Source organism: Streptomyces sp. NC-S4, assembly GCF_054353315.1.
In genome coordinates, this window is sequence record NZ_CM135937.1 from 55,653 (window position 1) to 110,352 (window position 54,700).

At 70.5% G+C, this 54,700-nt stretch carries 62 protein-coding genes and 5 pseudogenes (2 of these 67 only partly in view); 44 read left to right on the top strand and 23 right to left on the bottom strand.

Features of this window, described 5'->3' with window-relative positions:
* The 13 genes and pseudogenes from ACXNSR_RS00305 to ACXNSR_RS00365 all read left to right on the top strand — a co-directional run.
* Window positions 1-39, top strand: partial view of a hypothetical protein gene (locus ACXNSR_RS00305; RefSeq protein ID WP_458640092.1) — the 3' end only. Its footprint begins 180 nt before the window's first position; only the last 39 of its 219 coding nucleotides appear in the window; its start codon lies off the left edge, out of view; its stop codon occupies window positions 37-39.
* A 49-nt stretch (window positions 40-88) separates the two neighbouring features.
* Window positions 89-223 (top strand): annotated as a pseudogene (locus ACXNSR_RS00310) (hypothetical protein); the annotation flags it as partial.
* Between the two features lie 511 nt (window positions 224-734).
* Window positions 735-2,018, top strand: coding sequence for an NUDIX domain-containing protein (locus ACXNSR_RS00315; RefSeq protein ID WP_458640093.1), 1,284 nt, complete (start codon window positions 735-737; stop codon window positions 2,016-2,018).
* A gap of 180 nt (window positions 2,019-2,198) precedes the next feature.
* On the top strand, window positions 2,199-3,557 hold the full coding sequence (locus ACXNSR_RS00320; protein WP_458643513.1) for an MFS transporter: 1,359 nt from the start codon (window positions 2,199-2,201) through the stop codon (window positions 3,555-3,557).
* Complete coding sequence (locus ACXNSR_RS00325) at window positions 3,554-4,789, top strand: protein-L-isoaspartate O-methyltransferase family protein (RefSeq protein ID WP_458640094.1); 1,236 nt, start codon at window positions 3,554-3,556, stop codon at window positions 4,787-4,789. The genes ACXNSR_RS00320 and ACXNSR_RS00325 overlap by 4 nt, the downstream gene beginning before the upstream one ends.
* A 74-nt stretch (window positions 4,790-4,863) precedes the next feature.
* Window positions 4,864-5,316, top strand: coding sequence for an HIT family protein (locus ACXNSR_RS00330; protein WP_458640095.1), 453 nt, complete (start codon window positions 4,864-4,866; stop codon window positions 5,314-5,316).
* Window positions 5,317-5,363: 47 nt separating this feature from the next.
* On the top strand, window positions 5,364-5,768 hold the full coding sequence (locus ACXNSR_RS00335; protein ID WP_458640096.1) for a GFA family protein: 405 nt from the start codon (window positions 5,364-5,366) through the stop codon (window positions 5,766-5,768).
* A 77-nt stretch (window positions 5,769-5,845) separates the two neighbouring features.
* Window positions 5,846-6,652: a class I SAM-dependent methyltransferase gene (locus tag ACXNSR_RS00340; protein ID WP_458640097.1), complete on the top strand. Its 807-nt coding sequence runs from the start codon at window positions 5,846-5,848 to the stop codon at window positions 6,650-6,652.
* Between the two features lie 205 nt (window positions 6,653-6,857).
* Window positions 6,858-7,895, top strand: a complete 1,038-nt coding sequence (locus ACXNSR_RS00345) for a GNAT family N-acetyltransferase (protein WP_458640098.1) — start codon at window positions 6,858-6,860, stop codon at window positions 7,893-7,895.
* Between the two features lie 327 nt (window positions 7,896-8,222).
* Window positions 8,223-8,465 (top strand): annotated as a pseudogene (locus ACXNSR_RS00350) (class I SAM-dependent methyltransferase); the annotation flags it as partial.
* Between the two features lie 338 nt (window positions 8,466-8,803).
* Window positions 8,804-8,944, top strand: a pseudogene (locus ACXNSR_RS00355) (methyltransferase); the annotation flags it as partial.
* A gap of 195 nt (window positions 8,945-9,139) precedes the next feature.
* Window positions 9,140-10,411 (top strand): methyltransferase, FxLD system, encoded by a 1,272-nt coding sequence (gene fxlM, locus ACXNSR_RS00360; RefSeq protein ID WP_458643514.1) that lies wholly within the window; start codon window positions 9,140-9,142, stop codon window positions 10,409-10,411.
* On the top strand, window positions 10,408-10,722 hold the full coding sequence (locus ACXNSR_RS00365) for an AAA family ATPase (RefSeq protein WP_458640099.1): 315 nt from the start codon (window positions 10,408-10,410) through the stop codon (window positions 10,720-10,722). The genes fxlM and ACXNSR_RS00365 overlap by 4 nt, the downstream gene beginning before the upstream one ends.
* On the opposite strand, the gene ACXNSR_RS00370 is transcribed toward ACXNSR_RS00365, so the two are convergent.
* Entirely contained in the window at window positions 10,719-10,988 is a 270-nt protein-coding gene (locus ACXNSR_RS00370; protein WP_458640100.1) for a hypothetical protein, read from the bottom strand. The genes ACXNSR_RS00365 and ACXNSR_RS00370 overlap by 4 nt on opposite strands.
* Between ACXNSR_RS00370 and hemC the strand changes: the two genes are divergently transcribed.
* The 7 genes and pseudogenes from hemC to ACXNSR_RS00405 all read left to right on the top strand — a co-directional run bounded on the left by hemC (window position 10,975) and on the right by ACXNSR_RS00405 (window position 16,484).
* Window positions 10,975-11,931 (top strand): hydroxymethylbilane synthase, encoded by a 957-nt coding sequence (hemC, locus tag ACXNSR_RS00375; RefSeq protein WP_458640101.1) that lies wholly within the window; start codon window positions 10,975-10,977, stop codon window positions 11,929-11,931. The genes ACXNSR_RS00370 and hemC overlap by 14 nt on opposite strands.
* Window positions 11,932-12,008: 77 nt before the next feature.
* On the top strand, window positions 12,009-12,851 hold the full coding sequence (locus ACXNSR_RS00380; protein WP_458640102.1) for a hypothetical protein: 843 nt from the start codon (window positions 12,009-12,011) through the stop codon (window positions 12,849-12,851).
* Between the two features lie 67 nt (window positions 12,852-12,918).
* The gene (locus tag ACXNSR_RS00385; RefSeq protein ID WP_458640103.1) at window positions 12,919-13,278 is read left to right on the top strand and encodes an AAA family ATPase; all 360 of its coding nucleotides are present in this window, start codon (window positions 12,919-12,921) and stop codon (window positions 13,276-13,278) included.
* 295 nt (window positions 13,279-13,573) lie between these two features.
* Window positions 13,574-13,827, top strand: a pseudogene (locus tag ACXNSR_RS00390) (PIG-L family deacetylase); the annotation flags it as partial.
* A 229-nt stretch (window positions 13,828-14,056) separates the two neighbouring features.
* Window positions 14,057-14,350, top strand: a complete 294-nt coding sequence (locus tag ACXNSR_RS00395; protein WP_458640104.1) for a hypothetical protein — start codon at window positions 14,057-14,059, stop codon at window positions 14,348-14,350.
* Window positions 14,351-14,399: 49 nt separating this feature from the next.
* On the top strand, window positions 14,400-15,098 hold the full coding sequence (locus ACXNSR_RS00400) for a protein kinase family protein (RefSeq protein WP_458640105.1): 699 nt from the start codon (window positions 14,400-14,402) through the stop codon (window positions 15,096-15,098).
* Between the two features lie 681 nt (window positions 15,099-15,779).
* Complete coding sequence (locus ACXNSR_RS00405) at window positions 15,780-16,484, top strand: hypothetical protein (RefSeq protein WP_458640106.1); 705 nt, start codon at window positions 15,780-15,782, stop codon at window positions 16,482-16,484.
* A 52-nt stretch (window positions 16,485-16,536) separates the two neighbouring features.
* Here ACXNSR_RS00405 and ACXNSR_RS00410 read toward each other — a convergent pair whose 3' ends face one another.
* The 3 genes from ACXNSR_RS00410 to ACXNSR_RS00420 all read right to left on the bottom strand — a co-directional run bounded on the left by ACXNSR_RS00410 (window position 16,537) and on the right by ACXNSR_RS00420 (window position 18,059).
* Entirely contained in the window at window positions 16,537-16,926 is a 390-nt protein-coding gene (locus ACXNSR_RS00410; protein WP_458640107.1) for a hypothetical protein, read from the bottom strand.
* Window positions 16,927-17,297: 371 nt separating this feature from the next.
* On the bottom strand, window positions 17,298-17,492 hold the full coding sequence (locus tag ACXNSR_RS00415; protein ID WP_458640108.1) for a hypothetical protein: 195 nt from the start codon (window positions 17,490-17,492) through the stop codon (window positions 17,298-17,300).
* A 51-nt stretch (window positions 17,493-17,543) separates the two neighbouring features.
* Window positions 17,544-18,059, bottom strand: coding sequence for a hypothetical protein (locus tag ACXNSR_RS00420; protein WP_458640109.1), 516 nt, complete (start codon window positions 18,057-18,059; stop codon window positions 17,544-17,546).
* Between the two features lie 125 nt (window positions 18,060-18,184).
* Here ACXNSR_RS00420 and ACXNSR_RS00425 point away from each other — a divergent pair.
* Together ACXNSR_RS00425 and ACXNSR_RS00430 are read left to right on the top strand one after the other, a co-directional pair.
* A pseudogene (locus tag ACXNSR_RS00425) lies at window positions 18,185-18,493 on the top strand (transposase); the annotation flags it as partial.
* A gap of 67 nt (window positions 18,494-18,560) precedes the next feature.
* The gene (locus ACXNSR_RS00430) at window positions 18,561-18,920 is read left to right on the top strand and encodes a hypothetical protein (protein ID WP_458640110.1); all 360 of its coding nucleotides are present in this window, start codon (window positions 18,561-18,563) and stop codon (window positions 18,918-18,920) included.
* A gap of 412 nt (window positions 18,921-19,332) precedes the next feature.
* On the opposite strand, the gene ACXNSR_RS00435 is transcribed toward ACXNSR_RS00430, so the two are convergent.
* From ACXNSR_RS00435 to ACXNSR_RS00445, 3 genes are all read right to left on the bottom strand, one after another.
* Window positions 19,333-20,157, bottom strand: coding sequence for a hypothetical protein (locus ACXNSR_RS00435; RefSeq protein WP_458640111.1), 825 nt, complete (start codon window positions 20,155-20,157; stop codon window positions 19,333-19,335).
* Window positions 20,158-21,371: 1,214 nt separating this feature from the next.
* Window positions 21,372-21,656 (bottom strand): hypothetical protein, encoded by a 285-nt coding sequence (locus ACXNSR_RS00440; protein WP_458640112.1) that lies wholly within the window; start codon window positions 21,654-21,656, stop codon window positions 21,372-21,374.
* A gap of 654 nt (window positions 21,657-22,310) precedes the next feature.
* Window positions 22,311-22,499, bottom strand: coding sequence for a hypothetical protein (locus ACXNSR_RS00445; RefSeq protein ID WP_458640113.1), 189 nt, complete (start codon window positions 22,497-22,499; stop codon window positions 22,311-22,313).
* A 98-nt stretch (window positions 22,500-22,597) separates the two neighbouring features.
* On the opposite strand from ACXNSR_RS00445, the gene ACXNSR_RS00450 reads away from it, so the two are divergent.
* Entirely contained in the window at window positions 22,598-22,798 is a 201-nt protein-coding gene (locus tag ACXNSR_RS00450; protein ID WP_458640114.1) for a hypothetical protein, read from the top strand.
* Window positions 22,799-22,843: 45 nt separating this feature from the next.
* Here the strand turns inward: ACXNSR_RS00450 and ACXNSR_RS00455 are convergent, their stop codons facing one another.
* A complete protein-coding gene (locus ACXNSR_RS00455; RefSeq protein WP_458640115.1) occupies window positions 22,844-23,443 on the bottom strand; it encodes a TIGR03086 family metal-binding protein in 600 nt (199 codons plus the stop codon).
* Between the two features lie 157 nt (window positions 23,444-23,600).
* Between ACXNSR_RS00455 and ACXNSR_RS00460 the strand changes: the two genes are divergently transcribed.
* Entirely contained in the window at window positions 23,601-24,005 is a 405-nt protein-coding gene (locus ACXNSR_RS00460; RefSeq protein WP_458640116.1) for a hypothetical protein, read from the top strand.
* An 86-nt stretch (window positions 24,006-24,091) separates the two neighbouring features.
* Here ACXNSR_RS00460 and ACXNSR_RS00465 read toward each other — a convergent pair whose 3' ends face one another.
* Entirely contained in the window at window positions 24,092-24,736 is a 645-nt protein-coding gene (locus tag ACXNSR_RS00465) for a hypothetical protein (RefSeq protein WP_458640117.1), read from the bottom strand.
* A 13-nt stretch (window positions 24,737-24,749) separates the two neighbouring features.
* Window positions 24,750-25,637, bottom strand: coding sequence for an HAD family hydrolase (locus tag ACXNSR_RS00470; RefSeq protein ID WP_458640118.1), 888 nt, complete (start codon window positions 25,635-25,637; stop codon window positions 24,750-24,752).
* A gap of 408 nt (window positions 25,638-26,045) precedes the next feature.
* Between ACXNSR_RS00470 and ACXNSR_RS00475 the strand changes: the two genes are divergently transcribed.
* Window positions 26,046-27,671, top strand: a complete 1,626-nt coding sequence (locus ACXNSR_RS00475) for an alpha/beta hydrolase (RefSeq protein WP_458640119.1) — start codon at window positions 26,046-26,048, stop codon at window positions 27,669-27,671.
* Window positions 27,672-27,952: 281 nt separating this feature from the next.
* On the opposite strand, the gene ACXNSR_RS00480 is transcribed toward ACXNSR_RS00475, so the two are convergent.
* Complete coding sequence (locus ACXNSR_RS00480; RefSeq protein WP_458640120.1) at window positions 27,953-28,408, bottom strand: hypothetical protein; 456 nt, start codon at window positions 28,406-28,408, stop codon at window positions 27,953-27,955.
* An 84-nt stretch (window positions 28,409-28,492) separates the two neighbouring features.
* On the opposite strand from ACXNSR_RS00480, the gene ACXNSR_RS00485 reads away from it, so the two are divergent.
* The gene (locus ACXNSR_RS00485; protein ID WP_458640121.1) at window positions 28,493-29,344 is read left to right on the top strand and encodes a hypothetical protein; all 852 of its coding nucleotides are present in this window, start codon (window positions 28,493-28,495) and stop codon (window positions 29,342-29,344) included.
* 87 nt (window positions 29,345-29,431) lie between these two features.
* Here the strand turns inward: ACXNSR_RS00485 and ACXNSR_RS00490 are convergent, their stop codons facing one another.
* The 3 genes from ACXNSR_RS00490 to ACXNSR_RS00500 form a co-directional block, all read right to left on the bottom strand.
* Window positions 29,432-31,060 carry an MFS transporter gene (locus ACXNSR_RS00490; protein WP_458640122.1) on the bottom strand — a complete coding sequence of 543 codons (1,629 nt, stop codon included), beginning with the start codon at window positions 31,058-31,060 and terminating at the stop codon, window positions 29,432-29,434.
* Window positions 31,061-31,302: 242 nt separating this feature from the next.
* On the bottom strand, window positions 31,303-31,662 hold the full coding sequence (locus tag ACXNSR_RS00495; RefSeq protein WP_458640123.1) for a DoxX family protein: 360 nt from the start codon (window positions 31,660-31,662) through the stop codon (window positions 31,303-31,305).
* A 72-nt stretch (window positions 31,663-31,734) separates the two neighbouring features.
* A complete protein-coding gene (locus tag ACXNSR_RS00500) occupies window positions 31,735-32,229 on the bottom strand; it encodes a cupin domain-containing protein (protein WP_458640124.1) in 495 nt (164 codons plus the stop codon).
* An 81-nt stretch (window positions 32,230-32,310) separates the two neighbouring features.
* Here ACXNSR_RS00500 and ACXNSR_RS00505 point away from each other — a divergent pair, with 81 nt between their 5' ends.
* Window positions 32,311-33,162, top strand: a complete 852-nt coding sequence (locus ACXNSR_RS00505) for a LysR family transcriptional regulator (protein ID WP_458640125.1) — start codon at window positions 32,311-32,313, stop codon at window positions 33,160-33,162.
* 416 nt (window positions 33,163-33,578) lie between these two features.
* The gene (locus tag ACXNSR_RS00510) at window positions 33,579-34,514 is read left to right on the top strand and encodes a LysR family transcriptional regulator (RefSeq protein ID WP_458640126.1); all 936 of its coding nucleotides are present in this window, start codon (window positions 33,579-33,581) and stop codon (window positions 34,512-34,514) included.
* A 147-nt stretch (window positions 34,515-34,661) separates the two neighbouring features.
* On the opposite strand, the gene ACXNSR_RS00515 is transcribed toward ACXNSR_RS00510, so the two are convergent.
* Window positions 34,662-35,258, bottom strand: coding sequence for a TetR/AcrR family transcriptional regulator (locus tag ACXNSR_RS00515; RefSeq protein ID WP_458640127.1), 597 nt, complete (start codon window positions 35,256-35,258; stop codon window positions 34,662-34,664).
* 164 nt (window positions 35,259-35,422) lie between these two features.
* Here ACXNSR_RS00515 and ACXNSR_RS00520 point away from each other — a divergent pair, with 164 nt between their 5' ends.
* Together ACXNSR_RS00520 and ACXNSR_RS00525 are read left to right on the top strand one after the other, a co-directional pair.
* A complete protein-coding gene (locus ACXNSR_RS00520) occupies window positions 35,423-36,391 on the top strand; it encodes an alpha/beta hydrolase family protein (RefSeq protein ID WP_458640128.1) in 969 nt (322 codons plus the stop codon).
* Between the two features lie 319 nt (window positions 36,392-36,710).
* Window positions 36,711-37,316 carry a DinB family protein gene (locus ACXNSR_RS00525; RefSeq protein WP_458640129.1) on the top strand — a complete coding sequence of 202 codons (606 nt, stop codon included), beginning with the start codon at window positions 36,711-36,713 and terminating at the stop codon, window positions 37,314-37,316.
* 656 nt (window positions 37,317-37,972) lie between these two features.
* Here ACXNSR_RS00525 and ACXNSR_RS00530 read toward each other — a convergent pair.
* A complete protein-coding gene (locus tag ACXNSR_RS00530; protein WP_458640130.1) occupies window positions 37,973-39,115 on the bottom strand; it encodes an FAD-dependent oxidoreductase in 1,143 nt (380 codons plus the stop codon).
* Between the two features lie 204 nt (window positions 39,116-39,319).
* On the opposite strand from ACXNSR_RS00530, the gene ACXNSR_RS00535 reads away from it, so the two are divergent.
* Window positions 39,320-39,925, top strand: a complete 606-nt coding sequence (locus tag ACXNSR_RS00535) for a TetR/AcrR family transcriptional regulator (protein ID WP_458640131.1) — start codon at window positions 39,320-39,322, stop codon at window positions 39,923-39,925.
* Window positions 39,926-40,069: 144 nt separating this feature from the next.
* Here ACXNSR_RS00535 and ACXNSR_RS00540 read toward each other — a convergent pair whose 3' ends face one another.
* The 3 genes from ACXNSR_RS00540 to ACXNSR_RS00550 form a co-directional block, all read right to left on the bottom strand.
* Complete coding sequence (locus tag ACXNSR_RS00540; protein ID WP_458640132.1) at window positions 40,070-40,246, bottom strand: hypothetical protein; 177 nt, start codon at window positions 40,244-40,246, stop codon at window positions 40,070-40,072.
* A gap of 58 nt (window positions 40,247-40,304) precedes the next feature.
* A complete protein-coding gene (locus ACXNSR_RS00545) occupies window positions 40,305-40,865 on the bottom strand; it encodes a hypothetical protein (RefSeq protein ID WP_458640133.1) in 561 nt (186 codons plus the stop codon).
* Window positions 40,866-41,045: 180 nt separating this feature from the next.
* Window positions 41,046-41,459, bottom strand: coding sequence for a hypothetical protein (locus ACXNSR_RS00550; RefSeq protein ID WP_458640134.1), 414 nt, complete (start codon window positions 41,457-41,459; stop codon window positions 41,046-41,048).
* Between the two features lie 242 nt (window positions 41,460-41,701).
* Between ACXNSR_RS00550 and ACXNSR_RS00555 the strand changes: the two genes are divergently transcribed.
* The 5 genes from ACXNSR_RS00555 (at window position 41,702) to ACXNSR_RS00575 (ending at window position 44,884) form a co-directional block, all read left to right on the top strand.
* The gene (locus tag ACXNSR_RS00555; protein WP_458640135.1) at window positions 41,702-42,361 is read left to right on the top strand and encodes a glyoxalase; all 660 of its coding nucleotides are present in this window, start codon (window positions 41,702-41,704) and stop codon (window positions 42,359-42,361) included.
* 17 nt (window positions 42,362-42,378) lie between these two features.
* Window positions 42,379-42,735, top strand: a complete 357-nt coding sequence (locus ACXNSR_RS00560; RefSeq protein ID WP_458643515.1) for a YdeI/OmpD-associated family protein — start codon at window positions 42,379-42,381, stop codon at window positions 42,733-42,735.
* 10 nt (window positions 42,736-42,745) lie between these two features.
* Entirely contained in the window at window positions 42,746-43,177 is a 432-nt protein-coding gene (locus tag ACXNSR_RS00565; protein WP_458640136.1) for a DoxX family protein, read from the top strand.
* A gap of 328 nt (window positions 43,178-43,505) precedes the next feature.
* Window positions 43,506-44,432, top strand: coding sequence for an aminoglycoside phosphotransferase family protein (locus ACXNSR_RS00570; protein WP_458640137.1), 927 nt, complete (start codon window positions 43,506-43,508; stop codon window positions 44,430-44,432).
* Between the two features lie 233 nt (window positions 44,433-44,665).
* Complete coding sequence (locus ACXNSR_RS00575) at window positions 44,666-44,884, top strand: hypothetical protein (protein ID WP_458640138.1); 219 nt, start codon at window positions 44,666-44,668, stop codon at window positions 44,882-44,884.
* Here ACXNSR_RS00575 and ACXNSR_RS00580 read toward each other — a convergent pair.
* Both ACXNSR_RS00580 and ACXNSR_RS00585 read right to left on the bottom strand, forming a co-directional pair.
* On the bottom strand, window positions 44,874-45,431 hold the full coding sequence (locus ACXNSR_RS00580; protein WP_458640139.1) for a hypothetical protein: 558 nt from the start codon (window positions 45,429-45,431) through the stop codon (window positions 44,874-44,876). The two genes, ACXNSR_RS00575 and ACXNSR_RS00580, sit on opposite strands and share 11 nt — an antisense overlap.
* A 2-nt stretch (window positions 45,432-45,433) precedes the next feature.
* Window positions 45,434-45,988: a matrixin family metalloprotease gene (locus ACXNSR_RS00585; protein WP_458640140.1), complete on the bottom strand. Its 555-nt coding sequence runs from the start codon at window positions 45,986-45,988 to the stop codon at window positions 45,434-45,436.
* Window positions 45,989-46,442: 454 nt separating this feature from the next.
* Between ACXNSR_RS00585 and ACXNSR_RS00590 the strand changes: the two genes are divergently transcribed.
* Window positions 46,443-47,111: a hypothetical protein gene (locus tag ACXNSR_RS00590; RefSeq protein ID WP_458640141.1), complete on the top strand. Its 669-nt coding sequence runs from the start codon at window positions 46,443-46,445 to the stop codon at window positions 47,109-47,111.
* Here ACXNSR_RS00590 and ACXNSR_RS00595 read toward each other — a convergent pair.
* Complete coding sequence (locus ACXNSR_RS00595; protein WP_458640142.1) at window positions 47,092-48,078, bottom strand: aldo/keto reductase; 987 nt, start codon at window positions 48,076-48,078, stop codon at window positions 47,092-47,094. The two genes, ACXNSR_RS00590 and ACXNSR_RS00595, sit on opposite strands and share 20 nt — an antisense overlap.
* Window positions 48,079-48,216: 138 nt before the next feature.
* On the opposite strand from ACXNSR_RS00595, the gene ACXNSR_RS00600 reads away from it, so the two are divergent.
* The 5 genes from ACXNSR_RS00600 to ACXNSR_RS00620 all read left to right on the top strand — a co-directional run bounded on the left by ACXNSR_RS00600 (window position 48,217) and on the right by ACXNSR_RS00620 (window position 52,594).
* Window positions 48,217-48,510 carry a DUF1905 domain-containing protein gene (locus ACXNSR_RS00600; RefSeq protein WP_458640143.1) on the top strand — a complete coding sequence of 98 codons (294 nt, stop codon included), beginning with the start codon at window positions 48,217-48,219 and terminating at the stop codon, window positions 48,508-48,510.
* A 62-nt stretch (window positions 48,511-48,572) separates the two neighbouring features.
* The gene (locus tag ACXNSR_RS00605; protein WP_458640144.1) at window positions 48,573-49,394 is read left to right on the top strand and encodes a ferritin-like domain-containing protein; all 822 of its coding nucleotides are present in this window, start codon (window positions 48,573-48,575) and stop codon (window positions 49,392-49,394) included.
* A gap of 121 nt (window positions 49,395-49,515) precedes the next feature.
* Entirely contained in the window at window positions 49,516-50,226 is a 711-nt protein-coding gene (locus ACXNSR_RS00610) for a hypothetical protein (RefSeq protein WP_458640145.1), read from the top strand.
* Window positions 50,227-50,355: 129 nt separating this feature from the next.
* Window positions 50,356-51,972 carry a serine/threonine-protein kinase gene (locus ACXNSR_RS00615; protein ID WP_458640146.1) on the top strand — a complete coding sequence of 539 codons (1,617 nt, stop codon included), beginning with the start codon at window positions 50,356-50,358 and terminating at the stop codon, window positions 51,970-51,972.
* Between the two features lie 49 nt (window positions 51,973-52,021).
* The gene (locus ACXNSR_RS00620) at window positions 52,022-52,594 is read left to right on the top strand and encodes an NADPH-dependent FMN reductase (RefSeq protein WP_458640147.1); all 573 of its coding nucleotides are present in this window, start codon (window positions 52,022-52,024) and stop codon (window positions 52,592-52,594) included.
* 57 nt (window positions 52,595-52,651) lie between these two features.
* On the opposite strand, the gene ACXNSR_RS00625 is transcribed toward ACXNSR_RS00620, so the two are convergent.
* The gene (locus ACXNSR_RS00625) at window positions 52,652-53,851 is read right to left on the bottom strand and encodes a hypothetical protein (RefSeq protein WP_458640148.1); all 1,200 of its coding nucleotides are present in this window, start codon (window positions 53,849-53,851) and stop codon (window positions 52,652-52,654) included.
* A gap of 84 nt (window positions 53,852-53,935) precedes the next feature.
* Here ACXNSR_RS00625 and ACXNSR_RS00630 point away from each other — a divergent pair, with 84 nt between their 5' ends.
* Both ACXNSR_RS00630 and ACXNSR_RS00635 read left to right on the top strand, forming a co-directional pair.
* Window positions 53,936-54,670: a 4'-phosphopantetheinyl transferase family protein gene (locus ACXNSR_RS00630; RefSeq protein WP_458640149.1), complete on the top strand. Its 735-nt coding sequence runs from the start codon at window positions 53,936-53,938 to the stop codon at window positions 54,668-54,670.
* Window positions 54,670-54,700, top strand: the 5' portion of a protein-coding gene (locus tag ACXNSR_RS00635; RefSeq protein WP_458643516.1) for a formylglycine-generating enzyme family protein. The gene runs 644 nt beyond the window's last position; 31 of the gene's 675 nt are visible here — the first part of the coding sequence; its start codon is at window positions 54,670-54,672; its stop codon lies off the right edge, out of view. The genes ACXNSR_RS00630 and ACXNSR_RS00635 overlap by 1 nt, the downstream gene beginning before the upstream one ends.

A 54,700-nucleotide genomic window follows, 5' to 3' on the forward strand; every position in this document is an offset into this window, starting at 1 on the left:
ACCGTCGACACCACCCTGGAGGAAGGGGTCCCGCGATGAACGCCGCAGCCGTCCCGATCACGCCCTTGTCGGCTACCTCGACTCCCTCACCGTCGTGGCCCTCACCGTGCACATCGAGGAGACCCTCGGCGTCCCCCTCAGCGACACCGACCTGTTCGGCCCCCGGTTCGCCACGATCAACGGCATGGCCGAACTGATCACGCAGCACACCCGACCCGAGTAGCCGAACCGGTCTCGAAACCTCTTCCGTCACATGCGTATCAACACCGGCGTTTCGGCCACCCCGCCCAGAAGCCGAAGCCGCGCGCCTCAAGGGTGGATGCACCCTGCACGAGGAGCCTTCCTTTCCCCTGTACGGAATCCGCTTCGTCTCAAACACATGTGTTCGACCATGCCGCCGTCCTCGTTGATCCCGACAGCGCCACCTGACCGCAACGCAGCACGGACGAGGAGGAGTTCACCTGAGCGGGTACGACCGAGCAGCCCTGCGGTGGCAGAGGTCTGCCGTCACATCTCCTGCGGCCGAAGTGGCCGGTTCCACAGGCGCCGATCCAACGTCGAGAGGTACAGAAATGCCGCCCGCCCGCTCCGAGATCCGCGACCTCCTGGACAACTACCTGGCACGGCATCCCACTGAGCACGCTCACCTGCAGCCCCTCTTGAAGGCCCTTGACCAACCCGACGAGCCAACGAGCCGTACGACGCTACCCGGGCACATCACATGCAGCGCCGTCGTGATTGACCGCAACCAGCGTGTGCTGCACATTCACCACCGTGCCAGCGGCCTGGCCCTCCCGCCCGGCGGCCACATCGACGCAGACGACCGCACGCTGCTCACCGCAGCGCTACGCGAAGTCCACGAGGAAGTAGGAATCGCCCCCAGTGACCTCTGCCTGACCCGCCAGCTCCGCGACGGCCCGATTGACATCGACGTCCACGACATCGCAGCCCGACCGGCCAAGGGCGAAACGGAACATCAGCACTACGATGTCCGATTCGCCTTCTACCTCGCCGACGGTGTTCCTCCGATCCTGTTGCAGGACGACGAAGTCTCGGGTGCTGCATGGCTCGCCTTCGACCAGGTCACCTCCCCGACGCTGCGCACCAAGCTCATGGCGTCCGGGCTCGACGGCCGCCCCGAGCCGATGAACGCCTCCGCGCTGCTCCATGACGGCAGCGGGCGATATCTGCTGCAGTTGCGCGACAACTATCCGGACATCTGGGAGCCGGGATCGTTCGCGCTTCTGGGAGGCGGCTGCGAACCCCGTGACCGGTCCCTGGAGGACACCGTCCGCCGCGAGCTCGCCGAAGAGGTACCTGGCCTGCAGATCGGGGAGCTGGAGCCGTACGCGGTGGAGGTCGCGACCGGCCTCGACGGACTCGCCGTCCCCATCCAGGTCTTCGCCGGCCAGTGGCGCGGCCACCCTGACACCCTCGATCTCCGGGAAGGCGTCCTGCTCCGCTGGTTCACCGCGGACGAACTACCCCGGCTGCGGCTGAGCCCGTCCACGAGCGAGCTCATCCGCAGCCATGCCGCGCGCGAGGCAGCCACCAGCCCGTGCCCGGCGCACCAGTCCCATGCGGCCGTGCCGATCGTCCTGGGCGTCCACCTCTACCTGGAGGACGAGCAGGGCCGCGTGCTGCTCGGGCTGCGCCACCCCGACTCCGCCTTCGCCGGTAACACGTGGCACTTCCCTGCGGGTCACTGCGCGCAGGAGTCGGCGATTGCGTGCCTCCTCCGGGAGACCCTCGAAGAGACCGGCCTGGTCATCGACCCCGCGGACGTCGAGTACGCGCATACGGTCCATCTGGTCGACTCGCCCGGTGCCAGGCCGTGGATCGGTCTTGTGTTCCGGGCCCGCCGGTGGACAGGCGCCTTGGAGGTCCGCGAGCCGAACAAGTACCTGGCCTGGCAGTGGTGGCATCCGGACGAGCTTCCCGAGCGGATCGTCGCCTACACCCGGGCTGCCGTCGAGGGGGTCACGGCCGGGCGCCTGTATACGGAGATGGGCTGGTGAGGGCGGCCAAGACACCCGGCGCATCCGCCCGTCTGGTCCGGGGCCCGGCCAAGACGCCGCGGCTCTCCCTGCCGCGGCCGACAGCCCGCGCGGTCCGGCGTACGGGCCTGCCGGTAGGGACCGATCAGCGCGAGGGCGCCGAGGAGGAGCTACTTCGTGTCTTCTCCTGTTGATTCCGCAGTGCCGTCTCCGGGCTCCCCGGGCTCCCCGGGCTCCCCGGCCTCGCTGTGGCGGCACAGGGACTTTCGCCGGTACCTGACCGGGCAGACGGCGAGCGTGGCCGGCAGCTCGGTCACCTTGATGGCCATCCCGGTCCTGGCCGTCCTCGAACTCCACGCCACCGCGGGCCAGGTGGCCCTGCTGGCGTTCCTCAGCCAGTTGCCGCAGGCGCTGCTTGCGTTGCATGCCGGCGCTCTCGGCGACCGGTACCCCAAGCGCCGCCTGATGATCTTCGGTGACCTGGCCGCTGCCACGGCGCTGGCGACGATTCCGGTGGCGGCCGCCCTGGACACGCTGACCCTGCCCCAGCTCATGGTGGTCGCCGTCGTGCAGGGTGCGGCGGGGGTCCTGCACGACGCGGCGGCGATCAGCCTGCTTCCGAGCCTGGTCGAGCGGTCCCTGATCCAGAAGAGCAACTCCCGCGTCGGGGCGCTGTTCGCGGTCGCCGCGACCGGCGGCAGCAGTCTCGGCGCAGCGCTGACCGCCCTGCTCGGTCCGGCACGGGCCCTGCTCGGCGATGTCCTCTCCTTTCTCATCAGCGTGTGGTGCACCGCCCACATCGAAAGCCGCGAGCCGTCGCGCGCCCCGGCCGAAGGCCGTCGGCTGCGGACAGAGATCGCCGAGGGCCTGCGCTACGTCCACCACGATCACCGCCTGCGCACCCTGACCCTGGTCAACGCCACGACCTCGTTCGCCCTGGCGATGCTGAACACGCTGTGGGCGCTGTATCTGCTGAGGGTCCTGGAGATGACGCCGAGCGCCTTCGGCGCCGTTCTGGCGGTCGGAGCGCTGGGCGCGGCCGCCGGCGCGCTGTCGGCCCCCGCCCTCGCGCGCCGTTTCGGACCGGGGCCGATGATGCTCACCGCCCTCGGACTCGCCCCGCTCACCCAGATCCCGCTGCTGCTCGCTTCCCGGGGACTGGAGTGGCAGGTCACGATCGGCGCTGTGCTGTTCCTCCAGCTGGCCTGCGCGGGAGCCGCGGGCACGACGCAGCGTTCGATCCGGCAGATCATCACGGTGTCGATCATGCAGGCCCGAATGCAGGCCGTAAGTACCTGGCTGACCTCCGGCGCACGGCCGATCGCAGCCCTCCTCGCCGGAGGCTTCGGGGCCTGGGGCGGAGTGCGGCCCACCCTGATCGGCGGAGCCGTCCTGCTCGTCGTGCCTTTCGCGGTGCTGCTCTCCTCGCCGCTGCGCGGCCTGCGGCACATGCCCGATCCGCCCCTTGAGCCCGCTGGAGCGGAGATGGTGCCCGGTCCTGGCCGGGCGCCCGCCGAAGACACCTGCCGGAACAAGTCGCTGGACGGAGGCACAACGTGAGGACCGAAACCGTCGACGATCCCCGGGCCGCGGATGCCCGGGTCGCGTTGGTGGCCCGCCTCGAAGCCGAAGGCGCCCTGCACCCCGGCCCGGTACGCGACGCCCTGCTGGAGTTGCCACGCCAGGTGCTGATGCCGCAGGGCTGGGTCCGGCGCACCGAGCTCGACGAGCTCCCGGTGCAGTGGCAGCTGCTGGACTGGTCGGTGCCCGCGGACCGGGCGGAGCTCGTGGAGGTACTGCACTGCGGGGAGAGCGTCCTGATCCAGCACAACGGCGAACCCGTTCTGGGGCGGGCAGCCGGCATGCGGCGCACGGGCGGATCGATGACGTCGATGTCGAGTGGGATGCTCATGACCGCGGTCGTCATGGAACAGCTCCGGCTGCGCCCTGGGTTACGCGTCCTGGACGTCGGAACCGGGGCCGCGGTTACGTGCGCGGTCATCGCCCGCGTCTGCGGGGACCGCAACGTGGTCTCCATCGACCGCGACCCGCACCTCACCGAGGCCGCCCGTCACCACCTCGCCGCCCTCAGCCTGCATCCCACCCTGGTCACCGGCGACGGCGAGGCCGGCTGGCCTGCGAAGTCCCCCTTCGACCGTATCTTCGCCTCCTACTCCCTCACCCGGATTCCGGTGCCGTGGCTGGAGCAGCTGGCCCCGGGCGGTATGGCGCTGGCGCACCTGACGACCGGATCGCCGTCCTGGCCGGCGCTGGCCGTCATCTCCAGGGACACGGCCGGGCAGACCACCGGAACACTCCGGCCGGTCCGCTACGGGCACCGGGCCGGCCACGGCCTGGACTGGATCTTCCTCAAGAAGTCCTTCCGGGACCGGATCGCCGCGCGCGAGGGTGCCACCAAAACCCGCAGCCGCCAGGCCCCGCCCCCGGACAGTGCGAGCGGCTTCTGGCTGGCCTTCAACTTCCTCAACCCGGGACTTGTACGTGACGGGGGCGCTGATCATCTGGTCATCGGTGCGCCCGCGTGCGGTTCCTGGGTCGCCGCCCGCCCGGACGGTGGGGGCAGCTGGGAGGTCACATCGGTAGGGCCCCGGGACATCTGGGAGGAGATCCAACACACGGCCATCCTCTGGCAGGCCGCTGGCAGCCCCGGCACCTACGCGTTGCAATTCGGTCCCGACCAGCAGCAGCTCACCGCTGGCTCCGGCCCCCACACCCTCACCTGGACCCTTCCCGCTGCAACCACCCCGGCCAGGCCCTTGAGGGGCGCCTGATGACAAGGTCGCCAGCACCTTCCGGGCCGCCGCAGAGCAGCGCCGGGTCTCGGCCGGAGCGGTTCGAGGAACACATGGCCAAGCTCGGCGGCCCGACGTGCGGCAACAACTTCGACACCGAGGACATCGGGCGGGGGCTCCTGCCGCGCCGCGGCGAGGTCGCCAACGCCTACCTGTGGCGGTCCGGGCAGGTCCGCGGGCACTGCGTCCTGATCCACCGGTGCGGCCACGTCGCCGAACCCGCCCAGCTCCCGGAGCCGGAAGCAGCCGCGTTCTGGCGCGACGCCCTCACCCTGGGGCACGCCATCGAGGCCCTCTACCAGCCGTTGAAGATCAACTACCTCACTTTGGGCAACAAGATCCCGCAGCTGCACAGCCACGTGTTCGCTCGGCGTACGGCGGAAGCCGACCCCGTCCCGGGCGGTCCCCTCCCCTTCGCGGCCCTCGACGAAGGCCGCCAGGACGAGCAGCAGCTCCAGCGCGACGCCACCCGCCTCCGCCTACTCCTCGCCAGCCCCGCCACCTGACCGCACCCAACACCGGTCCGCTCAGCCCTCAGTAACGGAGATACCCCATGACCACATCGTCCAGCACCACGCCACGTACGGGCCGCTGCCAGTGCGGGAACATCCGGTTCGAGGTCGGCGGTGAAGCCGACTACCCCCATCTGTGCAGTTGTACGGATTGTCAGTCTCTGTCCGGTGGCCCGGTGATGGCGTGGGTCTCTTTTCCCCTGGACACGTTGAAGTGGACCGGTGCCGGGGGTGAGCCGAACTGGCACAACACGTGGCCGGACTCCCGCCGCGGCTTCTGTCCGGCATGCGGAAGCCAGCTGTGCGCGCTGGACGACGGGGCGGACAGCATCGCGATCACGTTGCCGACGCTGGGGAATCCGGCCGACCTGGTCCCCGTCAACCAGAGCTACCGGGAGAACGCTGTGCCCTGGCTGACACCCGTTCCCGACAACCGCACCCGCTGAGACCCGCCCCCGGTGCGGCGGGCACCACCTCCGCCGCGCCCCCTGTATGCCGACGCCCTGCTGATCGGAGAAGCACGTTGGCACTGTTCGATTCTCTGGCTGGCGACTACAGCCGCTACCGCCCGGGCGTTCCCGAGCCAGTGGTCCAGCTCTTGGCCGGCGCCTTGGAGGGCATTGCGGCGCCCACGCTGGTGGACTTCGGTGCGGGAACGGGGCAGGTTGCCCGCGCCATGCTGCCCGTCCTGCCGGCCGGTTCCCGGCTCGACCTCGTCGATCCGGACCGGGGCATGCTCGCTACGGCCGTGGAGAGCCTGCTCCCTGACCTGGGGCCCCGCACGGCCGTCGCGCACGTGATGGCGGCGGAGGAGTTCACCCTGGTCCCCCCGGGCGGCCAAGCCGATCTGATCACGATCTGCCGGTCCTTCCACTGGATGGACCGACCCGCGGTCCTGGCCGTCGCCGACCGGATCACCACGCCCAGGGCGGCGGTTGCCGTCATGGGCGACGGCAGCCTCTGGACCCACGACTCGGACTGGACCTCAGCGCTGAAGGACCTCATCCGCTCCCAGCTCGGCCCGGACCGCCGCGCAGGCACCACCGGCACCTACAGCGAGCCTGGCCGCCGCTACGAGGACGACCTGGCCCAGTCACCGTTCAGCGCGGTCACCGAGCATCGCTTCCCCCTCACCCGGACCTGGACCCCGCCCAGCGTGGTCGGCTACCTGCGCTCCACCAGCTTCGCGCGGGCCGACCTGTTCCCCGATCACGCACGCTTCGAGGACCAGGCCCGCGCCCTGCTCGAAGAGCACGCCCAGGACGGCCTGCTGCACGAGGAGTTCGTCTTCACCGTGCTCCTCGCCCGCCGGCCCGGAGCCGGACAGTGAGCGGCGGGACGCGGCACACCGTACCGGTCGAACCCTGGCCGGTGGTCCGGGAAAGCCCGGCTGGTCATCGACATGGCTCGCGATTCCGTGAGCGGGATCGCCTACGCACTCACGGTGATCCCGAACTGGTCGAACGCGGCCTGTGAACACCGGCCCGGCTGCACGGCGAGCACGACGAGTTCCCCTCATCGACAGGAGAAGCCCGGTGAACCCCGACACCACACCGCCCCGTACGCCCGAACCACCCGACGCCGCCGTACGGCCGACGGTCCGCGCAGCCACGCCGGCCGACGCCGAAGCGATTTCCCGGATGCGTTCCGAGCACGTCCTGTCCCGGCCGCTGACCGAGGAGTGGGTCCGGCGGACCGCGGACGAGCTGGCCCACCGGCTGACGCCCGCAGGAGATGCGCGCGCGTTCGTCATCGATGCGCCGGACGGCACGATGGCCGCCTGCGCCCTCGGTCTGATCGCACCGGTGCTCCCGGCGCCGTCCTACCCCCGGGGCCTGGCCGCCCGCGTCCATCTGGTCGCCACCCACCCCGGCCACCGGCGCCGCGGCTACGCCCGCGCTGTGGTCGGCGTCCTTCTCGACCACCTCGCCGACTTCGAGAATGTCACCCTGTTCGAGCTGCACACCAGCTCGCAGGCCGCACCCCTGTACCGGGAATTCGGCTTCGCCGGCAGTCCCGCGCTCATGCGGATGACCCGCCTCAGCCCATCCACCGCAGCGGCCGAAGCACAGCCTGACTCGACATGGGTGCCGCCGCTGCAGTACGCCGACTCGCTGCCGCGGGCGACCGCTTATGTGTGCCTCTACGTCACCGACGAGGACGACCAGCCGCTGCAACTGCACTCCGTCTACTCGCCCAGCCACCCCTGGCACATGATCGGCGGCGCTGTGGATTTCGGAGAGCGGCCCTGGGATGCCGTGCTGCGGGAGTGCCGCGAAGAGACCGGGATGACCGCCGTGGGTCCGCCCCGGCTGCTGGCCACGGTGTACGGGCAGCCCCGGGCGCAGCGCCCGTATAGCACCCTCCAGCTCGTGTTCGACGGGGGGCGCCTGACCGAGGCTCAGATCCGGGGCTTCACTCTCAATCCGCGTGAGCACGACGAGATTCGGATCCTGCCGCTTGAACAGTGGCGGGCGCTGATGCCGGCCCGTGATTTCACGCGGCTCCATGCCGTGGCGGAGGCTCGCCGCACCGGGGTGGCCGCGTACGTCGACACCTGGGGGGACGCATGAGCGCCACATCGTCTCGATGTCCGACCGGAGGGTCGCCGCTGTCCCCGTCCACGGGTGCGGCAAGTCCCTCGTCGATGTTCGCGTGCGCAGTCCGAGGGTCGACGGCCGCCGCGCTGTGCAGCCCCCTCGAACTGCCCTGACACCGGCCACCCGCCTTTCACGAACGAGGAGCGATCTGTGGGATTCACCCGGACCGACTGGTCCGAGCACTACACCGGCGGACAGAACTTCCGGCGACTCGGGGAGGAGGAGAAGGTCCTGCTTGCCGAGCACGCCCCGGCGCCCGACGGCGGGCGCGCGCTCGACGTCGGCTGTGGCACCGGCGAGATGGCCGTCCACCTCGCCGGCCTCGGGTACACCGTCGACGCGGTGGACTACGCCGAGGGCGCGCTGGAACGGGCCCGCTCGGAGCACCCCGACGCGAAGCGGGTGCGCTGGCTGTGCCTTGACGTCGAGGGCGACGACCTCGCCGACCTGGCCGAGGACGGCTACGACCTGGTCGTGCTGCGCCTGTCGATCGCCTTCGTCCGGGACCGTGCCCGGGTCCTTCGGCTGCTGTCCGCGCGCCTGCGCGAGGGCGGGAAGGTCATCGTGATCACCCCGCACGCCGAGCACACCGCTGCCGAGCGGCGCAACGTCGCCCTGGATGACGCCGAGCTCGACGCGCTCACCGCCGGGTTCGAGGAGGTGACGCGTTGCGACACGGAGGGTCTGGCACTGGTGGTCCTGCGCGGGCCGGGAGTGTTCCGCTCGCAGGAGAAGGGCCGCCCGGAGCCGCAAGCCGTGTTCGGGGCGGCGGCGGTGGTCACCGACGCCTCCGGGCGGGTGCTGCTGGGCCGCTCCACACGCGGTATGTGGGAACTGCCCGGGGCCGGATCGACAGCGGTGAGTCCGCACCCGCCGCGGCCGTGCGCGAGCTGCAGGAGGAGAGCGGGCTCACGGCACGGGTGGAGGACGCCCACCTCCTCACCATCCTCCACGACGACCGCGCGGACGTACGCCGCGTCACCGCCGTTGTCCGCGTCACCTCCTGGGGCGGTGAACTCGGCCTCCCTGAACCCGACCGCTTCGTCCGCTGGGAATTCCATGACCTGCACCAGCTGGCCAGCCTCGGACCGATCTTCGCTCCGACCGCTGCCGCCCTGGGCGCGGTATGGCCGGGTGTCCTGCCCGACCTGCCCGCGGTCCACTCCTACCCAGGGGCCGACCTCGCCGGGCCGGTTGCCGGTGAGCCGGCCGAGGCGGTGCGGCTGCGCGAGCTGATGGCGGACACCGTGATCGCGCAGGGCTGGGCCCCCTCCCCGCGGGTACAGGCCGCGCTGCGGGAGGTCCCCCGCCACCGGTTCCTGCCTGAAGTTCCCCTGGCCACCGCCTACCACGCCGACCTGGCCGTGGTCACGGTCCGCGAGGAGTCCCGGACGGCGGTCAGCTCGGTCTCCGCGGCGTGGCTGCAGGCCGACATGATCGAACAGCTCCGTCTCCAGCAGCCGCCGACGGCGCCGGCCGAGAGCTGGACGACGGTGCTTGAAGTCGGATCGGGCGGCTACAACGCCGAACTCATCGCCCACGTCGCGGGCCCCCGCGGGCGCGTGGTCACGGTGGACGTGGACCCGTACGTGGTCCACCGCACCCGGCGCCTGGGAGCCGAGGCAGGCAGCGGCCGCGTCACCGCCCTCCTGGGCGACGGCGGCCTCGGCGCACCGGACCACGTTCCCGCTGGCGGATTCGACGGCATCATGATCACCCACAATGCCTCCGACATCGCCCCTGCATGGCGGGAGCAACTCGCCCAAGGAGCGCGGCTCGTGGTGCCGCTGGAAATCGGAGGCTACACCCGCTCCCTGACCCTGGAACGTCGTGGTGACGTCCTGCACTGCGAGCACTGGACGCACTGTGGATTCGTCCGGGACCGAGGGGCCGCCGGCCGCACCACCCCGCGCGTCGCTCTGGCCGATGGCGAGGTGACCGTCCGGTGGGAGGACGGCGAACCCGGCGACGCGGACGGCCTCGACGAGGCGCTGCGTGGCCCCCGGCATGAGCGGCCCACCGGCGTCGTCGTCGCCGGGAACTTCAGCTTCGAGACCCTGCAGATCTACGCCACGACCGTGCTGGCCGGATTCTGCCGTCTGTCAGCACGCAAGGGATCCGCCCTGGTCACGCAGCAGGATGCGGCCGCGATCGTGGCGGACACGTCTCTGGCCTACCTGACCTACCGCACCGTCAAGGACGCCCCCACGGCCGCCGACCGCCGCAGCGAGTTCGTCATCCACGCCCACGGGCCGGCCGCCGACGAACTCGCAGAGCGGTTCGCCCACTGCGTACGCACGTGGGACACCCAGGTGCGCGAGAGCGGCTACCCGACGATGACCGTTCACCCCGCCGGCACCCCGGACGAACTCCTACCGGACGGCGCCGTACTCGACAAGCCCTCCGCGAGGCTGGTCCTCGCCTGGCCCGGAAACGACGCCCTCCGCCGACCGGTGACCACCTCCGTGCTTCAGGGGCGGCGGCGGTGATCGTCTGGATCAACGGCCTGTTCGGAGCCGGGAAGTCGACCCTCGCCGCGGGCCTGAACACGGCGCTACCCGGATCGGTGATCCCCGAGGACATCGGTACCCTCCTGCGCCAGAGCATGGCTGGCTACCACCGACAGCAACGCGACCACCAGGACTACCCGGCCTGGAGGCACCTGACCGTCCGCCTCGTCGCCGAACTCCACCAGCTCACCGCAGGCCCGGTCATCATCCCGATGACCACCTCAACGAGAAGTACGCCCGCGAGCTCCATGCACCGCTGTCCCAGCTCGGCACCGGCTTCCACCACCTAGTACTCCACGCCGGCCAAGCCCCGCTCACGGCCCGGGTCGACAAAAGCGTCGAGTACCCCGAGGACGAGGAGCGCAGCGAAGCCGTCCGCGCCCACCGCCGTCGGCACACCCCCGACTACCAGCGCGCCGCCACTGCCTGGCTGCATGTCGGCGCGCACGTCATCGATACCAGCACCCTCACCCCCGGGCAGACCCTCCAAGCCACCCTCGCCCACCTTTTCCACGCCACCACCTGACCGGAGATCCACCGCCGTGACCACGCTCACCGCTCCGACCGTCCGCCTGGGCACCCGCCCCAGCCCCATGGCCATGGAGCAGACCACCCGCTTCGCAGCCACCTTCCGCACCCTGCACCCGAACGTCACCCTCGACATCCACACGATCACCAGCGAGGGCGATGCCCACCGCGGGCCCCTGTCCCAGATCGGCGGGAAGGGGGCCTTCACCCGCCGCGCCGACGAACACCTTCTCGACGGCCGCGTCTCAGCTACCATCGCCTGCGCCAAGGACCTGCCCAGCGCGCATGACCGGGCACCGGGCATCACCGTCGGCGCCGTCCTGCCCCGGGAGGACCCCCGCGACGTCCTCGTCATGCCGGCCGACCATCCGCCCACCGCCCTCGCCGACCTGCCGCCCGGCACCCGGGTCGGCACCAGCGCACCCCGCCGTACGGCACTCCTGCGTGCCCTGTACCCGAAGCTGACGCCGGTGCCGATCCGCGGAAACGCCGACTCCCGCCTCGCCCGCCTGGACGCCGCAGAGCTCGGGGCCGACGTGATGATCGCGGCGCTCGCGGGCCTGCGGCGCCTCGGCCTCGCCGACCGGGCCTGCGAGGTCCTGGACCCCACCGTATGGCTGCCCGCCGCAGGCGCCGGAATCATCGTCGTCGAGCATCGCGCCGAAGACACCGCCACCGGCGAACTCCTCGCATCGCTCACCCACCCCGCCACCCGGATCCTCCTCGACGCCGAGCGGGCCGCCCTCGCCGGGCTGCAAGGCGGCTGCCTCACCGCAGCCTCCGCGCACGCCACCCTCGACGAAACCGGCCGCGTCACCGTCCACGCAGCCGTCCTCAACCCCACGGGCGGCCCCGCCCTGTACGCCGACGCCTCCGGCCGCGCCGAACAGGCAGCCGAGATCGGCCTCGACACGGCCCGCACGCTCCTGGACGCGGGCGCAGCCCGCCTCCTTGCTGTCACCCCCGAATAGGCCGCGTACGAGCAGGCGGGGCGCCTCCTCCGGGCTCCCCTGCCGCTTGCTCCCCTACTTTCCTGATGGAGAAGGTGATGAATCAACTCTTCGCCCCGCCCCGCACGCCAGCCGAACAGCAGCGGATGCGACAGGCGCACCAGGCCGCCGCGCGAGCGCTCCTGCTGCCCGCCGCCCACGGACCCGAGTCCTGGGGGTGGCAGGGACGCACCCTCAGCCGCCGCGCCGGCAGCCGGTGGCTGCGCGTGGTCTCCCAGCCCCAGGACAAACCCGTCAGCAGGCTGTGGGACGGCGCGGCAGCCGCCGACGCCACCTTGCCGCGGGCCATTCCCCGCCCGCGGCTCGTGGACGTGATGGACTGGACCGCAGGCACCCACCGCTACCGGGCCGAGGTGTCCGAACTCGTCCCCTGGCCGGTCCTCCAGCGCGGCGGCCCCGTCCTGGAACACGAAGCCGGCCCACCGGACGTATGGTGGAACGAGCTGCGCGGGGCCCTGACCGCCCTGACGGCCGTCTGCACCGACCGCGTCGCCGTCCGCCAGGCCTGGATCGACCGGAACTTCCCCACCTTCCTCGGCATTCCCCCCGTCCAGATCACCGCATGGGTAACCGGACATGCGGACCTCCACTGGGGAAACCTGTCCGCCGACCACCTGGTGATCTTCGACTGGGAGTCCTGGGGCATGGTTCCCCACGGCTACGACGAGGGGCTGCTCCACGCGTACAGCCTCGCCACCCCACGCACGGCCGCACGGGTCCGACAAGAGTTCGCTCACGTCCTCGACACCCCCCACGGCCGGATCGGTGAACTCGTCGCGCTCGCCCAGCTGTTGCAAGTCGCCGACCGCGGCCACCACCCCGAACTGAAAGGCGACCTCGAACTGCGGGCGCAGCACCTCACCCGACACCTGGTCCCATAGCTGCCCGCGACCCGATGCGCCAGCGGCAACCAGCAGCCCCAGATTCCCCTACAGCGGAGTTCATCCCATGCGAAGGCCCCTCCTCGTCACCGTCACAGGCCCCCCTGGCTCCGGGAAGTCCACCCTCGCTCGCGCGCTCGCCGCCGAGCTGGGCTGCCCCGCCATCCTGCGCGACGAGATCAAGCAGGGAATGGCCTCGAACCTCGACACCCCACAGACCGATACCGACCACCTCAACGCCCCGACCATGGAGGCTTTCTTCGCCACGCTGGGCGTCCTGCTCCGGGCGCAGGTCACCGTGATCGCCGAAGCTGCCTACCAGGACCGTCTCTGGCGGCCCGGTCTGGAACCCCTGACCAAGATCGCCGACCTGCGAATCATCCGCTGCCCACGCCCCCGCGCAGACCATCACCGAACGGATCATTGAACGCGCCACCCGCGACCCGCACCGTACGGCGCACGCCGACGAGCAGCTCCTCACCGCCATCTCCACAGGCGCCTACGACCCAAAGACCTTCACCGGAATCTCCCTCGACGCGCCCACCCTGCTCGTGGACACATCCCGCGGATACCACCCCGCCCTGTCCGAGATCACCGCACATGTGCAACTCCGCTGACCATCCGGCCTTCAAATCCCAGTCACCCCACCCGCGCTGGCCACCGACACCCGGCCCTTCGCCCCGATGACCGGTTGAGCCGGATGGCTCCCAGTCCCCGCGCAAATCCGAGAAAGGTCCCTCCATGCCCCCGTCCCCCTTGCCGCCCCTCTGGCAGTTCTGGCACACCCCGACGATGAAGTCCTGCTCGACGGCGGTGTCCTCGCCCAGTACGCGGCCGCGCGCGCGGCTACCGCGGTGGTCACCGCCACCTGGCCCCCGACAGCCCCCGGGCTCCCGAGCCCGCCGACGCGCTCGCGATCCTGGGGGCCGGGCAACCCCGGATGCTCGGGTACGCCGACGCCCGGGTTCCCCAGTCAGAAGGAAGCCTGGCAAGCCGCGACGCGAGCGGATCCAGACGTACACGCTGCAACAGCTGCAACCCCCCGGCTACGACGAGTGGCTCAGCATCGGCTCCGACTTCACGGCCGACGCAGCCGCTGCCGACTCGCGCCTCGACGAGGACGCGGTCGACCTGATGAACCGCTTTGCGCGCGCTTGAGGCCTCCCTACCGCGGGATGATTCCCATGCAAACGGTGCGACTCGATATGGCTCTCGACCATGGCGCCATCCCGATCAGCAAAGGCGACGACGAGCACGCTGCTCTCATCCCCATGGAGGAGATCGCCGCCCTGATGGGTGCCGACTCCAGCGGCCATGACATCCGCGAGAGCCTGCGCCGACTGCACTCCGTCGGCGCGTTCCTGGTAGAGGAAGCCGCCGACGGAGTTCCGCTGGTCCGCATCGTCAGCCAGCCGCCGCAGCACCCCGGCGACCCATGGATCCTCCACGGAAGCACCGAGGACGCACTCGTGCCATCGACCCATCCCCGCCCGCCCTGACGATCTCCCCGCTGACGAGTTCGCAGCATTGGCGTTCATCAGGGCACACATGTCCCGGGGCACCGAACCGCCCGCCGGCCCGCGCTGGCTCCGCGTGGTCTGCGCCGAGGCCGGCACCGAGGGCGGCACCCTCCGGGACGGCCCGTCCGCCTCCCGCACCCTCCCCGCCTCGGTGCCACGCCCCGAGCTGCTCCGCATCCGGGACTGGACCACCGGGGCGTACGCCTACCAGGCCGAGCTGTACGCCTTCGTCCCCGACCCGATGGTCTCCCCGCGTCCAGTCCTCGACGAGGACCCCGGACTGCCCGAGACGTGGTGGAAGGAGATGACGGCCGCCCTGGACGCCCTCGCCGACGTCCCGCCGCCGGCGGACCGCGAGGCCGTACGGGAGGAGTACCTGTGCCGCGTCATCCCCCAGTTCACCGACCACCAGGTCGACGACGTCACATGGACCACCGCCCACGGCGACCTCCACTACGGCAACATCACCCGCGGCCCGCACATCCTGGACTGGGAAGGATGGGGCCGCGCCCCGTACGGATGCGACGCGGCCACCCTGTACCTGTACGCACTGCTCACCCCCGAAACGGCCGCCCGCATCCGGACCGAGCTCGCCCCCGTCCTGGACCGGCCCGAGGCACGCACCGGACTGCTGACCGTCTGCACCCAGGTCCTCCAGGCCCAGGACCGCGTCGACTTCTACGCCGAGCTCGCCGACCCCGTACGCGAGCACCTGGCCCACCTGTAGCCGCGCCCGCGCCTACGCAGAGTCGCCACGCCCCGCAGAGCTGCGCGATCGGTCAGCTCCAGACCGGGGACCCGGTCCGCGAGTCGTGGACGGCCAGCAACACCCACCACTCGCAGGGCGCGCACCATACCGGGATCCTGCGTGACGGAACCGTACGGGCCGTCGCCTCACCGGGTGACGGCCCGTACTGCTGCGCTGGTACTTGGCCGCTGACGACCGCGACGGGCACGGTTTCCAAAGGGCAGATCCGGGCGGGCCGACCCACCACGGGGCTGCACACGCGGCTGCCCGCCGACGCCGAGCGGATCGCCGGAGCGCGGCTTGACGGTGAGGTCGAAGCGACCCCCAGCCCGGCCACGACTGAGTGGCGCCGACGGACGGTTCGCGTTCCGGTGAACGCAGCAGGGCCCCGCACCGATCGGTGCGGGGCCCTGCTGCGCTACCTGCGAGATGCCTACGGACGGAACCCCCTGGACATCGACCGCAGTCGGGTCGGGGTCCAGGGGCGAGGTACTCGGCGACGGCCCTCTCATCACCAACGTGGTCGGTCCGCCGGTTCGGCGCGGTAGCCATCACCGCAGGTCAGACGGATCTTCGAGGTAGCCCAATCACGCTGGATGACTTGCCCGGTTTTCCATAGGAGCGGCGCTAGAACTTCAAGTACGAGACGAGGGACGTCCTGTGACTGAACAGATTGCGCGACCGCATCCGGGTAGCAACGCTGAGCGTCTTGCTCAAGATCGCGAGCTGTGCGAGCGGTTGCAGCTCGACGGCTTCCGGGGGCCGCGATTCGACGCGCTGGTGGAGGACCTGTGGCTCTACGGGTGGCGTGTGCTGCGCAGTTGGATGCAGTGGGGAGAGATCATCGCGCGCTGCGGTGAGAACGACATCCAAGTCCCTGCCTGGTACACCGAGGTGGACATGATGACCCGGCTTGCGGAACTTCGTGACGAGCGCGCCGCGGACTCCGTCGCGACGGCGGTGGCGCACTTCACGGAAACGATCCTGCCCAGGGGGTTCTGGGACCCGAACAGGGGTGCCTCGATGCGCACCTACTTCTTGCGGTCCTGTCTGTGCTCCTTCCGAAATGTGTGCAAGCGGTGGGCGACCCGGAGGCGGCGCCAGCTGGGCGCGCTTGCCGACTGGTCCTCGTTCGGGGACCGTCCGAGCGCTGAGCGGGGCGCCGAACACCGCGTGGTGCTTCGCGCTGAGCTCCAGGAGGCTCTCGCGGATGCCTCGTGGCAAGCGCGGGCCATCTGCGCCTTGATCTACCAGACGGGAAGCAGAGCACCGCGGGCAGGGTCGGACGGGCCGCTCCCGGCCCCTGTGGCGCTGCCGACCGCGGGCAGACCGCCGCCATCCGCGTACGTCATGACGAGGATGTAGTACGACCACCAACGGCCGCTGTCACCCCACCCGTTCAACGTCAGCGTCACCCTCACTCGAAGAGCGCGAAGAAGCCGCCGTATGCCATTGATAGTTTGTGGCCCGTGAGATAGCAAATTACGGCTGCATCCTGGAACCCTGGCGGGCACTTGACCGCCCCGATCCCGTCTGTAGTCAGGACTCCATTGAGATTCGGGCCGGCCGTGTACAAGATCGGGCCAAACGGAGTGAATAGATTGTCGTCGGGATGGGGAATTGAATTCGCAACAATTGCGAGGGGCGTGAATTCGAGGTTGAAGCAGTATGCTCCGTAATTGATCGGATCCCCGTTGCGGGTACACCTTGCCATGCCCACCACGCCTTTGGAGGAGACAAGATTACCTCCGTTGTCCACCCGAGCGAAGCCGCGCGCCATGAGAATATCCTTTGCGTCGTGTGTCACGTCCGATGAGATTGGTTGAGTTGCCGCGATTTTGCGTGAGGAGGCCTCAGATCATGGCGGCAGTCCGCAGAATCTCTAAGCCGCTCACTCAGCCGGTGATAGATCCCCTGAGCTGTCTATTTCAATCTTCGGCGCTACTCATATAGTGGAATCTTGGAGGGTCTGCCTCATCGCGCCCGCTGGGAAACCTTGCTTCACTAACTCCTGGCCCCCAGTGTTGCATCTAATGAAATTCACCCCGTTTTTTCGGTGCGGGGGATTGTTCGACTCGCAGGTGCAAGTCCGGGCGGGCCAGCGCGCTTCGTTACGGGGAGGCGGTCAGGGTAAGTCGTGTCTCTTCGGCAGGCCACTGAGGATATCCGCGTGCTGGGTTACTGGCCTCGACAGGCCTGGGGGGCGCAGGCACCCACCGCCTCCGACTGGATGATCCGAGAGGAGAATAGAAGTCGTTCTGCGACGTCCGTGCCTGCCCCGCATTGCAGATAGTCTGGGCCTTCCCCGCCCTCGAGGTAGTCGTTCCCTCCTCCGCCACTGAGCAAGTGCCCGGCCGGATTCCTGTCCCCCAATCCAGTGTCCCAGCTCTCCGCCTAGACGACCATTCGGCTATCGGTGCACCGTCATCGATCGGGGGTGCTCTCTTCTACTGCCGATTTGAACAATCGGTCGGCGAGCGCGGCGAAGCCGGTGCTGAGCTGTTTGTCGGCGACTCCATGCGCGTATGCCTGGAATGCCAGGGCCGCTTGGGCCTGGACAGCTGCCACCAAGGTGTCGTGATCGATGGGGTCGAAGCGGCCGAGAGGCGGTGAGGGCCAGTGGCGTGGCCAGGGGAGCCGGCCGTTGACAGGGGTGCACCAGTCGTCCCCGACCTCCTGCAGCACTTCTTGTGCGTTCTGGCCTGCTGCTTGGACCGCGATCGCCGTGGTCGCCACGGAGTTTGCGGTGCTGTGGATCGCCAGCCGCAGCAGATCGCGCGGTGGGAGCGGCTGGGGATTGAGCCTCGTCTCTGGGCCAGAGTCTCCGGAACGAACCACTTGAGCGGCGAGCACCGGTTGGTGTGGGTGCAGGATCTCCCACAGCCGAGGATCGAGGTGAGCAATCAGTTCGATGATTCGGGCGGCCTGCGATGCGGACACGGCTGTCACGTTCTCCTTTGATGGAAAAGCAAAACTAAGCACGAGCGTATGGAATCGGTGCGCACCGATCACGCATTGCGGCCAACGAGGGCGCGCCGGAGTCCTTCCTCAGCCACTTAGACGTCATCTCATTTGGTGTATTGGGTAGGCTGTCGGTCGTGGTGGGGTTTGTTGAGCGGCTGGTGCCGGAGGCGCCGTCGCGGCCTCAAGGTGGTGGTCGGCGTCGGCATGGCGACCGGGAGGTTCTGGCGGCGATCGTGTTCGTGGCTACCTCGGGCTGTACCTGGCAGCAGCTGCCTGCGGCGTCGTTCGGGCCGTCGGGAGCGACAGCTCACCGGCGGTTCTCCGAGTGGACGAAGGCCAGGGTGTGGGCCAAGCTCCACCGCCTGGTGCTCGACGGGCTCGGCGCCCGGGGCGAGCTGGACTGGCCTCGCCGTCCAGGGCCATCAGCGTGCGCCGGGTGGTGGAGTCCGAGGCCGGCGGCCCGAACAGGCGCCGGTGGTGAGCCTGGAGTTGTTCGGCTTCGGCCAGATTCGCGGCCCCGAGCACGATCCCGACGGCGAGCTGGACCACGGCATGAGCCCGTTCGCGCCAGGCGTGCCCGCCTCCGGCAGGAAGCACAGCGGCCAGCCCCTCGATCAGCCCGACCCGGTCGGCGACCTTCCTCAGCAGCACGGCCCCCGCATGCCCGACCAGTCCCCAACCGTCCCCCGCGACCACCAGTCCGCGGTCCCACTCTGTACGCTCACGCACCAGAAAGGTGTCCTGATTCTTGCACCCGATGCTTCCTCGGCAGTCGCGTCCTGCCAGGTCAGGGCACCTTTTCTGCTACCGGTCCGTCAAGCCGCCCAATTCAGCTGAATATCCAGGGTTGACAGGCCCGGCATCTGTCCAGCAGCGGTACCCCGCTGCGGGGCTCCCCGTTCAGACTCGCTCCAGTGGCAGGAGAACTTCCTGCCCCGATCGGCACCGTCCCCGGCGAGTCCCCCGGCGCTGCTGGGGCCTCTTGCCGTTTGGCCGTGCGCTGGCGTGAAACGGTCTTGTGCCGCCGCTCACGCCTGGCTGGATCCGCTGGGAGATACGCGACGACATCCACGAAGCCTTCCTCATCCTCGGGTGCGCACTCATCTACTGACGACGACGCTTGAACTCATTCCGATAGGAGTTCTAAGCCTGCACCGCAAGTCCCGCAACCGTGCGGCGCGCTAACGATCACCGCAGGGCTGGCCAGCAGCATTCGCTGACCAGCCCGCCGCCGCAAGTCCATTCTGCCCTACACCCTTTTTTCGTGCACATAACTTCCATTCGGGGCGATATGACCTATGGTTGCCGTGCCATCATAGTAGGCATAAAAGAGTACGTGAGACAGCGTGGGGATGATATGTGTCCACCCGGCATCCAAATCGAAATACTGAAGAGGCAAGTCGCCTATTTTTAGGGCAATATCCCACGGGATGAATCTCGTGGTGGCGGCGCCGCCAGTGTGTATGTCGTAGAAGAGAAGGTGACCTTGAGCGACCGCGACGGCCGTAAAGTCGGACGTGCATGAGCCGAGCCCCATTCGGCTCAGGTATCGATACGGTTGCATCTCGTAGAGCCCGAGCGTAGCTTCCTCCCGATATTCACAATCGTAAGCTACAAAAACGTCGCGCCCCGATGCGAGCTGCGGCCAAACGTCGAAGTCACCCGCCCACGAAGCGGCCGACTTCATTACCGCATGGTCCGGAAGTATGTATCCGTATATATAGCTACTGTGTCCGCTGTGAAGGAAGACGGCATTCCCGTCAGAGACCCCCATGACCCACCCTGCCCCTAGATTGGGGATGGGGTTACCGCCTTGCCAATCACCAAACAATCCGAGCACGCCAGTCCAGGCTGCGCCCGACTCCGAGTCATACAGGAGAAGGCGTCGATTGCACCACAGGATTTGGTCCCAGATGTTCGAGAATTGGATATCCTCTCGCTTCACGAGGTGTCCGTCATTGTTTGATATTTGAGCGGTGATTGCCTTTCCAGTGCCCTGATTACAGAACAGTAGAAGTTCGTTTTCTGCTATGGAGAATGGGGTGATGATGTCCCAATCGGTTTCAAGTGCCACGACGTTCCTTCATTCCGTAGGATCCGCACACCCATCGGCGACTGTGTGAAAGGAATTATCACTGCGACACCCACGGCAGGGGAGCTCGCCTCTCATTGGATTTCAATTGAGGCCGCCAAGATCATCAATCGTTGACATGACGAGCATCCAGGAGCAGGCAGCGAAGGTAGGCCGCCTCCGATTTTTGGCCCCGTTATGTCGATTACATCACCTTCTCGGCAAGCTCGCGCGTTGGTGTAGCGTTCAATTGATATTGGTTAAACAACTTCCTGTCGTGCCGCCCCGGTGTGGTGGATGCGATCTTTGGTTTCGGGGCAGTGGCGGCGTGAGAGATAGCGGACCTTGGTGCGCTGCTGCTTCGGTGGTGCTTTCGGGTGTGGGGTCAATGTCGTGGACTTGAGAGATCTGCGTGGGGTCGCTGCCCTGCGGTTTATCGCACGTGGGTGACGCCGTCTAAGTTTCGTGAATGCTGATCACGGGCCGGAGACGGGTTGGCGTGACCGTGGAGTGGCTTAGGTACTGTCCGGCGATTCACGAGCGTGGCCACATAAGCACCGTGGCCACGGTCACGGTGTGGTGAAAGATATACGCGCGCTCTCATTGCGGTCACAATTGCGGAGGCAAATCGCCAAGCTCGTACCGCGTTCGGCCATCAACCTCGATTCGTCAGCCTTGACGGGGCTTTCTGCGAGGTGATCGGTTCACCCTGGTTTGTCCTCGTGGAGAGGTCAGCGTGCGTCGCGTGTCGCTGCGGCTGCGCCGGGTTCCACGGGCCCGGGTGGTGCTGCTGTCCTCCATTCTGGTCTTCGTCGGGGTGGGGGCCGGCCGTCAGGTGACGGCCGGGAGCCTGGAGATCCGGCTCCAGGCGGTGGTGAACGCGCTGGCCCAGGGCCAGGTGGCCTCGATCCTGAGCCATCGGCTATGGACCACAGCACCGCGGGATGGTTCACCTGCACCGATCCTGTTTCATGAGGCGTTGCAACCGCAGTATGGCGGCGGACCTGGGCCGCTGTCCGGCTCGGTCGGGGACCGCCACGGGGGCCGGGCTACACACGAGCGGGGGCCGGAGCCACTGGAATTGGCTCCGGCCCCCGCTCCGGGGTTGGACGGTCAGTCGGCGTGCTGCTCACACGGCATGAGCAGGGCGAAGGTCGTCTCGTGGGCCCACGCCGGAGCGGCCGCCGTTCGATCCGCCGAGTAGCCCGCTACGGGTCCTACTGCTCGGCCTGGGTGGACCGCTTGGCGTGGTCGTCCTTGATTCGCTGCCATTTGTTGAAGTACGCCGTGACCGACTGCCCCATCTTCACCAAAGGCCGCAGGGCGGCTGAGGCGGCGGTCTGGAGGTCGTACGCGTCGGAGAGCGGACCAGCACTCAGCTGGTATTCCTGGACTGCTGGCCAGTCTTCGACGAGGTAGTGGACCCGCCATCCCTCTCCATCAGGTTCGAAGGACTCCGACTTGGTGCCGGTGCGCGGTGGCGAGCAGGTCGCCAATCGCATTGAGCAGCTCCGGCGGGTACGTGTTCGGCTCGGGCGATATTCCATCGGTCATCGTGGTGCTCCCCTGCTCGACGGGTGCGGTGGTGGGCGGGGTTTGGGACAGATCTACCGCCCGGCGTCGGCGAGTGTTCCAGGTGCCGTTCCGGCGCGGACCCGATACCGACAAAGAGCCCTGCCACCGGGGACCGCAGCTGCGCGATCCCGGCGGGCGACGGGCAGCTTGAGCTCGAAGAAGCCCTCGCGACCATGCGATGCGCCAATCAGGGCGTGCGGGTCTCTGCTCCCGACACGAACCACTGCACAAGGGCAGCGGCAAGGTGTACTCCTGCTCTGGCGGCTTCCAGGATCTCAGCCACGGTCGCGCTCTGGGCTCCATGCCGGGGGCCGAGGGCGGGCACAAGGCCGCCGTCCAGGCGCTCCTCGCACGGCAGGCCGCTCTGGAGGTACCCGTCGCCCAGTTCGTGCACCGGGACGCCGTACGGCGTCGTCTGCCCCGTCGCCGGCCGGCTGTCTGCGTTGAAGAGCCGTCTCGCCCCTCTCCTGATCTGCGTCGCCTCTGAAGGAGAGCGCCGTCGCATTGCCGGGATGGCGGTACCGGGGCAGCGGATTGAAGTGTTGACCTGACCCAGAACGGGCTGCGCAGCGGCAGGCGGTTCAGCCGGCGATGCGCCGGACGACGAGGATCCCGCCCATGTCCGACTGCTTGGTCACTTCGACGACGCGGCCCGGCTTCGGCGCGTGCACCACGTAGCCGTACCCGATGGCCATGGACACGTACTCGGGCGCGAACGCGCTGCCGCGGGAGAGGGAGGCCGCCTCCGACCCGGGTCTGTGCCGGGCCACGGCATCGCAGGAGCTGCGGCTCGGAGGGGAGCTGACCCCTTACGTCATCATCCGCCTCGACCGGCGACGCCCGATTCTTAGCGGAGATCCAGGGTGTCGTGAGCATCATCGCTGACACCACCTCGGCCGGTTACACCATCCCCTGGGACGGCGTCCTGGACGCCGTCACCGAGGGTTCCATCATCGCCTTCTACACCCACACTGCCGACGACGGCAGCGCGCCGGCGTCCTCGCAGGAAGCCATCGTCCGGTACTCCCGCCAGCAACCCGGTGGCGGCGTCTGCGATCCGGACGACTGAGCGCTGTGGGGGCAGGGCCTCGGGCCGGGGGTACCGGCCGCCGTGTCACGGGGACGGCGGCGTCCAGGCCGGGTCGCGGCCGCTCAGGCCGACGGCCCGGTCCAGCAACGGAGCCCCGTCCGGTACCGGCACGACGGCCTCGAAGAGGCCCCCGCCGCCTCCCTTCTCCTGCGCGGCCACCAGCAGGAGCGCGTGCGAGGCGGCCAGCGCGTCCCGGTCGGGTACGTACTCCTGGCCGGTGGCCCGGGCCAGGTCCCATCCGTGAATCACCAGTTCGTCCGCGGCCACCACACCGGCGACGGAACCGGGCAGGTCCACGCCGCCCGCGCGGGTCGTACCGGTCCAGGCGACCGGGTCCCGCCAGGCCTCGGCCAGCTCACCGAGGACCCCGGGCAGGTCCTCGCGCCAGCGCACGGACAGAACAGGGGCGGCCGTCCCGGGCGGCGTGTCGGTCGTCGCGCCCAGATCCTTGCGGGCGGCGTCACGGAAGGCCGTACAAAGGCCGGCCAAGTGGCCCAGCAGGCCGCCGACCGTATACCCGGGGCAGGGCGTCGGACCGGCCAGCCGTGCATCGGGAACCGCGGCCGCCAGACGGGCCACGACCCGGGCCTGCGGCCACAGGTCGAGGATCCTCGTACCGGTCATCCGCCACTCCTCCCGCACAGGTGGACCTGCAGCGTAGACCGGCAGCCGGCTCCCACCCGGCACGACGCGACCAGACCCCGTGTGGAGGGACGCCGCACCGGACGCGGCGTGCCCGGCTCGACGGGTCCGCGACCACGGCGGAGGATGAGGGACTGTGATGACAGTCCTCGTGGCCGGCGTGGCCGAAGGCACGGAGCTGGAACTGCTGCGCTCCCGGATCCAGCGCAACCCCCACTTCCGGGTCATCTCCCACGCACCCACGCCCGACATCGCCCTCGCACACGCCCGCGCACTGCTCCCCGACATCACCGTCCTCACGCTCTCCGGCAGTCTCCGGGACGACCCGGCCGCACTCGGCGTGTTCCAGGGCGTACGCGCCCTGGACCCACCCGGCGGAGTGGTCCTGCGCACGAGAGCGGAAACGACCCCCGGCGACCTCGGCGTCGCCACCACCGACGGAGCCGTCCACCTCGTACGCGCAGGCGACGAAGACGCATTGATGCGGGCCCTCCGCACGATCGGCCTGCGCCGCGCGACCTGCGACCCCGACGAAATGCCCTGACCCGCCCCCCCCTCTGCACACGCAGGACAACTCCCGCTACGCCCGACGGGCGCGCCGGCCCGGTGCGCACCCGCGGCGGTCCCCGGTCAGTGCGGGGTGGGCCAGCTCCGCAGGAGTTTGCGGGCGGCTCCGCTGTTGCCCAGCTGGTGCACGGCGACGGCGGCCGGGCGGACGGTGAAGGCGTCGAACGGCTCGGCCTCGATGGCCTCGAGGTCGTCGAGGGTGGCGAAGCCGACGGTGATGTGAGCGGTGTACCGGTCGGGGCCGATCTGCGCGGGGACGTAGCCGTCGACCCAGTCGAGGGTGCTGCGGCTGATGTCCTCGCCGGGGTCGGTGACGAACGCGGCGGCCGTGCCGCCGGACCCGGTGAACGGGGAGATCGCGGCCAGCAGCGCGGCCTGGAAGTCGAGGACCTGCCGGCCGGGTCGCAGGAGGATGACCGCGAGGCCTTGGCCGGGCACGCCCCAGTCGGCGTGGCCAATGGCGACGGCCCGGTAGGAGAGAGCCCTCGTGTCGGTTTCGGCCAGGGTCCGGTGGACCGCGTTGTACACGTCCTCCAGCTCGGCCGTGCGGACGTAGCGCTGCAGGGTGGTGATGTGCGGCCGGTGCGAGGCCTCCAGGGCGAAACCGTCCGGCACGCTCCCACGCATCCGGGTGTTCCAGGCACCGGCGCGGTCCACGGCCGTCTCGTCCGGTTCGACGAGCACGTCGACAGCGGTCAGGTCGCTCAAGGTGTCCTCCCGGTCAGAACAGGGTCGCCCAGTCGTCCTTCATGCTCACGACGGTCCAGCCGAGCTGCTCGGCCGTGGCGAGCGAGGCGTCGGCGCCCTTGGTGTAGGCGTACTCGCGCCGGTCGTCGTCATGGCGTACCAGCAGGGCGAACGCGGCGCTGCGGAGCATCTCGATGTCGACGTCGGCGTTGCCGCCCGCGAAGGCGGGCAGCCGGCCGGTGTGGGCGAAGATGTGCTCGGGCTTGCCCGGCCCCAGGTCCAGGCCGCCCAGGAGCTCGTGGGAGCGGACGAGCCTGCCGTCGGTGTAGGCGTAGGCGGCCGCCGAGCCGATGACGTTCTCCTTCGGGATCCCCCAGACGTCCTCGGCGAACACCCGCATGAAGTCGCGGCCACCACCCGAACACACGAACACCCGGAACCCGTGGGCCCGCAGAAGATCGAACAGCTCCAGCATCGGCCGGTACACCAGCTCCACGTAAGGAACACCGAACCGCTCGTCACGCACCGAACGGGTCCACTCCCGCACTCGCGCGTCGAACCCCCCGGGCGTCGTGCCGGCCCACGACCGCGCGAACGCCTCCAGCAGGGATCCGACCGTCTCGGGGTCCTGCGTGGCCAGGCCCTCGAAGAACCCCTGGTCGTGCTCCACGAGCGCCTTGTACGGCTGGCGTGCGGCGAGCGAGGGGTCCGCCTTCACCTCCGCCTCCCAGGCGCGGAACACGAAATCGAACTGCGGCGGCAGCGGCTGCTCCACCCACAACGTGCCGTCGTTGTCGAACGTCGCGATCCGGTCGGCCGGATCGACGAACGCCGCGCCCGGCGTCGTCGCTCGTTGGACGTAGTCCAGCACCGCCTGCCTGGCGGGGCCCTCGTTCCAGCTCGCCAGCACCTGCTCGGTCACGGGCCACTCCTCGGCTCGGCGTCCACAAGGCCATGGTCACCCTGGACGGCGGCGGGCGCTGCCCGGACCTGACCGAAGCTGCACGGACCGGCCCCGGACCTGCCCCGGACACCGCCCCGGAGCTGCCCGGACCTGCCCCGGACACCGCCCCGGAGCTGCCCGGACCTGCCCCGGACACCGCCCCGGAGCTGCCCGGACCTGCCCCGGACAGCGCCCCGGCACCGGATGGACGACGGATCGGGTGAGGCCCCGCCCGCAGCCGCGCCCGCGGGGTGCAGGACTGCGCGCCGGCCGGGGGCGTACAACCCTGGCGGTAGCCGGGAATCAACTCCCGGCGGGCCGACAGGGGCGGCGGCCGGCCGCTACGTTGTCGCCCGTTCCGCAGCATCCGTGACGGAGGAGCGCCGTATGACCCGTTTGGCCGACGACCCCCGCAGGCGCGTGGTGTGGGCGATATCCCTGGTCCTGATCGCCGTCACCGCGCTCCTGGGCGGAGCCCCTGGCACGGCCGGGGCCGCCGGAGCCGCCGGGACGTCCGGCACGGCGGGGGCGCCGCCCGTCCCGGTGCTGTCCTGGGGGCCCTGCGACGGGGCGGCGGACGGCTTCGAGTGCGCGACCGCCCGGGCGCCGGTGGACTACCGCCGGCCCGCCGGGCCCACGCTCGCACTCGCGGTCACCCGCCGGGCGGCGGCCGACCCGGCGCGCCGCACCGGTGTCCTGGTGCTGCATCCCGGCGGGCCCGGCAACTCCGGCGTGAACTTCGCCCGCAGCAGTTACGAGGCGCTGCCCGCCTCGCTGCGCGACGCCTTCGACGTCGTCGGGTACGACATGCGGGGGGTGGCGCGCAGCGGGCAGGTGGAGTGCTGGAACGACGAGGAGTACGCCGCCGCGGTCGACGGTGCGCGCGGTGCTCCCGGACCGGGGGCGCTGAAGGAGGCCGTGCGCCAGGGCGCCGACTTCGCCGCCGCCTGCCGGGAACGCTCCGGGGAGCTGGCGCCGTTCATCGGCACCGCCTCGAACGCCGGGGACCTCGACCTGCTGAGGCAGGCCCTGGGCGAGGAGACGCTGTCCTTCTACGGCCGTTCCTTCGGCAGCTACGTCGGCACGGTCTACGCGGCGCGGTTCCCGACGCGGGTACGTGCCATGGTCCTGGACGGGGCCTACGATCCGCGCCTCTACGCGGATGTGCCGTACGCGTACGACGCCGCGCAGTTCACCGTCCTGGACGCGGCCGTCGGCCGGTTCCTGGACTGGTGCGGGCGCAATGCAGCGGCCTGCGGATTCGGTGAGGGCCGGCCGCGGCAGGCGTTCGAACAGCTGAAGCGGGATCTGGACGCGGACCCGGTGATCACCGCGAGCGGGCGCTCGGCCACCGGCTACACCCTGGCCTACCGTCTGATGTTCAACATCAACGCGGGCAAGGAGATCTGGCCCTATCTGGGGCAGGCGCTGCGGCAGGCCCAGACGCGGCAGGCCTCGTTCCTGCTGTCTCCGCCCTCGCCCGCGTCGTTCGACTTCCTCAGCGCCAACCTGGCGGTCGAGTGCGCCGACCGCCTCTACCCGCGCAGCCGGCCGCTCCTGGGCGCGCTGGTCGCCGCCGAGGCCGCGTCCGCGCCGCTGCTGGGACCCCCGATCGGTCTGGGACCGCCGACCTACGACCACAACCACGCCCCGGCCTGCGCCCAGTGGCCGGTGGAGCGCCCGAGCCGGTTCGAGGGCTCCTACCGGGCGGCGGGCTCCGCCCCGATCCTGGTACTCGGCACGACCGGGGACCCCGACACCCCGTACCAGGACGCCGTGACCCTGGCCAGGACACTGGACGGCGGACGGCTGCTTACCTTCGACGCCGAGGGACACACCGCCTACCACCGCAGCGCGTGCGTCAGCGCCCTGGTCGACGGCTACCTCGCCACTCTGGCGCTGCCCGCGCGGGGCACCGTCTGCGCGGACGAGGCTCCCCCGGAACCGATCGGCCGCCGCACCGCGGTCGGCGAGGTCGACGAGACGCGCGACGTGATCCCGGCCCTGCGCTGAGACGGACACACCCCGGACACACCGGCATACGTGCTCGGGCCGCAGCGGGCCGCAACGCCGCTGCGGCCCGCGCTCCGCACCACCGAGGGCTCCGACCGGCACCGCTGAACATGCGGGCCCTGGGAAGAGGGACCTGACGGGTCCGAATCCTGTGGACCGGGGCGAGTGCGGCTCGGAGATCCTTTTGGTCACGGAGCGGCCCGGTGCTGCCTCGGCACGGGCGTCGGCTCGGGCCGCGGTGCCCGCTTCAACGCCCTCGCCGAGGCGCTTTCGTCGCGGAGTCAGCTGGGGCTGACGATCAGCCCCACCGTCGCCAGCACACCTGCCGCGAAGGCCAGGAGCACGGTGCGGTGCGCCGCCCGCAGATAGCCCTTGCGCCGACCGCGTTCCTGGCGAACCGTCGACATCGTCCCCATGTGCAGACGCCTCATGTCATGGGGGGCGTGAACCAGCGGGTACGTGTGTCCGACAACGTGCGCGGCACCGAAGTTCACCCCCTGGTTGTGGCGGACGGTCGCGCCGCCGGGAGACTGGAACTCGTACACGGCGTTCGCGTAACCGCGCGTACCGAACGGCTCCAAGCCCACGAGGCGCGCCTGCGCCTCGATGCCGGATTCGCTCAGCTCGGTCATCTTCTTCAGCTCTCCGCGCTCACCGGACATGTGCAACAGACCGAAGATGAAGACCGGCACGGACGCGATGATGAAACAAACGAGCACTGCAGTCACCAAGTTCACAGCTGGACCGTACGGCAGCAAAGCCCCGCCCGAAACCCCCGCAAACTCTTCACCCGCACAGATCAGGCGCCTTACGATCACGCCATGTCGATCTCTTCGCCCATACCCGTCCTCCGGGGCGACAATGGCATTCAACTCCGTGCCGTCGGGGAGGAGCTGTTGCTGCGTCGTCCGGACGACGAGCTGCGCATCCCTTTCGCGGCGATCGCGTGCGTCCGCACCGAGCGGCGTTCCGTCTCCATCGAGTTGACGGCTCCGGCAGGAGCCCGGGCGACCGTTTACCGGGTCAAGGACGTGAGCGCGGCAGCCGCCGCCGTCTTCGCCGATGTGGTGACCGCCTCGCTGCCCGAACGGGCCGAGGACGCGCCACTGATCGATGGTTCCACGCTCGTCGTCACACGGAGCCTGGCATTGGCCGCGGCCGCGGCCGATGCGGAAGGCGAGGTGGACGACGTGCCCGTCGGGTTTCCCTCCCCCGCCAAGTGGGCGACTTGGACCGCCGTCTCGGCGGTCGTGGCACTCGCCGTCGTCGTCGGGCTCCTCGACGGGAACTGGGGGCGGGGAATCGCGACGCTGCTGCTCGGGGAACTCGGCGTGGCAGCGTCCTTCCTCGCCTGGCTGGGACTGGTGTACGCCGGGCGGGACTGGTACCTGCGCCGTTACGGCATCACCGTGGACGCGCTGCAGGTCTACCGGAACGGTACGGACACCAACGCCTACACGGACACCGACGGCGTGACCCGATACATCGGCGGCACCGACAAGGGCAGGCCCGTCCAGGTCGCGTACCACCCGCGCAAGCCACGGACCGCAGTGATCCGCACCGGACGGGGTGACCGGGCCGGCACGCTGATCATGATCCTGGTGCTCTCCGCCATCGCGGCACTGATCGACTACGGGACGTTCCGCCTCGCGCTGCCGTCCTTCGGAGGGTGAGACGGGCATGGACCGCTTCCCCGGCTGCCCGCCGGGGCCCGCAGCGGCTCCGGCCAGTACACCGAGGAGCTTCGACTCGCCGGTCACTCAGGCTCCTGGGCCGCTCGGCCCCTCGGTGACGGCAGGGGCGGAGGCGGAGTCCTCGCTGTAGTAGCGCCGCAGGAGTTCCCGCTCGGCGTCCCGGTGGGGGAACACGAAGAAGATCAGCAGCGCCCCCAGCGCGATCGCGGCCAGGCCGACGGTGTACGCCCAGTCGTCGCCGTGGAGGAACGACTCGCGTGCTGCTGCGACGATCTGGTCGGCGTACTGGGGGTGCTGCTGGGCGACCTGTCCTGCGGAGGCGAACGACTTCGTCAGCTCGCTCTGGACCTGGTCCGACACGTCCTTGCTCTCGGGGGAAGCGGCGATCGCGGCGTTGAACGCCGAGGCGTAACCGGCGGTGAGAAGCACGCCCATGACGGACTGCATGATGGCCCCGCCGAGGTCCCGTTGCAGGTCGGCGGTGCCCGAGGCCATCCCGGCCCGTCGTACGGGTACCGATCCGGTCAACGAGTGGGATGCGGGTGTCCCTGCGAATCCGGCGCCGACCCCGATGAGCACGTAGGCCAAGCCGATCTGCCAGTAGCTGCTGTCCTCACCCCAGAACAGCAGCATCCAGGCGAAGGCGAGGAAGAGAAACGTGTAACCGATCAGCAGAGTCGCACGGGCGCCGCGCGTCTCGACCAGCTTCGCGGACCGCGGTGCCACGAGAACGATCATCACGACGACGGGGAGGATGGCGGCGCCGGCTTCGACGGGGTCGTACTCCAGCACGTTCTGCAGGTACTGCTGGCTGATGAACGCCGACCCCATCATGGATCCGTACACGATGATTCCCGCGCACGCGGCGACCCAGAACGTGCGCCGGGCGGCGATGTGGAGGTCGTACAGCGGGTTGGGGGCCCGGCGCTGGCGCAGGACGAACGCCGCTCCGGCGGCCAGGGCGATCACGACGAGGCCGGCGGCCAGTGCCCCCTGGCCGGGGACGACGGCGAAGTTGATCGCCAGCACGAGTCCCGCGATGAGGAGGATGGAGAGGACGCCACCGAGGTGGTCCACCGGTTCGGCCGACTCGTTGGCGTGCGCGGGGACGAACAGCAGGGCCATGACCAGCGCGACCACGGCGAGGGGCAGGGTGACCAGGAACACCGAACCCCAATAGAAGCGTTCGAGCAGCGCGCCCGCGATCACCGGCCCGAGCAGGGAGATACCGCCGCCCAGGGCCGACCACAGCGCGATCGACTTCGTCCGGCCCGGCCCCGACCACAGGGCGGTGATCAGCGCCAGGGTGGTCGGGTAGGCCATGCCTGCGGAGAGCCCGCCGAGGATCCGGGCGACCACCAGGACGGTGTCGTTCGGTGCGTACGCGGCGAGCAGGCAGGCGGGGACGGACAGCGCGATGCCGAGGAGCAGCAGCAGCTTGCGCCCGTAGCGGTCGCCGACGGCACCCAGATAGAGCACCGATGCGGCGAGGCCGAGGGAGTAGCCCACGGCGATCAGGTTGAGCGTGGTCTGGGAGGAGTCGAAGGCCTTCCCGATCGCGGGCAGCGCCACGTTGGCCACCGACAGGTTCAGGTTGGCCACGGCGGCAACGATGATCAGGGACGCCAGGACGAGCGAGGCCCGCGCCGGGGCCTCACGCGGAACGTCGATGCGAGGGGCGCCGCTTTTCGGCATGGAACCTCCGGGGGCGAAGTTGGGCTCCGCGTGAGTCTCGCCTGATCCAACGTGCCGCACGTCGCCCCGTGGGGATGACACGCTCACCGTCGCTGACGTGGCCGTGCCCGTACCGGCCCGTGCCCGTGATCGATGTCCATGCGCGCGGGAGCCGCTCCGCCAGGTTCGACCGAGGGCGGGGCGGAGGGCACCGCACGTCGGGCCTGCGCCTCAGCGTGCTCCCGGTCGAAGACCGTCGATGTTCACAGCCTGACGGCCGGCCAGATGGTCACGGCCGCGGCTGCGGTGAGTCCGATGTTGAGTGCGATCCGGCGGTCCTGGCCGCTCAGGTGGACGGTGATCGCGCCGATCTGCAGGAGTACGAAGCCCATGGCCGCGGCCGACGCCAGCGAGGGAGCGATGCCGGTCAGCGGCGGCAGTACCAGGCCGGTCGCGCCGAGTACTTCGACCGCCCCCAGCGCCCTGAGGGCGGGCAGGGGTATGCGGTCGACCCAGGACATCATCGGTCGGAGTTCATCACGGCTGCGGATCAGCTTCAGTGGGCCCGCGTAGAAGTAGAAGAGCGCGAGCGGTCCCGCGACGATCCAATAGGCGAGGTTCATGGTTCCCGTTCATGGTCCGCCGGTTCACGGGGACCCGTCGTCGTGTTGGGCGCCGGAAGGACTCCGGCGGCTTCAGTCGTGGTCGGTGGCGGGCTCGGTCGCGTAGTGGCTCATCGCCTCGATGTTGGCCTCCGGTGTCAGCGGCCGACCGCCGGTGAGCACCTCCTGGAGGTCCCGGAAGTACTGCACGTACAAGTCGGGGGTGAAGGTGCTGAGCAGCACGGCGGGCTGGTCGGTCGGGTTGGCGAAGGTATGAGGGGTGCCCGGCGGAACGATTACGAGCGTGCCCGTGGTGGCTTCGTGGTCCTCGTCCCCCACGGTGAACCGGACGGTGCCGGAGAGGACGTAGAAGCCCTCGTCGTGCAGGCCGTGGCGGTGCTGAGGCGGTCCCTGGGTGTGCGGGGCGAGGACGGACTCGGCGATCGCGAGGCGGTGCCCGGTGTGGCTGCCGTCCTCCAGGACGCGCATGCGCGTGGTGCCCAGAACGATCGTCTCGCCCTCGCCGGGAGCCACCACCGACAGGGCGGGTACGATCCGCGGTTCGTTGTTCCGTGTTTCTGCGGTCATGCCCACCAGTGCACCGTCCGGCCTGCTGCAGCGTCCAAGACCCGTTCCGCCGCGCCGATACCCGGCGGGTATCGTTGCACCGTGGAGCTACGTACCCTGCGCTATTTCGTCGCGGTCGCCGAGGAACTCCACTTCGGCCGGGCCGCCACCCGACTGCACATGAGCCAGCCGCCGCTGAGCCGGGCGGTCAAGCAGTTGGAAGCAGAGGTGGGGGCCCTGCTGTTCACCCGCTCACCCACCGGCGTCACGCTCACTCCGGTGGGCACGGTGCTGCTCGACGAGGCGCGGGCCCTGCTCGACCATGCCGACCGCGTCCGGGTACGTGTGGGCGCGGCGGCCGGCGCCGCGACCATCACCGTCGGCATCCTGGGCGACGGCACCGACCCCGGAGTGTCCAGACTGGCCGCCGCCTATCGTCGAAACCATCCCGGCATCGACATCCGCATCCGCGAGACCGATCTGACCGACCCGACGTGCGGGCTGCGCGCCGGGCTGGTCGACGTCGCGCTGACCAGGGCACCGTTCGACGAAACCGCCCTGACGGTCCGTACGCTGCGGGCCGATCCGGTCGGCGTGGTCCTGCGCGCCGACGACCCGCTGGCCGGCCGCGGCCGGCTGCGGCTGGCCGAGCTGAGCGACCGCCGCTGGTTCCAGTTCCCGCAGGGCACGGATCCCGCCTGGCAGTCGTACTGGAACGGCGGCACGCCGCGCGAGGGCCCGGTGGTGCGTGCCGTCCAGGAGTGTGTGCAGGCGGTGCTGTGGAACGGCACGGTGGGCCTGGCCCCGCTCGGACACGATCTGTCCGCGGAGCTGGCCGTGGTGCCGCTGACCGACATGCCGCCGAGCCGAGTGGTGGCGGCGTGGAACGAGGGCGACACCAACCCGTTGATCCGATCCTTCGTCGAGACCGCGACGGCCGCCTACCGCCACTGATCATCGTCAACCGGCGCCGCGGCAGGTCAGGCTCTCGTGACGAAGCCACTCCCAGCGGTCGCGGTCCCCGCTGCGGCCGGGTCGAACATGCCTGGCCTTGCCGCGACGTCACGTTCTCGGCGTTGGCGCTGGCGCTGGCGCTGGCGATGAGGATCTTGCCGGCGAGTTCGGTGCGCTCGTCCTCGCCGGGCTTGGCCCGGCCGGTGCCGGTGCCGGTGCCGGTGAGCGCGGTGTAGGCGTCGCCGGTCAGCGCCAGGTGGACGACGGTGAGTAGCGGCTGGCTGTCGCGGACCAGAGTGGCGGCCACGGCCCGGTCCTCCATGCCGTGGACGTGGTTCATGTTGACCTCGACGGGGTCGCGCTGGCCCCTGACCATTAACAGGCAGTGCATTCTTGCCACTTGTAGAGTTACCGTCATGCAACTGGATCTGAACCTCCTCACCGCCCTGGACGCCCTGCTGGAAGAGGGCAGCGTCGCCGGCGCCGCGGCCCGCCTCCACGTCACCGCACCGGCGATGAGCCGTTCCCTTGGCCGCATCCGCAAGGCCACCGGTGACCAGATCCTGGTGCGCACCGGCCGCACCATGGTCCCCACCACCCGCGCGCTGGCCATGCGCGCCCAGGTCCACACCCTCGTCGAGCAGGCCCACCAACTCCTGTCCGCGCAACAGGAACTCGACCTGGCGGCTCTGGAACGGGTCTTCACCGTGCGCTGGCACGACGCCCTGACCGCGGCCTGCGGCACCGCCCTGATCGCCGCCGTCCACCGCCAGGCGCCCGGCGTACAGCTGCGCCTGCCCGCCGAACCCGGGACGGACGACGCCGAGCTGCGCCGGGGCGAGGTAGACCTCGAATCAAGTGCCGGCGTTCCGACGCTCCCCGACATCCGCCACCGCCTCGTCGGCAAGGACCGACTGATCATCGCCGTGCGGCCGGGCCACCCGCTTACCGAAGGCCCGCTGAGCCTGGAGGACTACGCAGCCGCCGAACACCTCACCGTGTCCCGGCGCGGACGCCTGCGCGACCAGATCGACGACGCCCTGGCCACACGTGGCCTCGAACGACGCGTCGTCGCCGCCGGACCCACCACCGCCTTCGCTCTGCAACTCGCCCTCGACACCGACCTGGTCGTCACCCTGCCCGACGCCGTCACCCGCACCGCCCGCGACCGACTCGGCCTGGTCACACTGCAACCGCCGCTCCCGCTGCCCGACGTCCCCCTGCACCTGCTGTGGCACCAGCGCTACGACGACGACCGCGCCCACGGCTGGCTGCGCGACGTCGCCGCCGAGACCGTCCAGGCGCTGTTCACACCACCGGCCTCCTCGCCGCAGCCCCTCACCGGGCAGTGAGGATGCGTTCGGCGCCGACAACCCGTCGGCCGCCCTTCCCGGTTCGCCCGGAGGCACGGCCGGGGTGACGGGAAGCAGGGGCCAGAGGCGGGCTGCATGCTGCCCTCCTGGGCGCGGCGCCGTGGAAGACGCTGCCGCTCATCGACATCAGGACGCGTGATGCCGCTGGAGTCCTTGGAGGAGGAGGGCGATCAGGCGTCGGGGGTCGTAGCGGGGGTCGTCGTCGTGTCCGATGCAGAGGTTGCCGATGCCGCGCATCAACTCGTACGGCTGCGTGCCGGGCCTGATGTCGCCGGCCTCGGCCGCGGCGTCGAGCAGTTGGGCGCAGACGGGCAGCAGCCGGTCGAGGAAGTAGGTGTGCAGCGCGGCGAAGCGGTCGTTGTCGGACTGCAGGGCGTCGGCGAGTCCATGTTTGGTGACGAGGAAGTCGACGAAGAGGTCGATCCACTGGCGCAGTGCGTCGAATGGGGAGTCGGCGCTGGCCAGCAGATTCGGGCCGGCCTCCGCGCACGCCTCGATCTGGTGGTGGTAGACGGCGGTGACGAGATCCGCCCGGGTCGGGAAGTGGCGGTAGATCGTGGCCATCCCGACGCCCGCCCGGGTCGCGATCTGGCGGATCGGTGCGTCGACGCCGGAGGTGACGAAGACCTCGGCGGCGGCGGTGAGCACCGTCTGCCGGTTGCGCTGGGCATCGGACCGCTTGCTTCGGGACGGCGACTGCCCTGCGGGGCCCTCGGTGGCCATCACGTTCTCCTTCGACGCACTTGACAAAACGGAGCGCCGCTCCGGATAGTAAATGGAGCAGTGTTCCGCTTCAGCTTAGCCGAAGCGGGATGCTCCCGACCGTCTTGCCCACCCCCGGTACCAGAAGGCCGGCGGGCGGCCGACCACCGAAGGGGAACCACATCGTGAGCACATCCACCGCCGCCACCAGTGCCGACACCTGGGGCACTCCCGTCCCGGTCCTGTCCTTCAGCCCCGTAGTCCTCTCCGTACCCGGACGCCCGATCGACCTCCAGGTGCGCGTCTCTGCGCCCGCGTCCGGAACCAACCACCCGGTCATCCTCTTCTCCCACGGCCACGGCCCTTCGAACAACCTCTCCTCGCTCAACGGCTACGCGCCGCTGGCCAACTTCTGGGCCGCCCATGGATTCGTCGTCATCCAGCCCACCCACCTCACCTCCAGGACCCTGAGCCACCTGGTCGCCGACGCACCCGGGGCACCCGACTTCTGGCGCTCCCGCGCTGAGGACATGACCCACATCCTCGACCGGCTGGACGTGATCGAGAGCACCGTGCCGCAGCTCGCGGGCCGGATCGACCACACCAAGGTCGCCCTCGTCGGACACTCGTACGGCGGCTTCACCGCCGCCCTCCTGCTGGGCGCCGGGCTCACCGACCCCGCTTCCGGAAAGGTGGTGCACCTTGCAGAGCCGCGGATCAAGGCCGGCGTACTGCTCGCCGCGCCCGGCAGGGGCGGCGACGCCTACAACGGGCCCATGGCCGAGCAGTGGCCGATCATCGGCGCCGTCGACTTCTCCACCATGACCGCACCCACGCTGGTCGTCGCCGGTGACAAGGACGACCCCCGGCACTTCACGGACATGGGACCGGACTGGCACGCCGATCCGTACACCCTCGCCCCTGGCCCCAAGACCCTGCTCACCCTGTTCGGCGCGGAGCACGGACTCGGCGGGATCGCCGGATACGACGCCGCCGAGACCACCGACGAGAACCCCGGGAGGGTCGCCGCCCTCGCCCGGCTCACCACGGCCTACCTCGACACCCAGTTGCACTCCGGCGCCCCCACGTGGCAGGCCGCGTGCGAGGCGCTGACGACCGGCCCGGACCCTGTGGGACGAGTCGAATCCAAGTAGGCCCCCTGGCAGTCACGCCCCTCATCGGACGGTCTCGGAATCCCGACGCTCACTCCCAAGTCGGCCGCCCGGAGGCAGTCGGCCGGGCAACTCCCCCGCAGCCACCTCCTGACGCGTTCTGACAGCCGCGCCCACGCCATAACTCCTGCCCGGTGTTCGGCGACTCGCAGACGGACCGGTGCCGCATCCGCAACAGCGGGTGCGGCACCTTCGGCAGGTCGGGATGGCGGCCATGACCAGGCCTCGGCTGCCTGCCGGCGGTTGCGGAGCACGTACATGATCTTGAGGCCGCGAGCAGCCCATGGCAGGCTCATGCCGCATGATCGATGAATTCGCGAAGGACAACCTGCACGGGAGACTGCGGCGGGACCGCACGTCACTGCTCTGGAAACTCGATGGCCTGTCCGAGTACGACGCTCGCCGGCCCCTGACGGCGAGCGGGACCAATCTCCTCGGCCTGGTCAAACACGTGGCCACCGTCGAGGCCAGGTACTTCGGCGAGGTCTTCGGCCGCCCTTCCCCGGAACCGCTGTGCCGGTGGCAGGACTCCGACGGCAGCGATCTGTGGGCGACCGAGGGCGAGACCCTCGATCAGATCGTCGGGTCCTACCGGCGCACGTGGGAACACTCGGACGCGACGATCAACGAGCTCCCCCTCGACGCCCCCGGCCACGTGCCGTGGTGGCCGGAGCCTCACTCCAATACGAACCTGTTCGCCATCATGATCCACGTCCTCGGCGAGACCAACCGGCATGCCGGGCACGCGGACATCCTGCGCGAGGGCCTCGACGGCCGGACCGGGATGCGCCCCGAACATGAGCAGCAGACCGACGGGGAAGCACGTGCGGCCCACTACGCGAAGATCGAGCAGGCCGCCAGGTCGGCCGCACCGATCAAGGCACAGAAGGTGTCCCGCACGACCTGATGTTCGCGCGGCATGACGCCGGTTGCGGGCTCGGTGACGAGGTCCTCGCCACCGCCATCCCGCCGGCTTCCCAGCCGGGCCTGCGGGCGGGCAGCCCGGCCTTGGCATGCCAGCAGTCTGCGTCGCGCGGGGCGGTCAGCCATCCGATCAGGCGTTCAGCGCCTGCACGGAAGGCCTGGGGAAGCAAGGCCAGATCAGCGATGTCGTGGCTGAAGACATCGACGTCGCCGGCCGGCGTGATCGGTATCGCACCAGCAGGCGACGTTCACCGCCGCGTCGACCGCGAGCCGGCCCAGGTCTGTCCATACGACCTGGAGCAGGAACTCCATCTGGTCGCTCCCGTCGGCCTGCTCGATGACATCCAGGCGGAGGATGATCGGCGTCCCCGGCCGAGGCCCAGGGAAGATCGCGTGTTCGGGAGCCCACTCCCACTCCGCCCCAGCTGCGTTGACACGAGCCGCATCAACAGCACGTACCCCGTCCCGCCGCTGGGGCGACTGCCCTTCTCAACGCAGACGCTGTCGGCGCGACGGTCAGCTTCGCGGCTTGAGCCTCCTCAGGCGCACGGGCTCGCCGTCGAGCGGCAGTTCGTCCACCGGATAGCCGGTGTGGTGGCGATACCGTCGGCGGAGGTTGGGGGCGTTTGCCGGACGGGCTCAGTTGGTGTTGGCCGGCCAGAGGCTGTCAGGGAAGGCGGCGTCGTCCGAGTCGGTGTCGGGCATGAGGGTGGTGAGCATCTGCTCGGCAGCCTTCGCGTTGTCGGTGGCGCGGGGCAGCATCACGCTTTCGTAGGCGTCGAGTGCCTGGTCGATGGTGGGGTGGTCGATGACGGCTCGGGCGAGTTCGACGCCGTCCAACAGGGCGAGGTTGGCGCCGACGCCGACGGGCGGCATCAAGTGGGCGGCGTCGCCGAGCAGGGTGATGCCGGGGACGCGTTGCCAGGCGTGGTGAACGGGAAGGACGAACATGGGCCGGTTGATGAAGCCGCCTTCGTTGTAGCGCAGGATGTCCAGCAGGCTTTCGTGCCAACCCTGGTACTGGGCGAGGAGGCGCGCGCGTACGGACAGGGTGTCCGTGAGGTCGAGGCCGGCGTGCCAGTCCTGGGGGCCGCGGAAGTTGATGTAGGCGCGGACGTGTCCGTTGCTGTTCCGCTGCAGCACCAGGCTGCGGCGACCCGCCTTGGCCGACATGGTGCCGCGTCCCACCAGGCGGGCGATTCCGGGGTGGCGATGGTCGACGTCGTCGAAGTGAGCTTCCACCAACGTGACACCGGCGTAGGTGGGTTGGGCGTCGGAGAGTGCGGGACGCACCCGGGACCAGGCTCCGTCGGCGCCGATGACCAGGTCGAAGTCTTCGCCCGTGCGCTCGTGGTGGTGGACGCGGGCCGTACCACGGGGTAACGGTGTCACGGCCTTTACGGAGTGGCCCCAGCGGACCGTGCCGGGAGCCAGGGAGTCCAGCAGGAGGGCGCGCAGCTGACCGCGGTCGATCTCGGGCCTGCTGAGATCGTCCTCGCCTGCCCGGTCGTGGCGTATCAGGGTCGCGTGGCGGTCGTACAGGCGCCACTCCTGGCTCTCGGGCCGGGAGAGGGCGAGGAACTCGTCGTACAGGCCGGATGCGCGCAGGGCAGCCTGGCCGGTGTCTTCCTGGATGTCGAGGGTGCCGCCTTGCGAGCGGGAGTTGGGGGCGGGTTCGTGCTCGAAGACCGTGACCGGCACGACGTGCTGTTGCAGGACGCGCGCGCAGATGAGGCCGCCGAGGCCGGCGCCGACGATCGCAATGCGAGTGGTGGTGGACATGGGGGTCACGCTCCGTTCGGAGGTCAGGGAGGGTGCTGGTGACATGTGGCGGTTCCGGTGTGGGGACGCGTCCCGGGTGACGGCGGCCGGATGCCGTTCAGCCGCCCGCTCACAGAAGCACAGTAGCTCCAAAAGTACATCCGCTCCGACTTTATAGTCGATCGCCTTTACGATCGATTCCCCTGAGGCGGGTAAGGTGGCGGAATGACCGGGACAACGACAGGACGTCGCGAACGCAAGAAGGCCCAGACGAGGCAGGCCCTGACGGATGCCGCAGTACGGCTGTTCACGGAGCGCGGCTTCGACAACGTCGGTGTGCGCGAGGTGGCGGAGGCGGCGGACGTCTCGCTGAGCACGCTCTTCAAGCACTTCCCCAGCAAGGAAGCCCTCGTCTTCGACCTGGACACGGACATCGAGAGCGCCCTCGTCGCCGCCGTTCGCGACCGAGCCCCGGGCCAGCCCGTGCTGCACGCCCTGCGCGACCACATGGTGCGCACCCGAACCTCCGTGCGGACCGACGACCCCACTTTCGTCCTCGTCGAATCCACCCCCGCGCTGCGGGACTACGCCCGCCGCATGTGGTTGCGCCACGAGAAGACGCTGGCCGCCGCCCTCGCCGAGGCCACCGGGCTCGCCCCGGAAACCCCCGCGGTCGTCGGCCTGGCACGCTTCACGCTGGAATCCGCCAGTATCGCCCGCGCAAGCAAAGACCCGGCCCGGACGATGCGCGAGCTGTTCACCCTGCTGGAACACGGCTGGGCCGCCACCCCCCTGGCGGGACAGGAAGGCCACCCGGGTCGGGACGGGTGATCGCGGCCTCTCCGAAGGCCGCAAGGTTCTCGCCGAGAAGAAGGGTGAGCACGGCCTCCGTTTCGCGGCTACTTGGATCGTCGCCCGGTCGATGACGTCCACGGTGACCGCGTGTGCGTCGCGGACGGCGTGCCGTGAAGCTCTTCACCGGGGAGGCAGCAAGCCGGTCGAGTCGGAACTGCGGCGCCGGGTCTGCGCACGATGGATGTCGATGTACCGGGCGAGGATCAGCGGATCCTGAGGGTGGTCGGCCTGGAAGGTGATGCGGCGGAGCAGGCCGACTCCGTCGAGTGTGACGCCCTCACGGGCGAGGACGAACACGAGGGTGAGGAAGGCGGAGCGGGCGTTGCCGTCGTCGAAGGGGTGGAAGAAGCAGACGTCAAGATAAGCGCGGGCGGCGCGGGCGGTCAGGCTGAGGGGGGGCGGCCGGCTCGAGCGTGCTCTCGGCCAGGCAGGCGTCGAAGCGAGCAGGTGTGTCCGGTCCGATGCCGTAGCGTTCCCGGCTTCCCTTGGCGAACGCCGGCGCGTTGCGGAATGCCGGCGGCTCCGGAGTGCCCAGGACATGCTGCTGCCAGCCGCGGAGCACCGTGAGGTCGAGTCGCGCTTCGCGGGCCGCGTCGGCTCGTAGCAGGTTGAGGGCGGTGAGCAGGCCCTCGGCTCGGGCGGGGTCGATGGCCCCGTCGAAGGCTCGGATGTCTTCCGCCGCCCCGTCGCGGAGGGGAAACACCGGGCCGCCCGCACCGCTGTCCTGGATCTCGTGCCACGCCACCGACTCGCGTACCGCAAGCCAGCGTTGAAGGTGGTCCGGAGCCGGTGCGTCTGCGCGGGGGCCGCCGTCGCCCGGCCGCAGGGAGAGCGCGAGCTGCTCCGCGACGTCGTCGACCAGCACCGTGCCAGGAGCGGTCCAGCTACCGAATCGTCCACCGATCGCCTCGTCCACCAGGCCCCGTGCCACGTCGGGCGCGACTCCCCAGCGGCTGAGGAACCAGGTGAGGACCTGGTGGCAGTGACCGTGCCAGCCGCTGCCGCATCCGGTGCGGTCGACGACCTGCAGGATCAGGTTCCGCGCCGCACGCTCCCACAGGATCCGCTGGTCTTCGATGCCGGTCAGGTCCAGCGGTTACGCCTCGAACCAGTCGGCGAGGTTCTCCAGCCAGTCGCGCCACTCGCACAGGGCCGCCTCGACACGGGCCAGGGTCTCTTCCGGCGTGGTGATCGAGTCCCGCGGGCAGCACCAGTTCCCCACCGGTCCGCCGTCGAAATCTCCTTCGTCGTACGACCAGCGCCATCCGACGGCCCAGCGGCCGTAGTGCCGTACGAGGGCGTACGACATGGCGTTGGCCCAGTGCTCGGCCTCGTCGCGCACCCAGGTACTCATCGCCGGGTCACCGAAGGCGACGTCCGGGCGGATGGGAACACGTCGGGCCGGGCCGAGCGCACGCACCGTCCGTGCCGCGGATTCGGCGTCGAAGGCGCGGCGGGCAGGGTCCACCTCGTCCCGGCTCAGGAAGCTCGGAGCCAACTCGACGATCACCGCGCAAGCCTGCCACGCCCGCCCGGCACCGGTTCAAGTGGTTTTCCCCAGACCGGGCCGCAGAGGACTTGCTCCCCCTTGTCACCGCCGCCGCACAGCCCCGCCGACGCAAGCGCTCCGCTCATCCGCCGACTGCGGTGCTCGGTCACGCCTACCGGTCCGGACGTGCGCGGCGAAGGAAGTCCCAGACCGGTCAGGAATCGAGAAGCCCCGGCCGCCGCGCAGCCCCTAGCGTGTTGGTCATGGCAACCACCACCTCCACTGCAGCCCACACGTCCCTCGCGTCCGTCACCCTCGAGGTGGCCGACCCCGAAGCCGCTCGCCGCTTCTACCGCGCCTTCGGCGTGGACACGTACGTATGCCTGCGGGCGTCCGAGGCGCACTCCACCGGATTCCGCGGCTTCACCCTGGCGCTCACGGTGGCCGGGCCAGCCACCGTCGACGGCTTCGTCGGCGCTGCCGTGGACGCCGGCGCCACGGTGCTGAAGCCCGCCGCGAAGTCGCTGTGGGGTTACAGCGGCGTCGTCCGAGCCCCGGACGGAACGATCTGGAAGATCGCGACCTCGGCGAAGAAGGATTCCGGCCCCGCCACCCGGGAGGTCGACGAGCTCGTCCTGCTGATCGGCGTCGAGGACGTGAAGGCCACCAAGCAGTTCTACGTCGGCCGCGGCCTGACCGTGGCCAAGAGCTTCGGTGGCAAGTACGCCGAGTTCGCCCCCGGCCAGTCCGGCCCCGTCAAGCTGGCGCTGTACAAGCGCCGCGCCCTTGCCAAGGACCTCGGCGTCCCCGCCGACGGCAGCGGCTCGCACCGCATCGTCCTCGGCAGCACCGGCGACGCCTTCACCGACCCGGACGGGTTCGCCTGGGAGGCTGCCGCACCGCTCGCTCCCACGCCGTCCTGACTCCCCTCCTCCCCTTCATACCGGTACGGCGGCACCTTCGCCGACCCGGACGGCTATATCCGGAGTCCCGGCTACAGCGCCCCTGGGGCCGACCGGCCCTACGCCGAGTAGCCGCCACCCGAGCCCCGACCGGCAGGTCCCCGGACTTCGCCCGGGCCCTGGACGGCGACCCGGTCGCCCGCGCCGCCTACGACAACCTTGCTCACAACCGCGAGTACGAGCGTGTGTGCGCCATCGAGAGCGCGAAGAGGCCCGATACGCGCCGACGGCCTGTCGAGAAGGCCATCGACACCCTGCGGGGCTCACCCGAAGCAAAGACTCCGACGGCACTGCTATCGCCGCGCGGAGCCCTGCCCCTGCCCCATCCCTCCTGAAAGGACAAGCATGCCGAAGCGACTCATGACCGGCCTGTACTGGTTCCTGGCGTTTGAGTTCGCGCTGGGCGCTGTGACCAAGTACTGGCCGGGCGACACGGTATTCAGCTCGGCGTACTCCGCGAAGTTCGTCGATTGGGGTTACCCGTCCTGGATGCGCTTCGTGGTCGGCGCCCTCGAAGGTGCAGCTGCCGTCCTGCTGGTGATCCCCGACAAGCGAACGCGCTTCCTGGGTGCTACGACGCTGATGTTCGTGCTCACCGGCGCGGTCACCACCCACATCGTCAACCACGACCCGGCGGTCGAGAGCTGGGCCGCACCGACCCACCTCCTCATCATGGGCATCCTCGCACTGGCCAATTGGCCTGCCGACTGGCGAGACCTCCTGCGCGCTCCCACCGCGCGCCGACGGCCCGAACACCACGTGCGTCCAACGAGATGACAAGGGTGCAGAACCTTGGAGGGAATCGCCTCATCGCCCTGCCGCTGGACCCGGGCACCGATCAGTACGGTCCTGCCCATGTTGCAGCCGTCGGCGGTCCGCTGCGGCCGGCGGCGCGGTGGGCGCTGACCTCTCGGCGTCCAGGGGCAGCGGCGCCCGGTCCGTGAGCGTGGTCTGTTCCGGATGGCGGGCCGGCCACAGCAGATCCGGCTCGCACACCCCGACGAGGTGCGGGTCGGCATGCTCCTCGCGCTCAACAGAGTCGCCCGGAGGTATTCGGCCCTAACTTGGTCGCGGTGAGGAACCCGTTCCCCGAAAGGACAGCCCCGTGAGTTCGCCGCAGGCTATCGAAGTACCGGACGCCCTGGTCGCGTCGTACACGAGGAACGGCGGTGAAGAGGAACGGGCGTGGATCGCCCGGCTGCCCGCGCTGGTGGCGGAAATGCTCGACCGATGGGAGCTGGAGTGTGACGGCGGCATCGCTTCCGGCGAGGCCTCGCTGGTGGTGCCGGTGCGCCGCGCGGACGACACCCGCGCCGCGCTCAAACTCCAGATGCCCCGCGAGGAGACGACCGCCGCGCTGATCGGGCTGCGGGCGTGGAACGGCGACGGCATCGTGCGGCTGCTCGACCACGACCCGGAGAGCAGCGCGATGCTGCTGGAGCGCCTGGACCTCTCACGCACCCTCGCTTCCGTCGAGGACGACGACGTGGCCATGGGCACCCTGGGCGCCATCATGGCCCGGCTGCACTCCGTCCCGGCGCCCGAGGGCCTGCGCGGCCTCGATGAGGTCGCGCGCGGCATGCTGGCGTCCGTGCCGGCAGCGGCTGCCAACTTGACGGACCCTGCGGACCGGCGGCTGCTGCACGGCTGGGCCTCGGCGGTCACCGAGCTGGTCGTCGAACCCGGCGACCGGATGCTGCACTGGGACCTGCACTACGACAACGTCCTCGCAGCCGAGCGCGAACCGTGGCTGGCCATCGACCCCGAACCCCTCGTCGGTGACCCGGGCTTCGACCTGTGGCCGGCGCTGGACACCGGCTGGGAGAAGCTCCGGGCCACCGGGGACGTCCAGAGGCTCCTGCGGCGCCGCTTCGACCTGCTGACCGAGGTACTCGGACTGGACCGCCCGCGCGCGGCCGGCTGGACCCTGGCCCGGCTGCTGCAGAACACACTGTGGGACATCGAGGACGGGCGGACCAGCATCGACCCGTCCCAGACCACTGTGGCCGAGGCGCTGCCGCCCCGCCACTGACGAACGCGACGCGGCCCGGGGGACGTAGGTCTTGCAGGCGGCCGAGGATGCCTCCGGACGGACGTGGCGGACGGACGCGGAGGGGGCGAACTCGGCGCTGTCCGGGCAGAGTGCCGCCGCGCGGGCGTCACCCCGGGCCTGCCCGTACCCGTCGCTTCCTGGTGCCTGCCATCGCTACCGAAGGCGGGCGTGGACGGCGATGGGGTCTGCGTAACGGCTCGTGGCTGTCGTATATGGCGCTGGACCCATGGGACGAACTGCCCCAACCGGCCGAGAAGATGATTGATGACGCCCTGCTGACCCGCCTGGGCGGCAACGTGCACGAGTCCACGCGGCTGACGTCGGCCCCGTGCGCGGTCGAGGCAGCCGCCCGGGAGCACGGGGCCACTCTCGGCAGCCTGCATCCGGGTGGCTCACCCGCTCCCTCCCGGCTGGAAGGCCCTACTGGGTGACGGTGTCGTCGCAGACGGGCTTCGGCGGCGCCTTCGCGATCACGCCACGCCAGTAGTCGGCCTCCCCGGCCGTCCCCCGGCGTGCGGGCTCGATCAGGGTGGAGAACGTCGTCGTCCCCGGACGCGCTTCCAGGTCGCCGGGGCCGATCGCGACCACGTACTGCTGCCCCGGCTGCATCATCACCTCGCGGTTCGAGGTGGCCACCTTGAACGAGCCGGGCGTCCCGCCGGGCTCTACTCGCTGGGACACCCCGATCACCGGGGCGAAGTTCCCCTTCATCGACTCCACGATCCGTACTGGCGTCGTGACGAGCTCGGGATTCTCGGCGCCGACCGCCTGGGGGTCGTGCGCGGCCTCGCCGGCGGCCTCCACCACGGCGATCCCCTGCGCGCCGGTCGCCACCTCGGCGTCCGTGCCGCCGGTCGGGGTCCCGCACAAGCTCTCGGTGTGCGACTCGCCGCTGCTCTCCCAGACGTACCAACCGGCGCCACCGGCAAGCACTGCGGCCACCGCCGTCCCGGCAACCGCCCACGTCTTCACGCTCATGATCAGCCCCACAGCTTGGAGTAGTTGGCCCGGTCGACGTCCTGAGGGAGATCGAAGTATTCGTGGGCGGTCGGCCACATCAGCGACCGCGCATAACCCGGCCCGCCCGCGTCCGACTTGTGGCACAGCCCCAGGGCGTGGCCCAGCTCGTGCGCCGCGATCTGCCGGCGCTTGGTCCGGCTCGCGTTCTTCATCGCCGCCGTGTTGAAGCGGATGTAGTCGGTCTGGCCGGGGCCTCCACGGTAGTTCCACTTCGCGGCGGCACGGTCCTTCGGGTCGTTGTAGTCCACGAACTCGAGGTCGTTGACGGTGGTCGCCGAGTCCGGGGCCAGTTTGATCCTGTGGCCGGCGTACTGCCATGCGCTCAGTGCGTGCTTGTACGCATCGGCATAGGCCGTGTGCGCCGTCCATCTGATCTCGCCGTCGTCCACCGAGCTGCGCGACCTCGACTCGGCCTCGCCCCTGACACACGGCGCCGCAGCAACAGCCGCAGCTGGAGGCGGGGCGGACAGGAGCAGGGCTGCGGCCACCGATAAGCCCGCTGACAGGCGCTTCATCCGCTCCACGGTAGGGCTGCTCGTACCGTGGACATCGTTTCCTCTCCCCCGAGCGGCGAGATTCCCCGGACCGGGCACACCCGACGCTCGAACACGTTCGGGACGGTACCGGCTCGCGCGTACGGTCGTACGACTTCTCTCCGGGTGAAGCGGTGCTGCTACGTGCCGGAGACACCCGCGCAGCCACCGACTGCCCCTGAGGCCATCAGCTCTGATGCACCGACAGCGTCCCGGCCGCCGCGCCGAACGGCCCTGAATGCACTCGCTCGCACCCTCGCGGTGCAGCCACATCTGGACCGAAGTCGACATCTGCGGGTAGCCGAAGTCCCATGTGCCCTGTCCCGTGCACGTCCCGACCCGCAAGGTGTACTGGCCACCCTGCCCGGGCTGCGACTGCCGGGTCAGGGTCAGGGACGCAGCGTCCTTCGAGGCGGTCCACACCCCCGGATAGTCCGTGTACGGCCCGGAACAGGACCCGCAGGCCGCCGCCACCAGCGCGACGACGGCGATGGCGGCTGCGGCGCGGGATGGCTGGATCGGCAGCTCTGCCGGGCCGAAGGAACACAGGACAGCGGCCGCCCACGAGGCGGCCACCGCGACGGCGCACCAGACGACCCAGGGCCCCTCGCCGGCCCTGACCAGCAGGACCAGAAGTGCGAGCGCGAGGATCCACGAGCCGACCGCCCTCCATACGGCAGTGCCGTTCCAGGCATTGCGCTGCTTCAGCACCGCGACCACGATCGGCAGGACTGCCAGGGTGATGGCGAGCAGCATTGCGCACATCAGGAGGAGAGTGCTGCCGTATTCCGGGACCAGCATGGTGGTGTCCCCCAGAACGAACGTCCCCACCAGTCCTACGACCTCCACCGCGAGCGCCGACCACAGCACGACGGCGAGCCGGCGGCCCGTCGTTGCTTCCCCCACCAAAGCCCCCGGCGTGCAGGAGCACCCGGCGCAGAAGCACGCCTACTTCGTGGAGCGCCGGCTCATCATCGCCCCCGTACGGGAGCGCCGCCGGGCCGGACGGCCGGACCCGGATCCGTCACCGTTCACCGGGCTTCTGTCCGCAGGAACGACGCCGCCGCGCGGTGTGGCGCGCGGGCTCAGTTGTTCACGAACGTGAGGCTGGTCGCGTCGTAGCGGGTGCCCGCGACCTGCCCGGGCGGGGCGGCGGCCTCGATGGCGGCGAGGTCGTCGGCGGACAGCTCGATCGCCAGGGCCGCGAGGTTCTCCTCCAGGTAGCGCTGCCGCCGCGTGCCGGGGATCGGCACCACGTCGGCGCCCCGGTGCTGCACCCAGGCCAGAGCCAGCTGGCCGGCGGTGACTCCCCTGGCCTCGGCAAGCTCGTTCAGCTTCTCGACGATCAACAGATTCCGCTCGAGGTTGCCGTCGGCGAAACGGGGCTGGCTGCGCCGTACGTCGTCCTCCGCCAGCCCTTCGACCGAGCTGTACCGGCCGGTCAGGAAGCCGCGCCCGAGCGGGGAGAACGGGACCAGCCCGATGCCGAGTTCGCGGCAGACCGGGCCGATCTCCGCTTCGAGGTCGCGGGTCCACAGCGACCACTCGCTCTGCAGCGCGGCGATCGGGTGCACCGCGTGCGCCCGTCGGACGGTGTGCGCGCCCGCCTCGGACAACCCGAGGTGACGGACCTTTCCGGCCTGCACGAGTTCGGCCATCGCACCCACGGTCTCCTCGATCGGCACCTGCGGGTCGACCCGGTGCTGGTAGTAGAGGTCGATGTGATCGACCCCGAGCCGCCGCAGCGACGCCTCGCACGCCTGCCGCACGTACGCGGCGTCGCCGCGGACACAGGTGGGCTCGCCGAGCCGGTTGGCGAAGCCGAACTTCGTGGCCAGCACCACCTCGTCGCGGCGCCCGGCCACGGCCCGTCCGATCAATTCCTCGTTGTGCCCGCCGCCGTAGAAGTCGGCGGTGTCCAGCAGGGTCACCCCCAGGTCGAGCGCACGGTGCACGGTGGCGATGGACTGCGCTTCGTCCGTGGCACCGTAGCCGTGGCTCATGCCCATGCATCCCAGGCCCTGCGCGGAGACCTCCAGGCTGCCCAGGTGCCGGGTGGGAACGTCGTTCATTCTGCTGCCTCCTGAGCTCGGAATCATTGATCTTGACGTTAGGTGTTGGAGCACACTCCAAGTCAACCCGGCGCCGCCGCGTAGGGTGAGCGGAACCAGCACGCCTCCCGCCGCCCTCCTCAGGAGAGAACTGCCTTCATGCGCACGGTCTTCGCAAGCCAGGTGATCGAGTGGCGCGGTCCCGCGCCCTTCTACTTCGTCCCCGTGCCGGAAGAGCCGTCCGCCGACGTACGGCAGGTGGCGTCGGCGGCCACCTACGGCTGGGGAGTCGTCCCTGTCGAGGCCAGCATCGGCGAAGTCACCTTCGAGACGTCGCTCTTCCCGAGGGAGGGCGGATACTTGCTGCCCGTCAAGAGCGCTGTCCGGACGCCGCTGGGGCTGGTGGCAGGAGATGAAGTGACCGTGGCGATGACGGTGCGCCTACCGGGCTGAGCGCCGCCGGTCCCACCCCGGCCGACGGGCGGGCGGGGTGTGGTGTGAAGGGGGAGAGCGGTATGAGTGCATCCGGATTCGCCGCATGGACACGGCACTTCGAGGCCGAACGCGACCGCCGCGCAGCCGGGCCCGAGCCCCGCTGGGAGTCGGGTGCCTCGCTGCCCCCGGCGCTGCGGACCAGCATCCAGCGGTTCCAGGCCGGCGAGGGCGGCGACAGTACGGCCCTGTTCGCCAAGGCGGACGCGGCGGGCGACCCGGAGTACTCGGCGGCGCTGCGGCTGTTCGTCGCCGAGGAGCAGAACCACGCGCGGCTCCTCGCCCTGCTGCTCGAGGCGGGCGGGGCGACGACGCGGCCAGGGCACTGGAGCGACACGGCATTCGCGCGACTGCGTCGCCTGCCGGGCCTACGGGCGGAGTTGCTGCTCCTGATGGTCGCGGAGGTGGTGGCCCTGCGCTACTACCGGGCTCTGCGTGACGGGACCGGCGATCCGCTGACGTCGGAGGTCGCCGGCCGCATCCTGGCGGACGAGGTGCGGCACGTCCCGTTCCACTGCGAGCGGCTGCGCGCGTCGGTGGCGGAACTGCCGCGCGCGGCCCGGCATCCGGTGCTGGCGGGGTGGCGGGTGATGCTCCTCGGCGCAGCTGTGGTCGTGGCCGCCGACCACGGGCGGGCGCTGCGGGGCCTCGGGGTCGGGCGAGGACGTTTCGTCGCGGACGTGGTGGGGTCGGGTGGCCCGGTGGTCGCGGCGATCCTCGGAACCGACCCGCTGCGGGTGCCCGCCGTCCCGGCGGAGCCTGCCGATGCCGGGACCGCGTACCCGCTCCGGGCTGGGAGCGCCCGGTCCGGACCCGCGCTCACACGGCTGTGGCGGCTCGGCTGACCGGCCGGCTGGTCACGGCAGCCGGTGCGGTGCCGCACCGCAGGCGACAGGCCCGCTCGGCCTTGTTCGTCAGCTCCCGCCTTATCCTCGTGCGATCCGCTCCCCGTCGAAGAGAGTCCCCGTGTACACCGCTCGCCGCTCGATCGGCACCCTTGCCCTCACTGGTACCTCGGTTCTCGCGCTCACCGGATGCCTGCCCGAGCCGACCGAACCGGTCTCCGGCCGTCCGGCCTCCCAGGTGCTGGACGAGTCCGTGACGGCGCTGCGGGGCGCGTCCTCGTTCACGGTCAGCGGGAAGACGATGACCCAGGGCGTACCCACGCAGGTGAACCTGTCCATCAGCAAGTCCGGCGACTGCAAGGGCACGATGTCGCTCCGGACCGGCCAGGTCAAAGTGATCCGTACCCGGGACGACGTCTTCTTCCAGGGCGACGAGGCCTTCGCCCGAGCACAGACACAGGACATGCCCGAGGAGGAGGCGGACCGGGCCTTCAAGGACGCCACCACCCTCTGGATACGCAAGAAGGCCTCGGATCCCGCTCTGAAGGGACTGGCCTCCCTGTGCGACCGGGACGGCATACTCAAGGCGTTCTACGGCCTGCCGGGCGCGGTACGGGGCGGGCCGACCGAGGTCGACGGCCGGAAGGCGCTCACGATCACCGCGGCCCAGCACGTCTTCGTCGTGGCCACCGAGGGCGAGCCGTACCTGCTCAAGGCGACCGCTGGCGGCCCGGAGGGAATCGACCTCGCCTACACCGCCGTCAACGGGCCGGTGCAGGTCGACGTTCCGGCCGACAAGGACGTCGTCGACGATCCGGACGACAACGGCTGACGCACGTTGCGCGCCCGGTCGGCGGGTGGGCGGGGCCCGTTCGCCGGGGTCCATTAGGGTCCATCTCGGCGGCCCGGCGCCCGGGCCGCGCGGCGCGGGCCGACGACGGCCCCGGGGACAGGGGGAACCATGGAGTCTTTGCTGCCCGGAGACCCGCCGGAGATCGGCGGGTACCGTCTGCTGGCGCGGCTCGGGTCGGGGGGCATGGGCGAGGTGTTCCTGGCGCGGACGGCGTCCGGGCGGGCACTGGCGCTGAAGACCGTGCACCGCGAGCTGAGCCTGGACGCGGACTTCGCGCACCGCTTCGACCGGGAGATCCGGACCAGCGACCGGGTCCGCAGTCCGTGGACGGTGTCGGTGGTCGATTTCAGCGCGCCCGGCGCGTCCCCGCAGTGGCTGGCGACCGAGTACGTGCCCGCGCCGTCCCTGGGTGACTGGGTACGCGGATGGGGACCGCTGGAGGCCCCCGCCGTCCGGTGCCTGGGGCAGCAACTGTCGGCGGCACTGGTCGGCGTACGGGCGGCCGGGGTGGTCCACCGCGACATCAAGCCGGCGAACGTACTGCTCGGCACGGAGCGGCCCTTCCTCATCGACTTCGGTATCGCCCGCACCGTCCGCGACCCGCGGCACACCCGCACCGGCACGGTGATGGGGACGCCCGGCTTCCTGGCACCGGAACAGGCCACCGGCACGGTGGCCGGTGCCGCGGCCGACGTGTTCTCCCTGGCCGCCGTGCTCGTGTACGCGGCGACCGGCCGCAGTCCCTTCCTCGCGGACGGTGAGGAGCTCGACCTGCCGGCCCTGCTCTACCGGATCGTGCACGACGAACCCCGGCTCGACGGCGTACCGGGGCCGCTGCTCGCGCTGGTGAGGGAGTGCCTGGCCAAGGACCCGCAAGAGCGTCCCCGGGCCGAGGACGTAGCGGCGCGTCTGGCCGACGACGGCTCGGAACCGGGGTGGGGAGCCGCCGCGCCCGAGGCCCTGGCGGCCGAGGCCGCACGCCGGGAGACCGAACTCCGTCGTCTGCTCGCCCTTCCGCCATCGCCCGCCGACGTCCCCGGGGCGCACGGCACTGCCCCCGCGGCCGTGCCCGCGCCCGTGGGTGCCGGAACTCCGCCGTACTCCCCCGCACCCGCGAGGCGCGGGCCGGGACGGGCGGTCCTGCGCTCGCGGGGCGCCGGTACGGCGGCGGGAGCCGCCGCCGTCACCGTCGCTGCCGTCGCGCTCGCGGTATGGCTCCCCGGACACGGGGACGAGGGCGACGGGCGTGGGGCGCCCTCTCCTGGAGCCTCCTCACCGTCCTCCCCCGGAGCGTCCTCACCCGCGCCGGCGGCGGGCGCGCCAGGGGCACTGCCGGCCGCGTGGGCCGGTACCTGGTCGGGTACCGGCCCCGGAACACCGGATGCGGACGGTGTGTCCCGGGCACGCACCGGTGAGTTCTCGGTCACCGTCACCCTGAACGGCGGCACGGTGGGCGAACTGGTGGGCCGGCAGGTCAGCGACCTCAAGGAGGCCGCGAGCGGGCGGAACCTCGGATGCACCGAAGCCCTGAGGCTCCAGCAGATCCGTGGGAACACCGCGGTGTTCGAGGCTGCCACCAGCCATCCCACCGACCGTGGCGCGGTCCTCGAGTGCCCCCGGGGGAACCTGTACGTGCTGACGATGACGGAACCGGACCGCCTCACACTGGAATCGGAGGGCGCCCAGTCGGCCGGAGCCCCCGCGGCGCTGAACCGCCGCCCGTGACCCCACGGCCTTTGACCTCGACCGGACTTGATGTTCTACACATGGGGTCATGACCACTCCACTGCGTATCGCACTCGTCGTCGGCAGCACCCGGGAAGGCCGGTTCGGCCCGACCGTCGCCCGCTGGTTCGAAACCGTCGCCGCCGCCCGCGGCGACGTCGAACTCACCGTCGCCGACCTCGCGGATGCCGACCTGCCAGCCCACTGGACCACCGAACTGTCACCCCGCGGCCGCGCGTTCGTCGAACGCCTCGCCGGGGCGGACGCCTACGTGGTTCTCACCCCCGAGTACAACCACTCGTTCCCCGCCTCCCTGAAACAGGCCATCGACATCGCCGGACACGTCTGGCGGCGCAAGCCGGTCGGATTCGTGTCCTACGGCGGCCTGTCCGGCGGCCTGCGCGCCGTCGAGCAGCTCCGCCCCGTCTTCGCCGAGCTCCACGCCACCACGCTTCGCGAAACCGTCAGCTTCCACCAGTTCCCCTTCGACGAAACCGGTACGCCCCACGACAACGACACCGCCGTGCGGGCCGCAACAGTCCTCCTCGACGACCTCCACTGGTGGGGCAACGCCCTGCGCACCGCACGCCGGCACGACGAGGCATTGAGCGAGACCGTCTGACGAACCGCGGACCGGGCCTGCCACTCTCTCCCCCGGCCGGGTGTCCGGGTGTCCGGTTCAGGTGGGAACGGCACGCGGCAGCCCCGGGCCGCGCAGGGATTCCAGACGTGCCTGCGCCAGCCGCAGATGACGGGGGTCCGGGGCGGGCAGGGCCTCCAGCAGAGCGAGCAGTTCGGGCCCCGACTCCACCGCCGAGGCCCGGTCCCTGACCTGGGACCAGCAGTACAGCGCCCCGGCCGCCGCGGCGTGGACCTCGGGAGCAGCCGTGCCCTGACCGGTGAGCCGGATCCGGCAGGCCCGCAGCCACAGCCGCGTCGCCAGCGGGAAGTCACCCGCCATCCGGGCCAGATCCGCACGGATCTCCACCCACTGGACCGCCTCCGGGGAGGAGAACCCGTACGCGTGCCGGACGTGCTCCTCCCAGGCCCCGGCCAGCGCGGCCGCCTCCGCATGACGGCCCCCGGTCGCCAGTGCGTGGATGTGCGGCCGCGGGTCCCCGCCCGCCACCGCACTCGGCGCCCCGTCGGCGGGTGGAGCGGCCGGCCGGCCCGGATGCTCCTGCTGCGGACCGGAACGCATGTCCAGCTCGCGGGCGGTCGGCAGGACCAGCGCACCCGGCGGCAGGCCCGCGGCCCCCGCCGCCAGGGCGTGCAGCTGCACATCGGTCGGCCGGACCGGACCGCGGCGCAGCTGCTCGATCCAGTGCCGTGTGTAGCCGCTGACCGTGCCGCTGCCCGTCGCGAAGCCGGGCGGGGACACCACTCCGTACAACACCACCCCGTCCGGCAGGCCGGGCAGTCCGCCCCGCTCCCCCAGCGCCGACCACGCCTCCCGGTCCGCCACCAGGTCGACGAGCACCCTCGTCGACCCGGCAGGACGTGCCCGCAGCTCACCGACCACCCAGTCCCAGGGCACGGCCGTGTAGCGCACGGCCGCCCGTGCCGTCCCCGCCAGAGCCAGAAACAGCCCGCGGCCGCGCCGGTCGGCCGTGAGCCGACCCGAGAGGTAGACGAACAAGGGACCCGGGGTCACCGCCGCCGCACGAAGCCGCACGAGCACCGTGTTCGGATCGCACACCCCGTCCAGACACACCATGTCGGTGGGCAGTTCGCTCCCCAGCAACACCGAAGCCGGCACCATCCCGAGGGCCGCGACGTTCGCGCTGGGGGCAAGATGCACCGCCCGGCGGGACACCGCCGCATCCCCCGCCACGAGAAGGACATGACCCCGCTGCTGCCCCGGACCGATCAAGTACATGGACAGACCGTACCGACCCCGCCGACACCGCGACCACCGACCACCGACCACCGACCACCGGGAACCTGGTCTACCCTCGGTCGGATGATCGAGTACGTGAACCAACTCGGCCCCGGCGCACCGCGGATCGGGCCGCCGCCCGCGGGCACGGCCGTCTCGGTGTGGTCCCTGGACACCACCGCGGACACGCTCGGCGGGTACCGCGTCCAGGACACGGACGCCGTCCTGGACGCCGGTGAGCGCGAGAAGGCCGCACGGCTGGTGCTGCCCGGCCACCGCCACCGCTACCTCGCCTCGCACCTGGGCCTGCGCGTCCTGCTCGGCGCCCGTCTCGGCCTCGACCCGCGGGAGGTCGCCCTGGTGCGGGAGGACTGCCCGTGCTGCGGCGGCCCCCACGGCCGTCCCGCCGTCGCCGGCGGCGGAATCCACTTCTCCCTCTCCCACAGCGGCGACCTGGCCTACCTCGCCCTGGCGGCCGTTCCGGTCGGGGTGGACGTCGAGGAAACCCCGGGTGCGGACGCGGTCGCCGACGTGCTGGACTCCCTGCACCCGGCGGAGACCGCCGAACTGACCGCCCTCGCGCCGCCGCTGCGCCCCGGCGCCCTCGCCCGCGTGTGGTGCCGCAAGGAGGCCTGCCTGAAGGCGGCCGGCACCGGACTCGCCCTGGGTCTGGCCGAACCGTACGTCGGCTCCTCCCCCGCCCCGGCACCCGTGGCGGGCTGGATCGTCACCGACCTGCCCGCTCCCGCGGGCTACGCCGCCGCCCTCGCGGTCGCCGACCAGTACGAACAGGACCAGGGGCGGGGGGACCGGGCATGATGATCACCGTGCCGGGCGGACACGTCACCC

Excerpts from the sequence above, each read along its gene's own strand:
- ACXNSR_RS00330 (WP_458640095.1), top strand. The coding sequence starts at position 4,864 with ATGGCCAAGCTCGGCGGCCCGACGTGCGGCAACAACTTCGACACCGAG.
- ACXNSR_RS00335 (WP_458640096.1), top strand. The coding sequence starts at position 5,364 with ATGACCACATCGTCCAGCACCACGCCACGTACGGGCCGCTGCCAGTGC.
- ACXNSR_RS00380 (WP_458640102.1), top strand. The coding sequence starts at position 12,009 with ATGAATCAACTCTTCGCCCCGCCCCGCACGCCAGCCGAACAGCAGCGG.
- ACXNSR_RS00385 (WP_458640103.1), top strand. The coding sequence starts at position 12,919 with ATGCGAAGGCCCCTCCTCGTCACCGTCACAGGCCCCCCTGGCTCCGGG.
- ACXNSR_RS00395 (WP_458640104.1), top strand. The coding sequence starts at position 14,057 with ATGGCTCTCGACCATGGCGCCATCCCGATCAGCAAAGGCGACGACGAG.
- ACXNSR_RS00400 (WP_458640105.1), top strand. The coding sequence starts at position 14,400 with ATGTCCCGGGGCACCGAACCGCCCGCCGGCCCGCGCTGGCTCCGCGTG.
- ACXNSR_RS00440 (WP_458640112.1), bottom strand. The coding sequence starts at position 21,656 with ATGCGATTGGCGACCTGCTCGCCACCGCGCACCGGCACCAAGTCGGAG.
- ACXNSR_RS00455 (WP_458640115.1), bottom strand. The coding sequence starts at position 23,443 with ATGACCGGTACGAGGATCCTCGACCTGTGGCCGCAGGCCCGGGTCGTG.
- ACXNSR_RS00460 (WP_458640116.1), top strand. The coding sequence starts at position 23,601 with ATGACAGTCCTCGTGGCCGGCGTGGCCGAAGGCACGGAGCTGGAACTG.
- ACXNSR_RS00475 (WP_458640119.1), top strand. The coding sequence starts at position 26,046 with ATGACCCGTTTGGCCGACGACCCCCGCAGGCGCGTGGTGTGGGCGATA.
- ACXNSR_RS00485 (WP_458640121.1), top strand. The coding sequence starts at position 28,493 with ATGTCGATCTCTTCGCCCATACCCGTCCTCCGGGGCGACAATGGCATT.
- ACXNSR_RS00490 (WP_458640122.1), bottom strand. The coding sequence starts at position 31,060 with ATGCCGAAAAGCGGCGCCCCTCGCATCGACGTTCCGCGTGAGGCCCCG.
- ACXNSR_RS00495 (WP_458640123.1), bottom strand. The coding sequence starts at position 31,662 with ATGAACCTCGCCTATTGGATCGTCGCGGGACCGCTCGCGCTCTTCTAC.
- ACXNSR_RS00500 (WP_458640124.1), bottom strand. The coding sequence starts at position 32,229 with ATGACCGCAGAAACACGGAACAACGAACCGCGGATCGTACCCGCCCTG.
- ACXNSR_RS00510 (WP_458640126.1), top strand. The coding sequence starts at position 33,579 with ATGCAACTGGATCTGAACCTCCTCACCGCCCTGGACGCCCTGCTGGAA.
- ACXNSR_RS00515 (WP_458640127.1), bottom strand. The coding sequence starts at position 35,258 with ATGGCCACCGAGGGCCCCGCAGGGCAGTCGCCGTCCCGAAGCAAGCGG.
- ACXNSR_RS00525 (WP_458640129.1), top strand. The coding sequence starts at position 36,711 with ATGATCGATGAATTCGCGAAGGACAACCTGCACGGGAGACTGCGGCGG.
- ACXNSR_RS00530 (WP_458640130.1), bottom strand. The coding sequence starts at position 39,115 with ATGTCCACCACCACTCGCATTGCGATCGTCGGCGCCGGCCTCGGCGGC.
- ACXNSR_RS00535 (WP_458640131.1), top strand. The coding sequence starts at position 39,320 with ATGACCGGGACAACGACAGGACGTCGCGAACGCAAGAAGGCCCAGACG.
- ACXNSR_RS00555 (WP_458640135.1), top strand. The coding sequence starts at position 41,702 with ATGGCAACCACCACCTCCACTGCAGCCCACACGTCCCTCGCGTCCGTC.
- ACXNSR_RS00565 (WP_458640136.1), top strand. The coding sequence starts at position 42,746 with ATGCCGAAGCGACTCATGACCGGCCTGTACTGGTTCCTGGCGTTTGAG.
- ACXNSR_RS00575 (WP_458640138.1), top strand. The coding sequence starts at position 44,666 with ATGGCGCTGGACCCATGGGACGAACTGCCCCAACCGGCCGAGAAGATG.
- ACXNSR_RS00580 (WP_458640139.1), bottom strand. The coding sequence starts at position 45,431 with ATGAGCGTGAAGACGTGGGCGGTTGCCGGGACGGCGGTGGCCGCAGTG.
- ACXNSR_RS00585 (WP_458640140.1), bottom strand. The coding sequence starts at position 45,988 with ATGAAGCGCCTGTCAGCGGGCTTATCGGTGGCCGCAGCCCTGCTCCTG.
- ACXNSR_RS00595 (WP_458640142.1), bottom strand. The coding sequence starts at position 48,078 with ATGAACGACGTTCCCACCCGGCACCTGGGCAGCCTGGAGGTCTCCGCG.
- ACXNSR_RS00600 (WP_458640143.1), top strand. The coding sequence starts at position 48,217 with ATGCGCACGGTCTTCGCAAGCCAGGTGATCGAGTGGCGCGGTCCCGCG.
- ACXNSR_RS00605 (WP_458640144.1), top strand. The coding sequence starts at position 48,573 with ATGAGTGCATCCGGATTCGCCGCATGGACACGGCACTTCGAGGCCGAA.
- ACXNSR_RS00615 (WP_458640146.1), top strand. The coding sequence starts at position 50,356 with ATGGAGTCTTTGCTGCCCGGAGACCCGCCGGAGATCGGCGGGTACCGT.
- ACXNSR_RS00620 (WP_458640147.1), top strand. The coding sequence starts at position 52,022 with ATGACCACTCCACTGCGTATCGCACTCGTCGTCGGCAGCACCCGGGAA.
- ACXNSR_RS00625 (WP_458640148.1), bottom strand. The coding sequence starts at position 53,851 with ATGTACTTGATCGGTCCGGGGCAGCAGCGGGGTCATGTCCTTCTCGTG.
- ACXNSR_RS00630 (WP_458640149.1), top strand. The coding sequence starts at position 53,936 with ATGATCGAGTACGTGAACCAACTCGGCCCCGGCGCACCGCGGATCGGG.